The following is a 57,671-nucleotide window of genomic DNA, read 5'->3' as shown; positions in this document are numbered from 1 at the left end:
TCGTCCAGAATGGCGCTGATAAACCGGAAGATACAGTCGAAGACATCGGTGAATACCGACAGCAGCTTGAGATCTTCCGGCACCTCTACCGCCAGACGCTGCACTTTCTCTGGCAGAACCGCATCCGGGTTCATCACCGCTATCTCTTCACCAATATCCTTCATGTAAGCGCTGACCGGCACATTATTCTCCAGCAGCAGGATCAGGTTCTCGCCGTGCGGCATAAAGACCAAATCATGCTGATAGAAGCAGTGCAGCAGCGGGCTGAGGTAGCAGCTCAGATAGCGCGATATCCACTCTTCTGCAGGCAGACCTGAATCTGCAATCAGCGCCGGAAGCAGCGCGTTCTGATGCTGATCGACGTGCAGGAATGACGCCATCGTCATCAGCCGCTGATTCGCCTGCAGGCTGGCGACCGGATTATCACGCCACAGCGCGGCAAACATTTTTTTGTAGGCGGAGTCTCCGGTAATAGCTTTTTCATAGTAGCGATTGTGGTATCCCACCGCCGCCACTTCCCGCAGGATGCGGAAATCGCAGCGCTGCAGCCACGCATCTTTCGCCACCAGCTCTTCCAGCCACTCGTTTATCGCCGGTGTGGTCGCCATATAATAGGGTGAAAGGCCACGCATAAAGCCCATGTTTAACACCGAGAGCGCAGTTTTAACGTAGCGTTTAGTGGGCTGGCTGCGGTTGAAGAAGGTGCGGATAGACTGCTGCGCCTGATAGCTGTCGTCACCGGTGCCCAGCCAGACAATATCGTGATTGGCAATATCCGGAGCAAATACCGTCAGCAGCTTGTTTTGCCATTGCCACGGGTGCACCGGCATAAACAGGTAGTCATCCGGCGCCAGTTTTTTCTCCAGCAGCTGTTGGTTAAAGCCATCAACTACCGCCTGGCCCAGCTCCTCACGCATCAGCTGGTCATAATCCAGAGTGCTCAGGCTGGAGAAGTGCGCATTGCGCAGGTGAACGGCCACCCAGACCAGATTCACTGGCGCGGCGGCTTCCGGCGCATAGGCCAGATAGTCACGGGCATCAAAACCAATGCGGCCATTGTTTGCCACAAAGCAGGGGTGGCCTTCGGTCATGGCAGCTTCAACCGTCTGGAAATCGGCGCTTACCAACGCGGCGCTATCGGGATTGCCTTTCTGCAGTTTATAAACGCTGCTGCAAAGCGTGCTGGTGATCTCTTCCATGTAGGTCGCCAGCATGCTGGCAGGTATGCCGATCTGCTGGTTGAACTCGACGATGAACTGCAGGGCGTCCAGCGTCAGCACTTGCCCGTTCTCCTGCTTAATCAGCGAAGCGGGATCGATCTCCCAGTGATCCAGCGCCAGACGGCGCGCTTTAAACTGGTAATCAGCTTCACCGCCCGGTACCGCCAGGGAGAAGCGATCGTTACCCAGTGAGGCAGGGGAGATAATTTTTTCGTGGGCAAATTCAGCAATCGCTTTACGGATCAGCAGACGGTTCGCCTGCGCCCAGTTATCGCCAGACAAATGAGAGCCGGAAAGAAGGGGGTTTTGGTTGGTCATGGTTAGCGTTTCCTGCTGTAAGGCTTGTTGATAGTCGTCGCGGTGGCAGAAAGCCAGCCAGGCGGTTTTGTGGCCCATATCGATAGTATGTTGATAGCGGAACCCTGCACGTTTGTTCAGCGGATGGATCTTCTCGTTACGGATATCTGGCTCCACCACCACGCGCAGCACTTCCGGCTGGCTGAACATGTAGTCCATCACCACGCTGAACACCTGCCAGCTGAACTGCCGCACCGGACGGTTCGCTGGCGCAATCAATATGTGCATGCCGTAGTCGCCCGGCTGGGCCGGGTAAAATTTACCCACTTCATCCTCGCTGGCCTGATAAAACTCCATCAGGAAAACGGGTTTATCATCACAGCAGCCAATCATCGCGGCGCGGGGCTCGCGGGCAATCAGGCCGCGATAGAAGGTTGCCACCTGGGCAAGCGTATCGCTCTGCATTCCCCAGAAGCGGGCGTAATCTCGCGTGACCCAGCTGTGGATTAATGAGGTGTCCTCTTCCCGCATCGGGCGGAGGGTAAAACGTCCCGCAGGACGTGAAGCAGTAAAGAGTATATTTGGCATATTAACGTTCCGATTGCGCCGGGAAGGTCTGGAAAGCGATCTGGCGTTCAACAGGATAAACTTCCCTACCTGCCAGCTCGCGCAGTAATACGGAGTTCCGGTAGCAAGCCATACCCAGATCCGGGGTAACAAACCCGTGGGTATGCAGCTCGGCATTCTGCACAAAGACCTTGTTTTCATAGTCGATGCTGTAGTTGCGCTGCACGTCGTAGCGCCCTTTTTCATCCCAGCGCAGGCGTGCGGAGATGCCTTCGATAAACATCGGCGGCCGATAGTGATAGCCGGTTGCCATCACCAGCCCTTCAGTACGACGGGTAAAGTCACGCTCCTGCTCCTGCTGATGCAGCGAAAGCTCAAATTCGCCCGAAGAGAGCCAGCGCATATCCTTCAGCTCTGAATGGGTAAACAGGTTGACGTTCAGCTCGCCATCCAGCTGTTTGACATACATCAGATCGTAGATGTCGTTAATCAGGCTGCTGTTGATGCCTTTATAGAGATTCTTGTGACGGGCGTTAAGCGCGTCGCGTTTGGCTGGCGGCAAATCGTGGAAATAATCGATCCACTCTGGGGAAGTCATCTCCAGCGTCAGCTTGGTATATTCCAGCGGGTAGAAGCGCGGGGCGCGCGTTACCCAGTTCAACTGATACCCGTGGCTGTCGATATCACTCAGCAGATCGTAATAAATTTCCGCAGCGCTCTGGCCGCTGCCCAGCACGGTGATGGAGCTTTTCTGCTGCAATTCGGCTTTATTGACCAGATATTCGCTGGAGTGAGTGAAGCGGTCACGCCAGGGACGGCTGCACTCCGGCATCCAGGCCGCAGGCCCGGTGCCCAGCACCAGGTGACGGGCCAGCCACTCCTGCGCCTGGCCGGTTTGCGTATCGACGGATTTAACGCGATAGCACTGTTGTTGGTCGTCATAGCTGACATATTCCACCCTGGTGTTCCAGCGCAGATTGCTGAGCTGGGCGCAAGCCCACTGGCAGTACTGGTTGTACTCTTTACGCATCAGGAAAAAATCTTCTCTGATATAAAAAGAGTAGAGCTTACCCTTTTGCTTCATGTAGTTGAGCAGGCTATAGGGGCTGGTAGGATCGGCCAGCGTCACCAAATCTGCCATAAAAGGCGTTTGCAGATGGGCGCTCTCCAGCATCATCCCGGTATGCCAGTCGAAGCCTGGATTCTGATCCAGAAATACGCCATTCAGCCCTGCAACAGGTTCACTCAGGCAGGCCAGCCCGAGGTTAAAGGGGCCAATACCGATACCGACAAAATCATAGACAGTAGTCATAAGTCCTCACTGATTAGCTGCATTCAGCGCTGAATGGCGAACCTGTTCCCGACCGTAATGCACGATCAGGGCGATAACATCTTCCAGGTCTGTCGCCGTAGTGGTTGGGTTGAGCAGGGTAAATTTGAGATAATTACGACCACCCACTTTGGTGCCGGCAATCACCGCATTACCGGACCGGAACAGCGCTTTACGAATGTTGGCGTTGATCTCATCCAGAGCGGCATCGCTCATGCCTGGGCGCGGCACGTAGCGGAAGATTTGTGTGGTCAGCTCTGGCGCATGCAGCACCTCAATCGCCGGATGTGCGCTCAGCAGGGTATGGGCGGTCTGGGTCAGATCGATAATCGTATCGAAGGCCTGGCCCAGCGCGGCTGGTCCCATAATGCGCAGCGTCAGCCACATTTTCAGCGCATCAAAGCGGCGCGTGGTCTGGATGCTTTTGTTGACCAGGTTTGGCGTGCCCTCCTGCTGCGCGCTTAACGGATTCAGGTAATCCGCATGATGGGTAACGTGGCTGAGGTGCTTTTTGTCGCGAACAAAGAACGCGCCGCAGCTGACGCTCTGGAAGAAGGATTTATGGTAATCCACGGTAACAGAGTCAGCTTTCTCAATGCCTTTCAGGCGCTGACGATGTTTTTCTGATACCAGCAGGCCGCAGCCATAGGCGGCATCGACGTGCATCCACAGTCCGTAATGCTGACAGAGATGGGAAATAGTCTGTAGCGGATCGATACTGCCAAAATCGGTGGTACCGCTGGTGGCAACGACCGCAATTGGGATCAGGCCCTGCTTATGGCAGCGCTGAATTTCCTGTTCCAGCTTCATGGCGTCCATACGATAGTGGTCATCATAATCCACCGGGATCACTGCATCGTAGCCCAGCCCGAGAATAGCCATCGATTTCTGAATGCTGAAATGGCTGAGCTTCGAGGTAAATACGCGCCATTTACTGGCATCGTGCGGTAAACCTTGCTGTTTGATCAGGTGACCAGGATGGTTAGCGGCACACCAACTATCGCGAGCCAGCAGCATCGCCATCAGATTGGACTGCGTGCCGCCGCTGGTAAAGATGCCGTCAGAGGGCTGGGGCAGGCCAATGCGGCTCAGCGTCCAGTCAATCACCTTTTGCTCAATCAGGGTGCCGCCCGCGCTTTGATCCCAGGTATCCACTGAACTGTTCACCGCCGCCATGATCTGCTCTGCCAGTACAGAGGGGAGCACAACCGGGCAGTTGAGGTGGGCAACATATTTGGGATGGTGGAACCAGACTGCATCGCGCAGATAGAGCTGGCCGAGTTCTTCCAGTGCCGCTTCGCTACTGCCTAATGGAGAGTCGAGGTCAACACTGACGAACTCAGGAGCAAGCTCATGTGGAAGAATTCCGCTGAACGGTTTCTCAACAGCATTGAAGGTTGCGGTCAGCAGGGACAATACCTGCTGCGTCTGCTCATTCAACGCGTCCAGCTGCTGGTCATTGAAAATATATTCCTGATGCCCGGCAGCTTCTGGCTTGCGAGGCAAGGGCTGAGTTTGTGAACGTAAGACCATAGCATTTCCTTAAAAAAGACGTAGTAAGCCCTGCCGCCCTGAAAAAAAGGCAGAGAAGGTTGCCTGACGAGATGGCGTCAGTTCAGCGTTATTAACGTTTAAGTGGGGAGTTAAAATCCCCAATGGCACAACAATCCAGTGGTTTTAGCTGTTCTTAACTAAAATAACTCCAGTTTGTGTGGGTTTGTGGCGTTTTGACGCCGTTTGTAATTGAGGATGAGATTATAAATAGTAATCATTATCATTCAATAGGATTATTGTGACAGAGGTGTTATAAGTGTTGTTAATGTTAAAAATGTGATATGCGTCACATTATGGGATTTTAAGCGTGCAAAAGGGGAGTCGGGAGACTACGGGAAACAGGGGGAAAGTTATTGAGCCTTGCAGCTCAATAACTTGAGACGGGATTACTCTACGCGCAGAACACGGCTGGTATTGGTGGTGCCGGTGGTGCTCATCACGTCACCCTGAGTAACAATGACCAGATCGCCAGACATCAGGAAGCCTTTGTCGCGCAGCAGGTTAATGGCATCGTGTGCGGCAACAACACCATCGTTATTACTGTCAAAGAACACCGGAGTAACGCCACGATAGAGCGCAGTAAGATTCAGGGTGCGCTCATGGCGGGACATAGCGAAAATCGGCAGGCCGGAAGTGATGCGGGAGGTCATCAGCGCAGTGCGGCCCGATTCGGTCATGGTGATAATAGCCGTCACGCCCTGCAGGTGGTTGGCAGCATACATGGCGGACATCGCAATCGCCTCTTCGATGTTATCAAACTGCACATCAAGGCGGTGCTTGGAGACGTTGATACTGGGGATTTTTTCAGCGCCGAGGCACACTTTTGCCATAGCGGTAACGGTTTCAGCGGGGTACTGGCCAGCGGCGGTTTCTGCAGAGAGCATAACGGCGTCGGTACCATCCAGCACGGCGTTCGCTACGTCCATCACTTCTGCACGCGTTGGCATTGGGTTGGTGATCATCGACTCCATCATCTGGGTCGCAGTGATCACCGAGCGGTTAAGCTGACGCGCACGGCGGATCAGCGCCTTCTGAATGCCCACCAGCTCCGGGTCGCCAATTTCCACGCCCAGGTCACCCCTTGCGACCATCACCACGTCGGAGGCAAGGATAATATCATCCATCGCTTCCTGACTGGCTACCGCTTCTGCGCGTTCCACTTTAGAGACAATCTTCGCATCGCAACCTGCATCACGGGCCAGACGGCGGGCATAGTTCAGGTCTTCACCGCAGCGCGGGAAGGAAACAGCAAGATAGTCACAGTTGATTTTGGCGGCGGTAAGAATATCCGCCTTGTCCTTCTCGGTCAGCGCTTCCGCAGAGAGTCCGCCGCCCAGCTTATTGATGCCCTTGTTATTCGACAAAGGCCCGCCGACGGTGACTTCGGTGTAGACTTTCATGCCCTGAACTTCCAACACTTTGAGTTGAACACGCCCATCATCCAGCAGCAGAATGTCGCCCGGCACCACATCCGCAGGCAGCCCTTTATAGTCGATGCCGACTTTATCCTTGTCGCCTTCACCTTTACCCAGGCTGGCATCAAGCAGGAAGCGGTCGCCGATGCTCAGAAATACTTTTCCTTCCTTGAAGGTGGAAACGCGGATCTTTGGACCCTGCAAATCGCCGAGGATAGCTACATGACGGCCCAATTTCGCCGCAATTTCCCGCACTTTATTCGCCCGCAGCAGATGATCTTCCGCAGTGCCATGGGAGAAGTTAAGACGAACAACGTTGGCACCCGCAGCGATGATTTTTTCGAGGTTGTTATCGCGATCGGTAGCTGGCCCAAGGGTGGTGACAATCTTGGTTCTTCTGAGACGTCTTGACATGTATGACTCCATTGACTTTGAAAGGGATGTTGCCGGAGCAACCCCTGAAAAGGTTCACTCATTGTAAGGATAGGGGCCGGGTAGTGCAGCCCTCTAAGAACGGGCCAGCGACGGGAGCGCCACCAGCGGGTCCTCTTTCTCAAATCTCGACTCTTTCAACGCCGCTTTAACCCGCCTGAGGTTATCGCGAAATTTGGGACCACGACGCAGCGTAAAGCCGGTAGCCAGCACGTCTATCAGCGTAAGCTGCGCCAGACGGGAGACCATCGGCATATAGATATCCGTGTCTTCAGGCACGTCGAGCGTCAGGGCCAGCGTGGCTTCACGCGCCAGCGGGGAGTCCGGGGAAGTGATAGCCAGCACGGTGGCATCATTCTCACGTGCAAGCTGCGCCAGCTCAACTAAATTTTTAGTGCGGCCAGTGTGGGAAATCAGCACCACAACATCACCTTCTGTGCTGTTGATGCAGCACATCCGTTGCATCACAATATCATCGGAATAGACCACAGGCACATTGAAGCGAAAAAATTTATTCATCGCATCATGCGCCACGGCAGCGGAAGCGCCCAGCCCGAAAAAGGCGATTTTTTTCGACTGGGTAAGCAGATCTACGGCACGGTTAACGGAAGTGGCATCCAGACGCTGACGAACGCGATCCAGACCGGCCATGGCGGACTCAAAAATTTTGGCTGAGTAAGCCTCTACGCTGTCATGTTCTTCAATGTTGCGGCTGACATAGGGGGTGCCGTTTGCCAGACTTTGCGCCAGCAACAGTTTAAAATCAGGGAAGCCTTTGGTTTGCAGGCGGTGGCAAAAACGGTTGACCGTGGGTTCGCTGACTTCCGCCTCGCGCGCCAGCAGCGCAATGCTGGCATGAATAGCGGTATCCGGCGAGGCGAGAATTACCTCCGCCACTTTTCGCTCGGATTTGCTAAGGTGTTCCAGGTGAGCCTGGATTTTTTCCAGCATATTCATAACGGCTTCCACTCATACATTCTGACGATTTCAATCAAAGGAGAAATCGATGTCAATTTGTAGAGAATATACAGTGCGCTGATGAGCCACGGGCAGAGGCATTACGCGGATCCCCGGCCTTTTTTACCAGACTTTGAGCTGTGTCTGATTTTCACAGATGTAAATACAGTAACAAAAAAGTCGAAAAATTACGCACGAACTGTCTGCTAAACGCGCGGTAAAGTTCAGACAATTACCTACTCTGTGCTGGTGGAGCGCTGTCTGGTTTACGTGGACCCGGCAAACGCAGTACATTGTATTGAAATAAAATTACAAAGAGCCTGACTGCTTACGGATTAATCCGGTCAGGCTTATCCTGCAACGAGGAGAATAAAATGGCGGTTACACAAACGGCTCAGGCATGCGATCTGGTGATTTTCGGTGCCAAAGGCGATCTCGCGCGCCGGAAACTGTTGCCCTCCCTTTATCAGTTAGAAAAAGCCGGCCAGATCCATGAAGAATCCCGCATCATCGGGGTGGGACGTGCCGACTGGGATAAAGCAGCCTATACCAAAGTAGTGCGTGAAGCGCTTGAAACCTTCATGAAGGAGAAAATCGACGAAGCGTTGTGGGACAAGTTAAGCAGTCGTCTCGACTTCTGTAATCTTGACGTGAATGATGTGGCGCATTTCAGCAAATTAGGCAAAATGCTTGACCAGAAAAAACGCGTAACCATTAACTACTTCGCCATGCCGCCGGGAACTTTCGGTGCCATCTGTAAAGGGCTTGGCTCAGCAAAACTGAATGCTCAACCCGCCCGCGTTGTGATGGAAAAACCGCTGGGGACCTCGCTGGATACCTCGCGCGAAATTAACGATCAGGTTGCTGAATTCTTTGAAGAGAACCAGGTTTTCCGTATCGACCACTATCTGGGTAAAGAAACGGTACTGAACCTGCTTGCGTTGCGCTTTGCGAACTCGCTGTTTGCCTCCAACTGGGATAACCGCACTATCGATCATGTGCAGATTACCGTGGCTGAAGAGGTGGGTATTGAAGGGCGCTGGGGCTACTTTGATAAAGCGGGCCAGATGCGCGATATGATCCAGAACCACTTACTGCAGGTTCTGACCTTTATCGCCATGTCTCCCCCTGCGGATCTCTCTGCAGACCGCATCCGTGATGAAAAGGTAAAAGTACTGCGTTCGCTGCGCCGTATCGACCATACCAACGTGCGTGAAAAAACCGTGCGCGGCCAGTACACTGCCGGTTTCGTTCAGGGCAAAAAAGTGCCTGGCTACCTGGAAGAAGAGGATGCTAACAAACAAAGTAGCACCGAAACCTTTGTTTCTATCCGCGTCGACATTGATGACTGGCGCTGGGCTGGCGTACCTTTCTATCTGCGTACCGGTAAGCGTCTGCCAACTAAGTGTTCAGAAGTGGTAGTCTACTTCAAGAACCCGGCGATGAATCTGTTTAAAGAGTCCTGGCAGGAATTACCGCAGAACAAACTCACCATTCGTCTGCAGCCGGATGAAGGTGTGGATATTCAGATCCTGAACAAAGTGCCAGGCCTGGATCACAAACACAACCTGCAAACCACCAAGCTGGATCTGAGCTTCTCTGAAACCTTTAATCAGTCGCACCTGGCAGATGCCTATGAGCGCCTGTTACTGGAAACCATGCGCGGTATTCAGGCCCTGTTTGTGCGCCGTGACGAAGTGGAAGAAGCCTGGAAATGGGTCGACTCCATTATGGATGCCTGGTCTGCCGATAATGAAGCGCCGAAGCCATATCAGGCTGGCACATGGGGGCCGGTTGCCTCCGTTGCCATGATTACCCGCGATGGCCGTTCCTGGAACGAGTTTGAGTAATACCTCAGGGCGACTCTGAGCTGTTACCGTTATTACTCTTCTTAAAAGCCCTGCCGCTCTGGCAGGGTTTTTTTTTGCATAGCCTGAGAGGGGTTTCGCAAAAATGAACCGCAGTTTTAAAAAACCGGACGAGTGCCTGGACGTCGTGAAGGGTAATCCTGTATGGTAGTGAATGGACCCCTTTCCTGACGCCGCGCGCGTCGCTTTGGAGAAGCAGACAGATGATTAACTGGAAGACCAGTGCAGAGCAGATCCTTACCACAGGCCCGGTTGTACCGGTGATTGTTGTAAATAAGCTTGAACATGCCGTACCCATGGCGAAAGCTCTGGTTGCGGGGGGCGTAAAAGTGCTGGAAGTGACGCTTCGCACTCCCTGCGCAATGGATGCGCTTAAAGCGATGATCAAAGAGGTACCGGAAGCCATTGTCGGGGCCGGTACGGTTCTTAATGTTCAGCAGCTGAAAGAAGTAACAGATGCAGGCGCGCAGTTTGTCATAAGCCCCGGCGTTACGGAGTCGCTGCTTGAGGCCGCCGTTAACGGGCCGGTGCCGCTGATCCCTGGCATCAGCACCGTTTCGGAACTGATGACGGGTCTTGATTACGGGTTGCGGGAGTTCAAATTCTTCCCGGCTGAAGCCAACGGTGGGGTAAAAGCTCTGCAGGCGATTGGCGGTCCTTTCCCCCAGGTACGTTTCTGCCCAACCGGGGGTATCTCTCCGGCCAATTACCGCGACTATCTGGCCCTGAAAAGCGTGTTATGTATCGGCGGCTCGTGGCTGGTTCCGGCGGATGCGTTGGAAGCAGGGGACTACGATCGTATCACCCAGCTGGCGAAAGAAGCCGTGGCGGGCGCGCGTTAATCCGGGTTGATGTTGCCGGTGCAGGGTGACTGAAGCAGGCGCGAAACTAGCCCCTGGAAAAGGAACTTGCGAAGTACTGGGACGCACAAGACTTTTTAAAGCAGGCGCGAACGCTCACGAGTTCAGGCGTTCCGTTAACCAGCTGGCGTCCCGTGTCAGGCTCGGCAGAGGCCGACAGAAAAGAGAGCGTGACAGGTAAAGCCCGTTCTGGGCCTACCCGGCACGCTCTCTTTCGCATGACTGGCTGAATGCAGCTGGCGCTTCAGCGTCAGCCGCTGACTTTCACTCCGGCAGCACAGGCAATAGCGCGCTGAATGGCATCTTCAATGTTTTCACCGGTTGCCAGCGCCACGCCTAAACGGCGTTTGCCGTGGATCTCTGGTTTGCCAAACAGGCGAACCTGCAAACCGGCTCCCAGTACGCTGCCAACATTGCTGAATTGCACGTTGTCGCTTTCCAGCTCCGGCAAAATAACGGCAGAAGCGGCAGGGCCGTACTGACGGATACCGCCAACCGGCAATCCCAGAAAAGCGCGAACGTGCAGGGCGAACTCAGAGAGATCCTGGGAAATCAGCGTCACCATACCAGTATCATGCGGGCGAGGGGAGACTTCGCTAAATACCACCTCATCACCACAGACAAACAGCTCAACGCCAAACAGGCCATAACCTCCCAGCGCTTTGACTACCTGCTCTGCGATCTGCTCTGCACGTTGCCGGGCCAGATCGCTCATCTGCTGCGGCTGCCAGGATTCACGATAATCGCCATCTTCCTGACGATGTCCCACAGGCGCGCAAAAATGTATGCCGTCTGTGGCGCTGATAGTCAGCAGTGTAATTTCAAAATCAAACTTCACCACGCCCTCAACAATGACCCGGCCAGCTCCGGCACGACCACCTTGCTGCGCATATTCCCAGGCGGCTTCAAGCTGTGAGGCTTCACGGATAAAGCTTTGCCCTTTGCCGGAAGAACTCATTACTGGCTTAACGATGCAGGGGAAACCGATCTCCTCCGCAGCCTGAGTAAAGGCCTCATGGCTGTCGGCAAAACGGTAGCTTGAAGTCGGTAGCGCCAGCTCTTCCGCTGCCAGACGGCGGATGCCTTCGCGGTTCATGGTCAGACGCGCCGCACGCGCAGTCGGTACGACATTCTGGCCCGCTTTTTCCAGCTCAATCAGCATATCGGTGGCGATGGCTTCTATCTCTGGCACGATATAATCCGGGCGTTCCAGCGCGACCAGGGCTTTCAGAGCTTCACCATCAAGCATATTGATGACATGGCTACGGTGAGCAACGTGCATGGCCGGGGCATCGGCGTAGCGGTCAACCGCAATCACTTCAACGCCCAGACGCTGACATTCCAGCGCCACCTCTTTGCCCAGTTCCCCAGACCCTAACAGCATTACACGCGTTGCGGCGGGGCGCAGCGCAGTACCAAGAGTGGTCATAATCTTCTACCTGATTGGATGGAAAAAACGCGCGCAGTATAAACGAAAACGATTGCGCGCACATCTGCTTTCCAGGGTTGAGCAAAAATTACCAGGCTGTTATACTGTATAAAAATACAGTTAAACGAGGTGTGCACTATGGCTGTTGAAATCAAATATGTTGTCGTCAGAAAAGGTGAGGAAAAGATGACATTCGCCAGTAAAAAAGAAGCCGACGCGTACGATAAAATGCTCGATATGGCTGAAGCATTTTCAGACTGGCTGAGTGCGTCACCGCTGACCATGGAAGAGGATCAGCGTGAAGCGCTGGGAATGTTCCTGGCAGAAAATAAAGAGGCCGTGCAGCATATTCTTCGTACCAGCAAAATGCCGGAAGCCGAGGATTCTGCAGGCGTTGAAGGCGCAGCAAAAGCGAAGGCTGTGTCGGATGAACAAGAAGCAGCGGAAGATGAAGAGCAGGGCGAAGAGGGGGCTGAAACTGCCTCCGGTAAGCCTGCTAAAAACCGGGCAGCGGTACGCGGCGTTAAAGCGGCCTGAGTTCCCAGCGGGTTGGTTACTGTTTCTTGCGCGCAGGTCTGAAAGCCTGCGCTTCTCTCTGTTTAATACTTCCCTCTGTTAACCTTCAACCCTTCAACTGCTCAGCTCGTTGCGGCGCACACTCTTTTAAGCGCGTGCATCGCTTCTGCTGCCACTTCCACTGGCGGCAGCTGGTGATACCGATCGTTAAAAACCTCCAGTCCTAAAGGCCCCTGATAGCCCTGCGTATGTAACGCGTTTAACAGCGTATAGAGGGGAAAGTTACCCTGTCCGGGTAATAAGCGCTGATGACGGGCAATATCCACAAGATGATCCTGAGAAGGGAGCGTGGCGAGATCGGAAAGTTGTACCAGAAAGATTTTCTCCACTGGGATGCCGGCAAGATCAGCCAAGGTGCGGTTGCGCGCAAAAATATGGAAAGCATCCACCACCAGACCAAGATTGGGTTCATCGATCTTCTGCACCAGCTTCCAGGCGGCTGGCAGGGTATTGATGTGCGTACTCCAGGCCATCGCCTCAAATGCTATTCTCAAACCCCTTTTTCCTGCCTCTCTGCTCAGCCAGCGTAAATCCTCCTCCTCCCGTCCGGCAACAGAGTCTGGATCGGTCGATGCAGGCGTTAACAGCGTGTCGGCCCCTAAAAGTACCGCCGTTTCCAGCATTTGCAGCGCTTCCCTGCGCTTAGCGTCACGCCGGTTATCTGGCGCGCCAGTAAAATCCAGCAGCACCTGATAATCCGTCAGGCCTGTTTGTTGATTGTCGAGTAGCGCAGCCAGATTTCTGGCATCGCCAGCGTGCGCTTCCACATCCTGACGCCACAGTTCGATCTGATCAAACCCCGCCTTTGCCGCAGCCATCACTTTTTCCTGAGGCGTGCCGCCCAGCAGAACCGTATTAATAAATAGTGGGTTGTTGATAAATCTGGCCATAATAATCCCCTTCAGGTGTGCAAAGTGCTTACTGCAGGAAGAGTCTTTATGCTCCCGCTAAAAACAGTGCACTAAGGACTGAAAAAGCTCAGTCAGAAGGTAAGTATAGCGGCCTGAGAGCAGTTATCAGACCAGTGAGAAAGTTAAGGTTTTCCAGGCTTTTCTTCGCTTTACGCTTCTTGACACCTGCCCCTCTATGCTGGTTTTTTCATTTCAGAGCGGGAAAGGTTATGAGTAACTGGCTGCAACAAATTCAGACCGTATTAGGAAGCAATAAATCAGGCGGCGGCGAAGGCCTGAGTAAAATGCTGGCACCAGGCGCGTTGGGCGGGCTTGCAGGGTTGCTGATTGCCAGTAAATCGTCACGCAACCTGCTGGCCAAATATGGTAAAAACGCGCTTATCATCGGCGGCAGCGCTGCTGCGGGCGCGGTGTTATGGAAGAAGTATAAAGAGCGCGTTGTTCAGACGCATCAGGATGAGCCGCAATATGGGCAACAACAGACTCCGGTGGATCGGCGGGCCGAAAGGCTGGTGCAGGCGCTGGTGTTTGCTGCTAAAAGCGACGGCCATATAGATGCGCAGGAGCGAAAAGCACTTGATGAACATATCCATCAGGCAGGTTTAGGGGCAACCGGCGAAAAGCTTATTCAGCAAGCTATTGATATGCCTCTCGATCCTCATAAGCTGGCGCAGGATGTCAAAAATGAGGAAGAGGCTCTGGAACTCTATTTCCTCAGCAATCTGGTGATTGATGTGGACCATTTTATGGAGCGCAGTTATCTCCAGGCGCTTGGCGACGAACTGAAAATCCCGCAGGATGTGCGCGACAGCATGGCGCAGGATATCCAGGCTGAAAAGCAGAAGCTAACGGCCTGAACTGACGAAACGGGGTGAAGCCGTTATCACCCCTTGCAACAATAATTTTTTGGTCCTCCTTCGCTCTGGCGCTTGGCAATCGCCCGGACAACTGCCACCCTTAGCCTATGTACTTGATCCAGCGGGGCTGAACGATGCAAAAACCACCTATTGCCAAAAAAATTCCCTTCGAGATGACCCTTCATGGGGAAACTCGTACCGACAATTATTACTGGCTGCGGGATGACCAGCGCGAAGATCCGGCGGTTCTGGATTATCTGCATGCGGAAAATGATTACGGCAGAGCGATTATGCAGTCGCAAAAGGCGCTGCAGGAAGGCCTGCTTAAAGAGATTATCGATCGCATTCCCGCGCGGGACCACTCGGTGCCTTACGTCAGGAAAGGCTATCGCTACCAGAGTCGCTATGAGGAGGGTAACGAATACGCGATCTATACCCGTCAGCCGGAAAATACCACCACGCCCGATCAATGGGATGTCTTGCTGGACAGCAACCAGCGTGCGGCAAAAAGCGAATTTTATACCCTGGGCGGCGTCAGTATAACGGCGGATAATAAGGTGATGGCCGTAGCTGAAGACTTCTTATCGAGAAGGCTGTACGGCATCCGTTTTTGTAACCTTGAGACCGGCCACTGGTATCCGGAAGTGCTGGAAAACGTTTCATCCAGCTTTACCTGGGCTAATGACGGCTGCACTCTTTACTACGTGCTGAAAGACAAGCAGACACTGCTGCCCTGGCAGGTCTGGCGGCATACGCTGGGAACAACTCAGGAGCAGGATCAGCTGGTTTATGAAGAGAAGGATGACACTTTTTACGTCGGCGTACAGAAAACGACGTCGGAAGAGTTTATTCAGATAACGCTACACAGCAGCACCACCAGCGAAATTTTGCTGCTTGATGCCACGCGTTCAGACGTGCAACCGCAGCTGTTCTGCCCGCGACGTAAAGATCATGAATATTTTCTTGATCACTATCAGCAACATTTTTATATCCGCTCTAACCGCGAAGGGATAAATTTTGCCCTCTATCGCACTACTGCTTTGGCTGAAACAAGTTGGGAAACGGTGATCCCAGCCAGAGAAGAAGTGGTGCTGGAAGAGTTTACGCTTTTCCGCGACTGGCTGGTGGTGGAAGAGCGCGAAGGGGGTTTAACCGGGCTGCGGCAGATCAGCTGGCAAACAGGTAAAGAAGCCGCCATTCTTTATGACGATCCCGCCTATGTGACCTGGCTGTCGATCAATCCTTCGCCGGAAACCAGTAAATTACGTTATGGCTACTCTTCCATGACTACGCCGGACACGCTTTATGAACTCGATTTGGATACCGGAGAGCGGAAGACGCTTAAACAGGCTGAGGTGAAAGGCTTCGACCCCAGTCATTACCGCAGCGAGCGTCTCTGGATTACCGCCCGTGACGGCGTACAGGTGCCTGTCTCTCTGGTTTATCACCGCGATCACTTCCGTCAGGGCAGGAACCCGCTGCTGGTCTATGGCTATGGTTCTTACGGTAGCAGCATGGACGCTGATTTCAGCGCCAGCCGCCTGAGCCTGCTCGATCGCGGATTTGTGTTCGCCCTGACCCACATTCGTGGGGGCGGAGAGCTTGGACAGCAGTGGTACGATGATGGCCGACTGTTAAACAAAATGAACACCTTTACCGATTTTATCGATACTACTCAAGCCCTGGTCGGCAAAGGGTATGGCGCACCTGACAAGCTCTATGCGATGGGCGGCAGCGCAGGCGGTCTGTTGATGGGCGGCGTGATTAACATGGCGCCAGACCTGTTTAGCGGCGTGGTGGCGCAGGTGCCGTTTGTGGACGTCTTAACCACTATGCTGGATGAATCTATTCCTTTAACCACCGGCGAATATGATGAGTGGGGAAACCCGGCTGACGAGACGTTCTATCGTTATATCAGCCAGTACAGCCCCTACGACCGCGTAACGACTCAGGCCTATCCGCATTTGCTGATCACTACCGGACTGCACGATTCCCAGGTGCAATACTGGGAACCGGCAAAATGGGCGGCAAAGTTAAGAGAGCTGAAGACGGACGATAATCTGCTGCTGCTTTGTACCGATATGGATTCAGGACATGGCGGTAAATCGGGACGCTTTAAGTCTTACGAAGGGGTAGTGCTGGAGTACGCCTTCCTGATAGCGCTGGCGCAGGAAACGCTCAGCGCCGCTAACGCTAATTAAGTTACTCTACTGATAAAGCCCGCTCCATTGCACTTCGCAGGTCGGGCTTTAAATCCGGGATATTTTTTAACATCCATTTCAGGTATCCCGGATCTCTTTTTGCCACGTCGTCTATTTTACTGCCGCGATACTTGCCGAATGGAAAGGTGATGCTTGAGCCTTTTACCTGCATCCGGCGTACCATTTCGGGCGCATCCCACCCTGAATAGCTCATAATCCGCATCAGCAGCGCAGCCGTGACGTAGCAATCATACAGCGCGCGGTGAGCATGCAGCTCAGCCGGAGGTGTGACCTCCAGCTGTAACGTTTCACGCAGGGCCTGATTGCTGTATTTGATGCCCGGCCACAAGCCGCGAGCCAGCGTCATGGTACAGATCCATTCACCCGGCATCTCTGGCAGCATCCGGCGGTCAAAACTGGCGTTGTGAGCCACATAATAGGGGCTGCCGTGATAGCGACTAATCACATGCTCTATTGGCGGTTTATCCGCTACCATCGCTTCCGTAATACGATGGATAGCCATCGCCTGATGGCTGATAGGACGATCCGGGCAGATAAGATCGCTCATCGGATTGACAATCGCGCCATCAACCACATCAACTGACGCCACCTCTACAATGCCACCCTGCAGGCCGCAGGTCTCGGTATCTATCACGCGTAACATAATGCGTCCCTTTTAAATAACTGGCGGATAGCGTAACGAATGGACCTCTCCTTGCCAATCTTTACCGGTTCTTCTGGCAATCACCAGCTGCTCACCTTCACCGCCGGTGACCACCTGCCTGCCGCTTTCATCCCACAGCACGCTTTTACCCGCACTCTGATAGCCGCCGGTTGGCAGGGCATGGTTCGCCATTAACACCGCCATTTTATAGTCGCGTGACCAGCGAGCCAGATATTCGCAGTCGTGATGATAGCCTTTTTCAGAAACCAGTACGCCGGTGGCATAAAGGTTTGCGCCTCGTCTTGCGGCGTCCCTGGCATACTCTTCCACGCTGATGTCTGCACAGATGGCCATCGCCACATGGTGCTGATGATAGCCAAACAGCGGAACGCTCTCGCCCGCAGTGAACAGCTGTTTCTCATCTCCAAAGAGATTGCGCTTGCCGTAGGCCATCCGTGTGCCGTCCGGCAGAAAAGCGATGGCGCTGAGCAGGATGCCGTCAGCTGTTAATAGCGGAAGCCCGACAATGATCGACATGGTGTGTTCAGTCGCGGCCACGGCAAACGCATCCAGGCGACGATCGTCCATGGGCATTGCCAGTTCGGTAACGCGGTCGAGCTCGTAACCCGTAAGGGAAAGTTCAGGGAAGATCAGCAGATCGACGTGATGAACAGCAGCCTGACGAATAAAGTCGAGGTGACGGGAAATATTCCAGGCGAGGTCGCCAGGACGGGAGCCCGATTGGGCAGCAGCTATACTCCAGACAGACATAAGCACTCCAGCATGGCCTGTATCAGGTTAGTATCTCAACCGAAGCGGTGAGGAAAAACAAGCGAAACCGATGCGCTATTTTTGCTTCGGCTCATAAGGCAGGCGGGAAAAGCTTAATGAGGCCTGACGATACTGCGTCAGTCGCTGGCGAAACCAGTCACGCAACGCTTCCGGCTGTTCACGCTCAACCATTTCAGCAATCACCGGCATGTTATAACGCTCTTTAAACGCTACGCCAGCCGCAGCCAGGTCTACGTTGACCTTATCTTTTTCTTCCTGGGATAGTTCAGCCAGATTGTGATTCATCAGGTTTCTCCTCTGTCGGCGGCAAAAATATAGCAGTTAGTGCACTTTCGCAAGTCCGGTCCGTAGTGTGAGCCGTTATCGTCTCGACACCGTATTTCAGGCGGAGTATCCTTTCGGCCACATCACAGCTTTCGGGCTGCAAAGCACAGGATACTATGATTATTATGCGTAAGTTCTCTCTGGTTTTTGCCCTGGCGCTCTCCGCCACCGCCTTCTCACAGCAGGTCTCTGCTCATGCTCATCTGAAAAATCAGTACCCCGCAGCGAATGCCAATGTAGAAGCTTCTCCTCAGGCGCTGACGTTGACCTTCTCAGAAGATATTGAGCCAGCTTTCAGCGGCGTTGAAATTATCGACGCTAATCAGAAAGCGATTCCCCTGGCGGAAGCTGAGCGCGCGCCCCGGCAGCATAATCAGCTGATTGCGCCGCTGAAACAGCCTTTGGTTAGCGGTCACTATCAGGTCAACTGGCATGTGCTCTCGGTTGACGGCCATAAAACCCAGGGGAATTACTCCTTCAGCGTGAAGTGATATGTCCCTCAGCGTTTTCTATATCCTTTGCCGCTGGCTGCATTTCGCCGCGCTCATTTCCCTTGCGGGCGGCAGTCTCTATACCGCACTCATGGCCCCGGCGCGCTTCAGGAGTTATCTTGCGGAGCGTTTTAAACGGCTGCTGGCAGTCAGTGCGGTGCTCTCCCTGTGCACGGCAATACTTTTGCTGGCAGCCCAAACCGGGCTGATGGGGAATGGCTGGCAGGATATAACTGACGTGCAGGTGTGGCAGGCTGTGTTGCAAACCCGCTTTGGTCAGGCCTGGCAATGGCAACTGCTGCTCGCCCTGGCTGGCGTGCTTGCGCTGTTGTTGAAAGGAAGAGGGCGTCAACAGCTGCTATTGCTCAGCAGCGTTGGGCAGTTAACAGGCTTAGCCTTTGTGGGGCATGCGGCAATGTTGGATGGCGGTACAGGCGTTTTACAGCGCGCCAATCAGGCCGTTCATCTTATTTCCGCTGCCTTCTGGGCAGGCGGGCTGTTGCCGGTAGCCATGCTGATGAGAGAGGCCCGGCAGCAGACAACCCGCTATGACGCTATTAGCACGCTGATGCGTTTCTCCCGCTATGGCCATCTTGCCGTAGCGCTGGTGGTGGTGAGTGGCGTAATCAATGCTCTGTTGCTGTTGGGCTGGCCTCCGGCAAGTTTCCAGCTTTACAGTCAGCTGCTGCTGCTAAAAACGCTGCTGGTCATGCTGATGTGTGCAGTGGCGCTGGCTAACCGCTACTGGCTGGTGCCACGTTTCCAGCGTTGTGGAGAAAGCGCGCAACGTCTGTTCCTGCGCACCACGCTGGCAGAGCTGCTGCTTTCTGCCATGGTGCTGCTGTTAGTCAGCATATTTGCCACGCTGGAACCAGCCTGACGCTCACTATTTCTGCTGCCTGCAACGGCAGGCATTATTTAAAGAGGTATCGTAACATCATGAAGAAAATGGCTTGTCTGCTGTTAGCAATGAGTTTTTGTTCCGGCGCCCTGGCGGCGCAGATTGTCACCGTCAGCCGCTTTGAGGTGGGTAAGGATAACTGGCCGTTTAACCGTGAAGAGGTGATGCTGACCTGTGCTAAAGGCGGCGCGTTGTTTGTTATCAACCCCGCCACGCTGATGCAGTATCCGATTAATGATGCGGCTGCTGAACTGGTGAAGAAGGGGCAGGCCAAAGGGCAGGATATCAGCGTGATTCAGAGCGACGATGCCGGGCATCCCGGACAGAAGAAAAGCCTGACGCCGATAGTAGAACGCACGCAGAAGCTGTGTGACTGACAGATAACAAAATGCCTCGCAGCCCTTGCTGGCCGGGTAGGGCGCATTGATGCGAAAGAAGTAACCTTTTTATAGTGATTGCTGCTTTGCTGTAGGGATCAGGCTGTTCAGCCGCCGATCCCTGTCACTGCCTTGCCGTCTGGCAAGGCAGAGTAACCATTTCTGCCGCCATGATCACAGAGCTAACATCTTTCCCGCAAGCCCCTTCCCGCTGGCTGGTAAAACCCCTCGCCTGTACTACCTTTTAAAGGGCAAGGCGACATAGCCTGCATAAATGCCAACTTTTAGCGCACGGCTCTCATAAGGAGCCATTTCCCTGGACCGAAGATAGGAATCGTCTTCGGTCTTTTTTTGTTTGTTGTTATAAATCAATGAATTACAGCATAAACAACGAGTTATAACCTCTCCTGTTCTACCGTGCTCGCCCCTCCAGAATTCTCCGCCGCCATTTTGTCGCCACTGCTTCGCTTCATGCTGGCTAAAAGGTGGTTGCATACGGCCTCTTCCAGATCCTGTGACAGGGCACGATGAAATTTGACCGTCATCCAGCAGCGAAAAGCGGACATTAGCGCTTTCCGTCTAAAAGCACGATCTTAGCAATTTATCAACGCTTTAAGGTGCGTATCATTATCGGTAAAACGGTCATGGTTGAGGAGGGAAGGCAACTACGTCGTTAATCATTTCATCGGCACCTTGCTTCAAATCTTCCAGCGTGATTGGTGCGCTGTTGTTAGGTACAGTCTTGCCATATGCTTTGCGTACGGCTTCCAGCATAACTTTACCGGTCTTCGCATCACTCAGCTGGGTTTCCAGATAGAGCACGCTGTTTTGCGTGCGATGACCAGAAGCTGCCATAGTACTGGCTATCACCGCTGCAACAGGAACCACTTCATAGAACTTCATATCCTGATTTTCCGCGCTGACGCTGGTTATAGCCGTTTTCATAATCAACGTACCCTGTCCGGTAGTGTTTATCAGTGGCTTATGTTTTGCTACTGCTACTTTAAACCGGCTATCAACATAGTTTTTTAAGTTATCCAGTGTGCTTTGACTGACACGCGCGGTAGGTTTTGCAGCCGGATAATAGACTACGGGTTTATAGTAAATGCCATGGTAATCAGCGGAGTGAAAATCTGGCGAGATCCAGCGCAACGTTTGGTGCCCACCTGGAGATTCCATCGCCCGCAGTCTGGAGTAATCGGACAGGAAACCAGAGTACTGTTGCGTTTCCGCAACTTTTGAAGAGCAACCGGTGAGGGAGGTAACAACCAGTCCGGTAATCAGACAAAGGCGTAGCACGTGCATGACGCGTTCCTTTTGCAGGTGATTATAAGGAAAACTAAGGGCTTTTGAAGCATAGTGCCCCTGGCCGGACTTACCATAGTAAGCAGAATGAAACGTGATCTGGATGCGATGACAGTAGTCTGAAGAGCCTTCTGTTCAGCAATAAGCAACAAGCGGACTTATCGGGCCAGGATAAAAGCTGTTGTGTCACAAAAATCTATTATAAGCCGCCAGATATCTTGAACTATACGAATAAATCAAGGGCTTAAATCCATTTACCAAAAATACCGATAACGGGCCTTAAGCTAGTCGAGTATCTTAGTACCCGCTGAATAAGGTAATAAAAAACTCCCGTCGCTTGCGAAAAACAGGCAATTAAACCCGTTCAGAGCACCTGAAATTCGTTACCGAGGGGTGTGTCTGAAGATATTCAGATCCGCTGTCAAAAATAAGTTCGCCCTGCGTTTTAAGCATTGTCTTAAAAGCTAACGCTTAAGTACCGTGCTGTTATAATCACCTTAAGAAATGAAGTGCGGGAGATCACCAGCATGAAAAAGGACGCGATTTTCGAGAGGAAAAAAGAGCGCGCTATAGCGATCATGATGCGGAAGGGCATGTGGCGCAGTAATTATGCGCCTCCATGCCATTTGTTCCTTTGGAAACTGGGTGTCAGGGTTCCCCCTCCGCCATTTTCCCGTTTCTGGACAAATTTCATCTGTTTTGCAGGTATCTATACCCCGTTCTGGGGAGTAGTGATGTGGTTCGTTTTATGGAAAGACCAGGGGGCTGGCGTAGTCCATGCTTTTGTAACAGCGTTAATGGTCGGGCTGCTGTTTGGCATTATGATCTCAGGTATTCAGCGCCTGATAAAAATGGCTCATCATCTTCCCGACTGGGAACAGATATAGCTGTACAGTAAGCGAAACGAGTGAAACAAAAAATAGCCATGGTTCCCTGTTCCGGCTCGTTCTGCCCGTGCGTTTTATTTGCCCTGAGATCTGTCATAACAATGCGGTCTTGTCATTTTCAGATTTATCAGTACTGCCATAGTAATAAGGAGTTTCAATAGCCTTTTTAATCACCTGTACCTTTTTATAAAGGAGGAGAGGATATTCCTTTGTGAAAAATTTCTACAGGTACAGCCAGGGCTATAGCAAATCGACACAAAGCCGACCGTCAGACTTTTTTCGCTACCCTCTGCCACAGCGCTTCTGATTCGTTAAAATTTTATTAAACATTAACCATCCACAAAATATGTAAGAATCCGCTCAGGACTGTTCAGATGCTAATTGGAATGTACCAGCTCACTAATTTAAATAAAAAGCTAAAGAACGATCTGATACCAATTATCAAAAAGAACCAGGTTAATAAAATTACAGGGTTAAGGAATAGATCTTCTTTCGGAAGTGGAACTATTCTCATCATAACGCCTGTGGTCATTATCCACAGATCAGTGATAATATTATATCTGATTCTGCTGGATCGTTGCCTGGGTTGCTGGAATCTCTCTGTACCACTCTTATTTACCAGGTGCACTGTCCCCCATAATCACGACCCTCACTGTTGCCACCACCTTTGCTATCGTTGTAAGTGCTATTATTGCAGCTACCTTATCCGGCCGTAATACCACCAAACACGCCCCTGCCAAGACTCCTGTGGGTTTACTAGCTTTACCAGTAGTGACACCTGTGACTGAACCCATCCCCATATTATTCAAACAGTTATCAGGTGCACCGCCTTTCCTCTGCTTCCGGTGCCAGAAAAGCTCTCGCTTGCTGAATTAGCGCCAGCTTCTGAAATGACCAGTAGACTGATGAGTTTTAATCTAAAAATAATGAACACCTGCTTCATGATCTCAGATAGAGCACCCGCGCTCATTCAGTAATCTCAATTGAGTTAAAACAGAGGTTGCATTTAACTACTGGGGGTTTTATGTAGAAGATATCTTGTAATTCAATAAGAAATTTTCTCTATGTTTGCCTGTGAAAAATATAGTTTTTCATCCGTGCGTGATGATTATGCCCCGGCAGCCCAGAGAGATTATGATAGAAAGATGTGTAATATCGTCAGCGCTCTTTACAAAGTTTATCACAAGAAAACGAACCTGGTAATTTAAAGGGGGAGGGAATAGTGTAACCAGAGTAAGTATAATGCTCCGGTTATTTATGGAGTATTAAATCTAATTTGTGCTATACGAAAGCAATAGTTCTCTTAAGTCAATAAACCACAATGATCACACTCATTCTCACCTGTTATATCTACATCTGAAGTGAATAAATAACCTGCACGGTCCGCGCATAAAAATGTCCTGGAAAATCAAAACTTTATGCCTGCGCAGCGCTGAAAAAAGCTGCCCATAAGCCTCTCTGCACAGTTGATCGGAAAGCCGGGCAATCGCTTTTTAGTGAGGCTTTAAAAAATTTGCAGGCCGTTTTACGTAAAAAGTGCAGCCAAACCCACAGGTTTTTAGCGAATACTTGTTTATCTGCCTTCAACCCTTTACGCTCATGGGGCCACAACGTCACGCAAAATCCGCGTCCGATCGTTCAGGCTGGAGCAGAGAAATGAAAAGCGATAAAGAGATTTCAATCGACCAGTTTACGGAAGCTGAAAAAGAGTTGGTTGCCGCAAAGGTAAAAAGCCTGACCTTAAAACTCAGTCATGTTGCGAGTAAAAAAGAGGAAAAGGATATTCTGAAAGAGGCCAAAAGGCTGGTAATGAAGGATCGCGTGGTGAAAGAGAGCACTAAGGCTGTGATTGCCAAAAAACCGCGTAAAGCCTCATCAGCGAAAGAGAGAGAAATAAAAGAGTTTAACTGGTCCGCTTCCCTGAGAAAGAATCCACGGGCATTAAAAGCTAAATAAACCCGCAGCGACAGCGTCAGCAGGTTGCCAGACCTGGAGGTTTGGCGCTGTCAGCCTCAGCCCACGATAATCAGATGCACCAGTCGGGCTAACACCTCAATAATCAACAGACTACCTGCCGTAATCAAAGCCAGCATAAGATAAAATTGTTTGTGGCTACTCATATGCCCTCAATCTCCTGATCTCTGAACAGACTATACTTTAGACCGGAATGCTTAAACCGACCGTCAATATTTTCCGTTAAATCGGGTCAGGGTGAGTCATGCTGTATCAACATCTTAATAGTGAAAACTGGCGACACATCTTTATCGTGGGCGACCTGCATGGATGCCGGGAAAAGCTGAATGAGGCGTTACGGGTCCGGCACTTTTCTGCCGATGAAGATCTGCTGATATCCGTTGGCGATCTGATTGACCGTGGGCCAGACAGTCCCGGTTGTCTGGCGCTGCTTAAGGAACCCTGGTTCCGCAGCGTGCGGGGAAATCATGAAGAGATGGCCATTAATGCGCTAAGTAAAGGAAATCATCACCAGTGGATCTCAAACGGTGGGGAGTGGTTTTACCACCTTGAGGGCATGGCGATGATGGAGGCGAAACATGCTATCAGTCGCTGCCGTAATCTGCCGTTGATCCTGCATCTTCAGCTTCCGGAGCGCCTCGTGGTGGTGGCGCATGCCGACTATCCTTTACCGCATTATGCCTGGGGGAGCGCAGTGGATGAAGAGAAGGTTGTCTGGAGCCGCTCTCGTATAGAGCGGCTCCAGCAAGGAAAAGGGCAGGTTATTACCGGAGCAGATGCGTTTTATTTTGGGCATACTCCGCTATCGGCCCCGCTGGAGGCTTATAACCAGCACTATATTGATACGGGTGCGGTGTTTGGCAATCAGCTCACCCTGGTGCAGGTGCAATAAATCTGATTAAAAAGAGAAGAGTTTGCCGTCACGCACCAGTTCCCGCGGATAGCTATTCTTGATCCTGTTGCCAACTCGCTTTGCCAGACCTAATGGCTGATGCTGGCAGGTCACGATCAACTCATCCGCCGGCAAGTCACGTTCCGGATAGATATCTCTTCCGCGATACCACTCTTCCGCTTCAGCCAGCGTGAGTTCGAAACGGTTCTTAGCCTCGGGGCGGGCGAGTGCGATAACCGCTTCATGCTGCCAGCGATACCCCCTGGTGAACGTTTCGGCCAGCTTCAGCCCAATACGCGAAAAGCGCACCTTGCCCAACAGCGGTTCAATAGCGACCGGAAACAGCCAGATTTCCTTATCCCGTTCCCATAACGTATGCGTCTGCTGATTCCAGCTCAGCCCCGACTTTGCTGCTGCCTCGACAATATCTTTCTGAACAGCGCGTTTAACGGGGAAGAAGGGCAGCTTACCCACTTTATAGCCAGGCACCGGTAACCGCTCAAGACTCTGTAACTTGCGCAAGCGTGCGACAAAAAAGCCTTCGCTGTCGAAAATCTGCGGGAATACGTGCAGGAATCCTTCGGGCGTGATGGCCTGCTCCGCGCCGGGGAAGAGATCGTCCAGCGGTTCGATCTCCACGCAGTCGGGATAAGCCTGTTGTAGCCAGGCAATCACCTGCTGGTTTTCGCTGCGGTTCAGGGTACAGGTAGAATAGACCAGCGTGCCGCCGGGTTTGAGCGCATGAAAAGCACTTTCAATCAGATCATGCTGTGTTGCGGCAATCTCTTCGGTGCTGGCAAGCGACCAGTTACGCAGCGCATCAGCATCCTTACGGATAACGCCTTCGCCGGAGCAGGGGGCATCCAGCAGAATGGCATCGAAACTTTCTGGTAACGCGGCGCCAAACACTCTGCCGTCGAAATGGGTCATAGCCGTATTGCTGACGCCGCAGCGGCTCAGATTGGCATGCAGCACTTTTACCCGGCTGGCGGAATATTCATTGGCAAGGATGGCGCCGCTGTTGCCCATCCGCGCCGCAATTTGCGTGGTTTTAGAGCCTGGCGCCGCCGCGACGTCCATCACTGTTTCAGGTTGCGGGCAGCCCGCAAACAGTGCGCTCACCGGCAGCATCGAGCTGGCTTCCTGAATATAGTACAGGCCTGCAAGGTGCTCCGCAGTACTGCCAAGCGGCAGCGTGTCTGCGTCATCACGCACTATCCAGAACCCTTCTTCACACCATGGGATTGGCGTCAGCGCCCACTGATAAGGCGCAACCAGCGTCAGGAAATCCGCCACGCTGATTTTCAACGTATTCACGCGCAGGCTGCGGCGCAGGGGTTGCTGACAGATAGCGATAAAACGGTCAAAGTCTGCTGCATCGGGCAACAGCTCGCGCATCTGCGCTAAGAAAGGCTCAGGAAAGGTCACGCGTGAGGAAAGGGACACTGATAAATTCCACTGGAAATAAGTGGGCGGAGTTTATCACATTCGGCAGGGTGAAAAAAACGGGCAGCGCCAGGCTGCCCGTTCTGCTTAGTTTCCGGGGAGTGCGGTTCCCCATTTACGCCACTCTTTTGGCTCTTCATCCTCCAGCAGATAGTGCTTGCCGGAGGTGGCCTGAGGAGCCAGCGGAATGGTCGGCGGCGTGGCAAAGGCGATGCCACCCTGAATAAACTGCTGGAAGGTGCCGGTTTTCACCACGCCACCAATCAGACCGAATTTCAGGTTATAGCCGGAGGCGAGCCAGAATACCGAGTTGTTACGTACCAGGTGCTGGTATTTCTTGCTGATCCGCAGCGTAATTTGCACGCGGTCCGCCATTGCTCCCAGCGAGGTTCCGGTGACGGTACCCACTTCAATGCCCCGGAACAGCACAGGCGTTCCCACAGAGAGCGATCCCCCTTCTGGCGCATCCATTATCACGTTAAGGCCATCAAGATAGCGGGCGTCGGTGATGGTGGATTCCTGAAGCTCAAAGGTGCGCTGAGCGCGGCCTTTACCCGGATCGACGTTGATATAGGGTTGCAGCAGGGTATCCAGATGGTTAACACCGGCTGCGGATATTTCCGGGGAAACCACAGAGAAGCGGGTGCCCAGGCGGGCGAAGTCATCCACATATTCCGGATAGAGCACCGCTTTAGCAATTACCTGATTTTTATCGTTATTGAGCGCCAAATCTTCCACCTGGCCAATAGTGATGCCGAGGTAACGGATAGGCATTCCGGCAGCCAGTTTAGTGGCATCATACGTATGCAGCGTAATCTGGCTTCCCACGGCTCGCGCTGCGGTTTCAGAATCATAGAGCACGCGTTTGTCTTTGCTGGTCAGGCCTGCGCCTGCTCCGGTCAGGTTATCGAAGCTGATAGCGCCTCTGAGCGCACGATTCAGCGGAGAGGCCTGAACCGTCAGGCCGCTGCCGTTTAACTGGACGCGTGCGCCGCCTTCGGCCCAGAACACGCTGTTTTCCGTCAGCAGCTTGCGGTACTCCTGTTTGATATGCACCCGCACATCAAACACGTTGGCGCGAGGGATCACATCAACAATTTCACCGACCTGGAATTTACGGTAAAGCACCACTGAGCCGCCCTGTACATCCGGCAGGCTTTTAGCGGTCAGCGTTAACGTGGTCGGGAGCTGATCGGTAGTGATCCCTTCCGCTGCTTTTTCCGCGTTGGAGTAGAGCGGGTAGCTCTCTTTCGCTTTGCCTTTACTGCCGGGGTCAAGACGAATGCCGCCATCCACCCATTCACGGGCGCTGGCGCCAAGCACTTCCATCCCGTTCAGACCAAACTTCACGTCGAGCCGGCTGTTGATGATGAATTTACTGTCGCCATGTACCAGATGACGATAGTCCGGCGCAATGGCAATGACAAAGGTTACGCCCTGTTCAACCAACGTCCGGCTGACAACCTGGCCAATCTGCATACCATGCAAAATAATGGGCTGGCCGGCATCGATGCCATAGCTTTCCGGCGCGGTGAGCTTCAACTCAATGGCATTGGGCTGTTGCAGCAGCGATTCATTGCTCTCCAGCACGGTATAGTGATCCTGTGGCTCACCTTTGCCCGGCACCAGCTCCAGGGTATTGCCGGTTAACAGGCTGCTCAGGCTGGTATCGCTCAGGCTGATTTTCGGGCTACGCATCTCAATTCTGGTGCCGGTACGCATCAGGTCGGTTACTGAAGGATCGAGGGTTAACTCGCCGGTGACTTTGCCGCCAGCTTGCAGAGTCAGTCCGGTAAGGGTGCCTACTTCAAGACCCTGATACATCAGCGGAGTGCTGCCAGCCTTAAGGTTCTTGCCGCCTGGCAAATCGAGCGAGATGATCACGCCGCGGTGGCTATGGGCCAGATCGGGGTAGAGGGTGAAGTCATCTTCAGACTGAGCCTGCCCGGACGCTTCAGGCGAATCGAAGGCAATAGCGCCATTTACCAACGCAGCCAGGCTCTCTAACTGCACTTTTGCACCGCTAAGCCCGACATCCGCTTTCACGCCGGAGACGTTCCAGAAACGGGTCTCTTTCTTTACCAGATTGGTAAAACGACGTTCGATCAACACGTCAACGGTTACGCCTTTATTACCAGGGTTGATGCTGTAATCGTATACGCGGCCCACCGGAATTTTCCGGTAATAGACCAGCGAACCGGTATTCAGGGAACCGAGATCTGGCGTATGCAGATGGATCAACATTTCCCCGGTATTGACGCGATATTTGGGTTGAGTATCCAGCGCGACGAAGTTTTCCTGAGGTTTACCTTTTCCCGGCATCATGCCGATATAGTTACCGCCCACCAGCGCATCCAGACCCGAGACGCCCGCCAGTGAGGCTTTCGGTGTCACCAGCCAGAACTGCGTATCGTCACGCAGCGCCTCTTTCATATCGCTCTTGATACTGGCTTTTATTTTGATGGTACGCAGATCGTCCGTCATGCTGATGCCCTGCACCAGACCCACTTCCACCCCCTGATAGCGTATCGGCGTTCTGCCCGGCACGATGCCCTCCGCCGTGGCGAAATCGATGGTGATGGTGGTGCCGCGCTCCTGATAGTTGGTCCAGATGAGCCAGCCTGCGATCAGCAGCGCAATAAACGGTAGCAGCCAGAAGGGCGAAATTTTCCGCCGGCTTTTGATATGCGCGTTAATCGGTGTAGTCGGCGTTTCCTGTTGCATGTGCATCCCAAAGTAAACGGCTATCCAGCCACTCAACGGCAAGGATAGTGAGTATGACTGACGAGCCGAAATAGAAGGCTGCCGGTCCCATGGTAAAAGCCAGAAGCTGATCGCGATTGACCAGCGACATGGTTAACGAAATAACAAACAGGTCCAGCATAGACCAGCGTCCAACCCAGGTAACAACCCTGAGCAGGCGAACGCGGGTTTTCAGGCCCTGTTCACATTTGAAATGGATACTGACCAGCAACGTCAGCAAGACAATCACCTTGGTGAAAGGCACCAGAATACTGGCGACAAAGACCACCACGGCAACAGGAATGTTGCCGGATGCCAGCGACATAATCCCGGAAAGGATGGTGTCTTCCTGCCGTGAACCGGTCAAATAAATAATGGAAATGGGCAGTAAATTGGCTGGGATTAGCAGCACAATGGCGGCAATCAATGCCGCCCAGGATTTCTGCAGGCTGAAGTGCCGACGAAAATAGAGCGGCGTATGGCAGCGCGGACAGCGGCCACGCTGGTCCGGTAAGCCCGTATGGTGGCAGCTCAGGCAGACCCGAAGCTTCTCCAGCGCGACATTCGGCTGAGGCTGCGGATAGAAGCGGTGCCACAGCTGCTCTACATTCAGATGGATCAGTGTAATCACACTTAGCAGCGTCAGAGAAATAAAAGCGATAAGCCCGGCGCCGGGCGTAATATCCGCATAATCCTTTACTTTAATCGAGGCGACGGCGATCCCCACCAGGTAGATATCCAGCATTACCCACTCTTTCAGCCGATCCAGCATCAGCAGCACCGGGCGCAGATTCATACCCAGACGATGACCGAAATAGAGATAGGCAATAGAACCCACCAGGGTAGCGGGCGCGCCAATAGTACAAAAGGCCACCATGGAGGCGGTTATCACATCGCCCTGCTGCGCCATCTGGGTAATTCCTTCCAGCAAACTGGCACGGATAGTGGTGCCGATCAGACGAATGCTCATCAGCGATTCGCTGAAGGCAAAGGGCATCAACAGCAGCATAGTGACGGCCATGGCGCAGAGCCGCGTCATCGACCAGTCACGACCATTCATTATTCGGGCATTGCAGCGAGGGCAGTGCGCAGACTGCGTGGATTTAACATCTGGTAAGGAAAAAAGGGTATCGCATTGGGGGCAACGCTGATAACGTGCCTGAGGCAGAGCATGGCTAATGGCGTGTATTTTCATAATCCTGAGGTTTTCAGGCCCAGGCAGCACAGGTGCAGGGCGGGGTTAAATTTTATCGCCCTAAAAGGGTTAATGACACGTCAGGGTCATGCTTAAGGCTTCAGACAGACTAAGGGTATATTAACTAACGCAATGATTCACCTTGTCCGTCTGGACAATTAATGCTTATTTAAGCAAGGGGCCATCATGGGCCTCATGACACGTTTCCACAATGGTTAAAAAATGACAAAAGCAGAGTTTTATTCGGACCTGAACCGTGATTTGCGCGCGCTTATCGCTGGCGAAACCAGTTTTCTGGCGGCCATGGGCAATTGTAGTGCGCTGCTCTATGAGCGCCTTGAAGGCGTTAACTGGGCAGGTTTTTATCTGCTGACCGAAGCTGACACGCTGGTACTGGGTCCGTTTCAGGGAAAAATTGCCTGTGTGCGTATTCCCGTGGGCCGTGGCGTGTGCGGAACAGCAGTGGCTGAAAGCCAGATTCAACGCGTAGATGATGTGCACGCTTTCCCCGGACACATCGCCTGCGACGCAGCCAGTAATGCAGAAATTGTGCTGCCGCTGGTGGTAAATGGCCAGACAATTGGCGTACTCGATATCGATAGCGTGGAATATAACCGCTTCGACAGTGAAGACGAAGCGGGGCTGAAAACCCTCACTGACGGGCTGTGTGAGGTGCTTGCCGGGTCTGATGTGGAAAAATTTATTCACATGAAACGCAGCTAAAGCGCTGGATCACGTAGCATTTGCCGATGGTGTCATTATAATGACGCCTGTTCATGCCTGCGCTGATTGGCAAACCCGTTGTAATCAGGAAATTTCATGGAAAATCAACCCAAGTTGAATAGCAGCAAAGAAGTCATCGCCTTTCTGGCCGAGCGTTTCCCAAAATGCTTTAGCGCCGAAGGCGAAGCACGCCCCCTTAAGATCGGCATCTTTCAGGATTTAGTCGACCGCGTGCAGGGCGAAATGGGCCTGAGTAAAACTCAGCTTCGCTCTGCGCTGCGTCTGTACACGTCCAGCTGGCGCTATCTGTACGGCATTAAAGCCGGTGCGATTCGCGTCGATCTGGATGGTGAAGACTGTGGCGTTCTCGAAGAGCAGCACGTTGAACATGCGCGTAAGCAACTCGAAGAAGCAAAAGCGCGTGTTCAGGCCCAGCGCGAAAAGCAGCAGGCCAAAAAACGCGAAGCTGGCGAAGAGAGCGCACCACGCCGTCCTCGTAAACCAGCCCGTAAACCTTCTGCCGAAGGTGAGCAGCCACGCCAGGTTCGCAGTAAACCGCAGCGTAGCGCAGAAAGCGCGCCTTCCGCAGAGCGTCAGCCAGCACAAACCAAACCCGTTACCGATACCGCAGCGCTGCAAGTTGGCCAGAACATCAAAGTCACCGCGGGCAAAAGTGCGATGGACGCAACCATTCTTGAAATTACCAAAGATGGCGTCCGGGTACAGTTGGCTTCCGGCCTGGCAATGATAGTACGCGCAGAACACTTGCAGTTCTGATACGGAGGCCAATCAGGGCATGAACAATTTTTTCAGAACCACCGTTATTGCAGGTCTGCTGCTGGCAGGGAACGTTTTCGCCGCCGATAATATTACGCGTGCCGATCAAATTCCTCAGCTTCATCAGGAACCGCAGCATGCGACAGTGAGTGAACGTGTTACTTCGCGTTTTACCCGTTCGCACTATCGCCAGTTCGATCTTGATAAGGATTTTTCGGTCAAGATTTTTGCACGCTACCTCAATCTGCTGGACTACAGCCATAACCTGCTGCTGACCTCAGATATCGAGCAGTACGCCAGCAAAAAAACGACGTTAAGCGATGAGCTAAAGTCCGGAAAGCTGGATGTATTTTATGATTTATACAATCTGGCGCAGAAGCGCCGGTTTGAGCGCTACCAGTACGCGTTGTCCGTACTGAATAAGCCAATGAATTTCACCGGTCACGATACTATCGATATCGACCGGAGCAAATCACCGTGGCCGAAAACCACGGCAGAGCTGAATCAGCTATGGGATGCCAAAGTCAAATATGACGAGCTGAGCCTGAAGCTGACCGGCAAAGAAGAGAAAGAGATCCGCGAAGTGCTCACCAAGCGCTATCAGTTTGCTATCCGTCGTCTGGCGCAGAGCAACAGCGAAGATGTCTTCCAGTTGGCGATGACGGCCTTTGCGCATGAAATCGACCCGCACACCAATTACCTCTCTCCTCGCAACACCGAGCAGTTTAATACTGAAATGAGCCTGTCTCTGGAAGGTATCGGTGCTGTGCTGCAGATGGACGATGACTACACGGTCATCAACTCCATGGTCGCGGGCGGCCCGGCAGCCAAGAGCAAATCGATTACCGTGGGCGATCGTATTGTCGGCGTCGGCCAGCCAGGTAAGCCAGTAGTGGATGTGATCGGCTGGCGTCTTGATGACGTTGTTGCCCAAATCAAAGGTCCCAAAGGCAGTAAAGTGCGTCTGGAAGTGCTGCCAGCCGGAAAGGGGACAAAAACCCGTTTTGTTACGCTGACGCGTGAGAAGATCCGTCTGGAAGATCGTGCAGTTAAAATGACGGTTCATAACGTTGGCAGTAAAAAAGTCGGCGTGCTGGATATACCTGGCTTCTATGTTGGCCTGACGGATGATGTAAAGGTGCAGCTGCAGAAATTGCAGAAGCAGAATGTCGACAGCGTGGTAATTGACCTGAGAACCAACGGCGGCGGTGCACTTACCGAAGCGGTTTCCCTCTCTGGCCTCTTTATCCCAAGCGGCCCGGTGGTTCAGGTTCGTGATAACAATGGCAAAGTGCGCGAAGACAGCGACAACGATGGCATTGTCTATTACAAAGGCCCGCTGGTGGTGCTGGTGGACCGCTTCAGCGCGTCAGCTTCCGAGATCTTTGCCGCCGCGATGCAGGATTATGGCCGTGCGCTGATTGTCGGTGAACCGACCTTTGGTAAAGGTACTGTTCAGCAGTACCGTTCACTGAACCGCATCTACGATCAAATGCTGCGTCCTGAATGGCCTGCGCTGGGCTCTGTTCAGTACACCATTCAGAAGTTCTACCGCATTAACGGCGGCAGCACTCAGCGTAAGGGTGTGACGCCCGATCTGCTGATGCCAACCGGCGTGGAAGCGGTAGAGACCGGCGAGAAGTTCGAAGACAACGCGCTGCCGTGGGACAGCATCAATGCGGCCAGCTATACCAAATCGGGCGACCTGGCCTCCCTTGAGCCGCAGTTGATCAAAGAGCATCAGGAGCGCATCGCTAAAGATCGCGAGTTCCAGTACATCATTAAAGATATCGCCCGCTTTAACGCGATGAAGGACAAACGCAATATCATCTCTCTGAACCTTGCCGAGCGTGAGAAAGAGAACCATGAAGATGATGCGTTGCGTCTTGAGCGGATCAATGCCCGTCTTCAGCAGGAAGGCAAAAAGCCGCTGGCTAAGCTGGACGACCTGCCAAAAGATTATAAAGAGCCGGATCCCTATCTTGATGAAACGGTAAGTATCGCTAACGACCTGGCGCAGCTTGAAAAAGCGCAGACGCCGCCAGCGGCAGCAAAATAAATCCGAAGGGCACAGCACAGTCTGTGCCCTTATTTTATTGTCCACCGGTTACGACAATTCTCCTGAACCCCGAAATGAGATGAACATCTCTCACCGCTGATAATCCCGCTTAATTGTGTAAAGTTATGTCTTTTTAGGCACTTAAAGATTAAGAGTGCTTGAAATGTTTTCGCCAGCCCATAGGATAGTTATCCGCTACAGGCGAATTTGTTAACTGAGGAAGAAGAAATTTTATGATGCGTATTGCGCTTTTCCTGCTGACCAACCTTGGGGTAATGTTGGTCTTTGGGCTGATCCTCAGCCTGACAGGGATCCAGTCAAGCAGTGTACAGGGCCTGATGATCATGGCAGGTCTGTTTGGCTTCGGCGGTGCGTTTGTTTCACTGTTGATGTCAAAGTGGATGGCATTGCGTTCCGTCGGTGGTGAAGTAATTGAACAACCCCGCAATGAGACCGAACGCTGGCTGATGCAGACCATTGGTCAGCAGGCTCAGAAGGCGGGCATTGCGATGCCACAGGTTGCTATCTACCACGCGCCTGATATCAATGCCTTTGCTACCGGAGCACGTCGTGATGCGTCGCTGGTGGCGGTTTCCACCGGGTTGCTGCAGAACATGAGCCGTGATGAGGCGGAAGCGGTACTGGCACATGAGATCAGCCACATCGCCAATGGTGACATGGTGACCATGACGCTGATTCAGGGGGTTGTGAACACTTTTGTGATCTTTATCTCACGTATTCTGGCGCAGGTTGCTTCCGGCTTCCTCTCCGGAAACCGTGACGAAGGTGAAGGCAACAACGGTAATCCTATGGTCTACTTCGCCGTGTCGATGGTGCTGGAGCTGGTGTTTGGTATCGTGGCAAGCATCATCACTATGTGGTTCTCACGCCATCGTGAATTCCATGCCGATGCAGGCTCCGCCAGGTTGGTTGGACGTGAGAAAATGATCGCGGCCCTTCAGCGACTCAAAACCAGCTACGAGCCGCAGGAAGCCAGCACCATGATGGCCTTCTGCATCAACGGCAAGTCAAAATCGCTGAGCGAGCTGTTTATGTCGCATCCTCCTTTGGATAAGCGTATTGAGGCATTGCGCAGCGGTCAGTATCTGAAGTAACGCTCTTACTGAATGAAAAAAACCGGGCTTTGCCCGGTTTTTTTATGCCCGTAGATTTTCAGGCACTGGCTCGTGGTTGGGTAATACGCAGGGCGCTTACCACCGCCGCTAAGCTGGAGAAGCTCCCGGCCAGCAACAGAGAGGCGTGCGTGCCGTGGGCGCCAAAAAGATTAAACATCAAGGCAACCAGCGCCGCACCACTGGTTTGCCCCAGCAGACGAGCCGTACCCAGCATGCCACTGGCGCCCCCGCTGCGATGACGCGGAGCAGAAGAGATAATGGTGTGATTGTTAGGCGACTGAAAGAGGCCAAAGCCGGCACCACAGAGCGCCATTCGCCAGATGATATTCAGATCTGAGGGTGAGTCAGGCAGCAAGGCGAGTGCAAACAGGCCGGTGGCGAACATCGCCAGACCTACAGCACCGAGCAGGCCGGCATGATACCGATCCGTCAGGCGGCCAGCAATGGGAGCCATCACCATCGTAGCCAGTGGCCAGGGGGTGAGCAGCAGACCGGTGGCGACTTCTCCGCGTTGCAGAACGGTTTGCAGAAAAAATGGAAGCGACACCATGGCCAGCATCTGGGCGCAGAAGGAGCAGACCGAGGTGCCAATCGACAGGGAAAAAATCGGGATACGCAGCAGGTCGACCGGCAGCAAAGGGAAGGGCATTTTTAGCTGACGGCGGATAAACAAAGAGCCGACAATCACCAGCGCCACCAGCTCGCTAAGCACCAGTATACCGCTCTGGCCCTGAGCGAAGCCGCTTAAGGCGGAAATCAGCAGGCCGAAGGTCAACGCATTCATGATGGCGCTGGGCACGTCAAAACGCTGCTCTTTTGCCTTCTGAATGTTGTCCGGCAGGAAACGAAACGCCAGATAAAGGGCAGCCAGGCCGACAGGCACATTGATCAGAAACAGCCATTTCCACGAAGCCACCGAGAGCACAGCTGCCGCCACGGTTGGGCCAGCTGCGGTTGATACCGCAACAATCAGCGAGTTAATGCCCATTCCCCGACCCAGAAAACGCTGAGGATAAATAATCCGGATCAGCGCCGTGTTGACGCTCATCAGGGCTGCGCCGCCAAAACCTTGCAGCACACGGGCAAAGGTTAACATCTCCAGCGAACCGGAAAGGGCACAGAACAGCGAGGTACAGGTGAATACCACCAGCCCTGCCTGATAAATGCGGCGGTAACCAAGGATATCGCCCAGGAAAGATAACGAGAGCAGGGAGATGATGATTGCCAGCTGGTAGGCATTGACGATCCAGATCGACTCAGCCGGACTTGCCTGCAGCTCTCTGGCAATGGTTGGCAGAGCAACGTTGGCGATAGCACCGTCAAGAACGGCAACGGTTATACCCAGGGCAATAGCCATGATCGCGCCGTAGCGCTGCGGAACCGGTAATCCATCTGCTGGGGAGGTTGTTGGCATAGGGTTAAGTAGTCAGGAGTGTGAATATCACTATGCTAATGATTTTTCGTAAGCTATTCCATGTTGTTTCACGGCGAAAACTATCAGCAGATATGTCCAGAGTTAATTTTCTGTCAGGATTGCACCGCCCATCCTGCAAAACGTATACTGGAAATAGTGTTCCATTTTTTATAAAACAAAATTAAGGTCTCGGTAATGGCAACTGGCGACGTGGATAAACAACCGGATGCAGTCTCTTCCGTGATGAAAGTATTCGGTATCCTTCAGGCGCTGGGAGAAGAGCGCGAACATGGCATCACCGAGCTTTCTCAGCGGGTAATGATGTCCAAAAGCACGGTGTATCGCTTTCTGCAAACCATGAAAACATTGGGCTATGTCGATCAGGAGGGGGAGTCTGAGAAGTACACGCTGACTCTGAAACTGTTTGAGTTAGGGGCTAAAGCGCTACAGAATGTCGATCTGATCCGCAGCGCAGATATTCAGATGCGCGAAATTTCCCGCCAGACCAAAGAAACCATCCATCTTGGCGCGCTGGAAGATGACAGCATCGTCTATATTCACAAAATTGACTCCCTCTACAACCTGCGCATGTATTCACGCATCGGGCGCCGTAATCCTCTTTACAGCACGGCTATCGGTAAGGTTTTGTTGGCCTGGCGTGACAGGGCTGAGGTAGAGGATATTATGGCGGAGGTAAACTACACCCGCAGCACGCCAAGAACGGTTGGCAGCACGGAAGAGCTGTTACCGGTACTGGATAAAGTCAGATCGCAAGGCTTTGGTGAGGACAACGAGGAGCAGGAAGAGGGGCTACGTTGTATTGCCGTTCCCCTATTTGACCGTTTTGGTGTGGTAATTGCCGGACTCAGTATCTCTTTCCCTACTATCCGCTTCTCCGAAGAGGAGAAAAGTGGCTACGTCAGGTTACTGCATCAGGCGGCGAAAGTGCTTTCCGCCCAGATGGGTTATCATCACTATCCTTTCTGAAAACGGGGCCAGAATCACTCTGGCCCTGATTTTTAATTATCGACAACCTCAGTGCTTTTTTTCAGCAGCGGACAGTCCGTCACCCCCACCACACCGCTGTCAGTGTGCAGATACTGCGCGGTAATCATGCCGCGCGCCGTCAGATACTGACATTGTAACCCCAGGCCAGCCACGTTTTTTGTACTTCCTGCCAGTATCCCATAACCCGTTACCAGCAGAGCCAGCCAGACAATGACCAACAGCGCAACAATGCGTACTAAAAATCTCATATGTTTCCCTTATAATTTATCAGACAGCAATCCTGGCGTTTCCACCTCGCTGCCAGGCTTCATCATAGCAGCAAGGTGTGGGGCAGGTCGCAATTTGCTTTGAGGATACACAAAGCGCGGGCTTTCTCCTGCGCGAAGGTTCTGAAATTTATGAGAGCTGGCTATCAATTCGCGGCTGAGCGGGTAGAATCTTGGCAGGTCTGCACGGTCTGCAGTGGAAGTAAGTAGGTTGAGACATATATGAACGATTTAGCAAATGGCGCAGTGAGTTTGGCATCAATGGGGTTTACGGCAGGGTTGGTCATAGTGGGGCTGATTGCCTGGTTCTTTATCAACCGTGCCAGCGTCAGGGCGAGCCAGCAGGTTCAGTTACTGGAAGCGCTGCTGGAAGAGCAAAAGCGGCAGAACGCGCTGCTGCGCCGCCTTACCGATTCCGTAGCGGGTAAAGAGAAAGCCGCAGGCCAGAGCGAGCCTGACAATAAAGATTTCACCCGTTTGATTCCGGAACGTTAATTTTTCTGTTAAGGACGCATGGCAATGGCGTGGCAAAATCCCTGGTACGATCCCGACAAGGCTCACCATACGCCTGAAGGTTTCCGTAATCCTGAACCCGATCTGCGTCAAAATGGCGATCTCAAACGCTGGCGGAAAGAGCGTAAGGCCGAAGGACTGCCTTTCCCTCCCGCGCAGGGCTACGACAGCTTTACCGCTGAATGGTGGCAGAGGGCCAATCTGAGTGGTGATGACGATGCGGTCTGGTGGCTGGGCCATGCATGCGTATTACTGCGTGTCGACAGTCGTTATACGCTTATCGATCCTGCGCTGTCGAAGCGGGTCTCGCCACTGCGTTTTTATGGTCCTTTGCGTAAAACACCTGCCGCCTTAAAGATTGAGGATTTGCCCTCGCTGAGTTGTGTGTTGATTTCTCATAACCACTATGATCACCTGGACAAGCCCACCATCAAAGCGATCCTCAGGCGCTTTCCGGAGGTTGAATTTGTTGTGCCGCTGGGGCTGGAACCCTGGTTCCGTAAAGTTGGGGCTAAAAACGTTACCCAGCTTGACTGGTGGGGCAGTACAAGCCTTGATGCCATGACGATCCATGCGGTTCCTGCAAGGCACTGGAGCATGAGAAGTCCCTACGATCGCAATCGTTCATTGTGGTGTGGCTGGGTGGTCAAAGTGAAGGCGCTGAGCTTTTGGTTTACGGGCGACAGCGGCTATACAGAAAATTTACTGGAAATCCCTCGTCGGCTTGGGCCTTTTAATCTGGCCGCCTTACCGGTAGGCGCTTATGCACCGAAATGGTTCATGCGTGGACAGCATATGGATCCTGAACAGGCTGTATCGCTGCATCGGGCGTTAGACGAACCGGTCAGCATCCCTATTCATTGGGGGGTGTTTGAGCTGGCGGATGAATCACTCGACGCGCCGCCAGATATCCTGTCGCAATCGATGCAGGCTGCGGGATTAGATGAAAGTCGGTTCCATGCCTGGAGAATAGGCGCAAAGCAGCAGCTAATTAATATCACCCAGGATAAATCCTAAAGTGATTATTTTAGCAGCGTTTGAAATGAGAGCGGCGTCTAATAAAAGCGCGAGCATTCTCAGGGCCGGAGATAATTAGATAACGCGGATGCCATTTATTGGGGCAGTCCGATAATAATTTCCTGATTTTGGTGCAATTTAAATTACTTTCGGGATCAGGTGCAACTTCAAGTGCACAACTGCCCGGCAAAGTTTTTCTCTAAGCCAAACTTTTTAATGAATTTTTTGGATAACGAATGCCATAATTGTGCAATATATGCGGCATATACTGCACATTATGAAAAGACGGGGAATAGACTAAAGCCTGCCGCAGCGCTATGATGTTCCCCTTGTTTTGAGGTGAAAAGAGGCTGGCTTACCGGCTTTCAAGGTTAACGTTTCAGTAATCCCTGCATAAGGTGCAATATGTGCCTGACACGTTTCAAATGTGTGCGACATCTCTATCGCTGTTTAAAAATGACTTGCCATTAATAAACGAATATGTGATAACGCATTTGGGTAAAACGAGGTACAGTTCTGTTTATGCATGGCATCTTCAGTAAAGAAGTTCTGAGTAAAGACGTTGACGTTGAATACCGCTTCCTTGCCGAGCCTTAATATCGTGCCTCATGCAGTAATGTCTCTGGTTTTTCTGTACGTAAAGCCCACGGGCGAATAAACACTCTAAGGAATTTGCAAAATGGCAAAGATTAAAGGTCAGGTTAAGTGGTTCAACGAGTCTAAAGGTTTTGGTTTCATTACTCCTGCAGACGGCAGCAAAGATGTATTCGTACACTTCTCTGCAATCCAGGGCAATGGCTTCAAAACACTGGCTGAAGGCCAGAACGTTGAGTTCGAAATTCAGGACGGCCAGAAAGGCCCTGCTGCTGTGAACGTCACCGCTATCTAATTTTCGATCTGAGCCTGCTATTGCCCGCGTGGCGTGTAATCCAGGCAAGAATCTGAATGCTAAAGCCCTGCCAGAAATGGCAGGGCTTTTTCTGTTTTGGGCGTAATAAGGTCTGCCGCTTACCCTGGCTTTCCGGTAAACTGCCGCCCGGATCGTTTCTGGAGAGTTGCTATGTCTTACCTATGCCCCCTTTGTCATCAGCCCCTGCTGCAGGAAGCGTCGGTCTGGCGCTGCGAAAACAGGCATCAGTTTGACCGGGCCAGAGAGGGCTATGTGAATCTTCTTCCCGTGCAGCACAAGCGCTCAAAGCTGCCCGGCGACAGCGCAGATATGATGCTGGCACGTCGTGAGTTTCTGGATGCCGGACACTATTTGCCGCTGCAACAAAAAGTCTGTGAAATCCTGCAACGCGTGCTGCCCACCACGGCGACGGCGGTACTGGATATAGGCTGCGGAGAGGGCTATTACACGCATGCCGTTGCAGAGACTTTGCAAAGCAGAGGAGAGACAGAGGTTCATGGCCTGGACGTGTCGAAAGTGGCGGTACGCTTTGGCGCTAAACGGTACCATAACGTCCACTTCTGCGTGGCATCAAGTCACCGTTTGCCTTTTGCCGAAGGGCAGTTTGATGCCGTATTACGTATCTATGCGCCCTGTAAGGCACAAGAGCTGCAAAGAGTGGTGAAAGAGCAGGGTTATGTTCTTACCGTAACGCCAGGTCCGCGACATCTGATTCAGTTCAAGGCGCTTATCTACCAGGAAGTGAAACTGCATGATGAGACGCCAGAGGTTATGCCGGGCTTTGCGCTGGTGGAGCAACATTCGCTCAATTATCCCATGCAGCTCAGCAGCGAAGAGTCGGCAGCTCTGCTGCAGATGACGCCGTTTGCCTGGCGAGCCAGACCGGAAGTGTGGGGCGTGCTGGCTACCACCAGCCAGTTTGATTGTGAAACGGACTTTACGCTACGCCTCTGGCAGCGCAGCCCGGAGCAAGAGACTACTGCTGCTGCACCATAAACTGGTAGATAGTTTCCAGGTCGTCCAGTTTTCTCACATGGATCAGCAGACGACGGGATTCAAGTTCAATCACCAGAATGCCGTCTTCAGAGAGATTCATCGTTTTGATGCGGCTGTAGTCAATGAAGATGTTGGCATACCAGAAACCCTGGGGTTTAAAAAGCAGCTTGGGCAGACGGATCCAGAAGAGGTAAACAGAGAGAAAAGCCAGCACCATCAGCAGGGTGGTGGTCACTCTGGGACCCTGATTAACAATGTTTTGGTAGATCAGGATGGCCACCAGACCAACAAAAATAAGGCTGTCCAGTTTATTGCGGCGCTGCAGGAAGACCTTTAACAGGGTTGGGCCTTTCAGCCGCGTCATAATCAGCTCATCGTAAATGGCATAAGCCAGGAACAGCACAATAAACAGGATGATGAGGTAATCGGTGAGGGACATCTTTACTTCTCCTGAAAAAACAGCCGGCATCGTTAAGCGATGCCGGCTGGTTTCTGAAAAACCGGGGTTGCCCCCGGTTGATAATGCTTACAGACCTAACAGGCCAATCCAGTAGCCAAAGATCCCAATCACGAAGAAGCCCATAATAATCCACAGGGCGTTAACCTTGCGGCGCAGCAGCCACATACAGCCGAAGGTGAGCAGCAGCGGGATTAAACCGGGCATTAACTGATCCAGGATAGACTGAACGGTAGTTACGGTAGTTTTGCCGGTCTGGTCGGTGATTCTGGAAACCACCAGCGGAACGTTAACGTGCGTCCACTTGTTGACCAGCGCCCCCATCACAAAGAGGCCGAGAATGGAGGCCCCCTCGGTCAGTTTTTGCAGGAATCCGCCGCCCATATCGCTAACGATATCGACTCCTTTACGGTAGCCATAAGCCACACCGTAATAGCGCACCAGTAAACGTACCAGGTTAAACAGCACAAAGAACAGCAGCGGACCCAGCAGACTGCCGCTCATGGCAATGCCGGCGCCCAGCGCAGCGAAGACGGGACGAACGGTCCCCCAGAAAATCGGGTCACCCACGCCAGCCAGCGGACCCATCAGGCCCACCTTGATGCCGTTGATGGCCGCATCGTCAATCGGCGCACCGTTAGCACGCTGCTCTTCCATCGCCATTGTTACACCCAGAACCGGGGCGGCAACATAAGGATGGGTGTTAAAGAACTCGAGGTGGCGTTTAATCGCCTGTTTACGCTCGTCGTTGTTTTCAGGGTAAAGGCGACGAATTACCGGCACCATGGAGTAGCAAAAGCCCAGCGCCTGCATACGTTCGAAGTTCCACGAACCCTGGAACAGATTCGAGCGCATAAAGACGCCACGCACGTCACCCGGCGTCAGTTTTTTCTGCACGGCGGTGGTAGCTGTAGAGGTATCAACCATTTTTATCACCCTTTCCCTAATCTAATTCGTTATCAAGGTCGTTGGTCGCCGGGCCAGAAGCCTGTGCGCCCGCTACACGGTTATATTTTGGTGCGAGCTGGATATAGAGCACCGCCATCACCACACCAATCACACCTAACGCAACAAGGTTGAAATTGGTAAAGGCCGCCGTAACGAAACCGAGATAGAAGAAAGGCATCAAATAGCCTGCACGCATCATATTGATAACCATAGCGTAACCGACTACCACGATCATCCCGCCAGCAATATTCAGACCATTGGTCACCACATCCGGGATAGATTCAAGCAGACCCTGCACAACGCTGGTGCCCACGGAAACGGCTACGATGACCGCCGGAATCGCAATACGCATCGCCTGAAGCACCAGAGCAGAAACGTGAATCCAGGAGATGGCCGTCAGATTACCTTTTTCAGCGGCCTTATCTGCCGCGTGCTGGAAGGCTACGGTGATGGTACGAACGATGATGGTCAGAACCTGACCTGCGGCCGCCAGTGGAATGGCCAGCGCGATACCGGCACCCACGCTTTGCCCACCGGCAATAACCAGAATGGTGGAAATAATAGAGGCGAGGGCGGCATCAGGGGCGACTGCCGCACCGATGTTCATCCAGCCAAGCGCAATCATCTCCAGCGTACCCCCGATAATAATACCGGTTTTCATGTCGCCCAAAACGACGCCAATTAAGGTACAGGCCACCAGCGGACGGTGGAACTGAAACTCATCAAGAATAGATCCCATACCTGCAATACAGGCAATGATAAAAATGAGCACAATCTGAAGAGTGGTAATCTCCATTGTACTTCTCCTCTGACATACGTGAACGGAGTTAAACCTGACGGAGCAGGCAATAAACAAGCAAAACTTACTGTGCTATTTTGGCGATCAGATCCATCATTTTCAGACGCTGGTCGCTGGAGACTTTACGCACTTCCAGTTCAATTCCGCGCTCGTTGAGTTTTTTGAAGGCAATAATATCCTTCTCATCGACCGAAACGGCATTGTTGACCTGTGTTTTACCCTGACGGAATGCCATGCCGCCAATATTAACGCTGGGAATTTTTACGCCTGCTTCCACTAACCTTTCCACATCGGTGGGGTTAGTGAAAAGAAGCATTACGCGCTCTCCGGCATATTTTGGGTTATTCCAGACGCGGATCATTTTGGCGACATCCACCACATGGGCGGTTACGCCAGGAGGAGCAACCTGGGTGAGGAGCGTTTTACGAACGTGATCGGCCGCCACTTCATCACTGACGACGATAATGCGCGTTACGTTGGTTTCTTTGGTCCAGCGCGTGGCGACCTGTCCATGGATCAGACGGTCATCAATCCTTGCCAGAGCGATCTTCATGTAGTCATTCGGGCCCATCGCTTTGGCGGCAACGGGGGCAGCTTTAGGGGCTGAAACAGCCGGAGCAGCCTGAGGGGCGGGTTCGGGTTCCTTCGCCTTTAATGCCTTAACGCCTTCACGACCTGTTTCGACGGCGATGGCGACCAGCTCGTCAAAGCTGGGGTCGTCATCACGCGCCATCAGCGTTTCAACCAGCATCGGTATATTGACCCCGGCGATAACCTCATGATTTTCTTTATCAACAACGATACGGCTGGCGGCATTAAACGGGCTGCCTCCCCAAGTATCCACAAGGAAAAGTACCCCTTTGCTGGTCTCTAAATCGGCCAGTCTTGCCTGATATTTTTCGATCAGCGTTTCTGCATTTTCACCGGGCACAAAATCTATCCACCCAACGTTTTGCTGATCGCCAAGGAGCATTTCAGCTGTCTTTAAAAGCTGCTCCGCAGCCCAGCCGTGCGTGCCGATCATAATAGCAATGGTCACTTGCTACTCTCCTTATCCAATATTCTGCGGCCCGACAAAAATGCTGAGCCGCGCGAGAACCCCCACCAGATCTTTTCCCCGGCGTGGAGTGAACGTGCTGTTATTCTGATAAGACTTATCGCCTGACGGCAAAAAAGGTTACTGCTATTCCAAACCGAGATTTATTTTAGTACGCGAAAAAATAAATTATGTGACCGCGCTCAGTAATTTAGACCCTCGTCACGCACTCAGGCGCTATCGTACAAAAGAGCAGCACGAAAAGAGGCTAATCTGTGTAAATGTAATTAAATATTTTGACGGGATGTCGGGGGCTGTTTACAGTAGAGATCCTTATTTAACACAGGAGTAACGGGCCTCAGCCCTCCCTATGGACTGTCACCGACGTCGCTTAATCATGCCACCGGGTCATCCGGCTTTTACCGTCTCGTCCTTTGACGAAAACAACTCTTCCCCTTGTGATATCAGCCGCACAGCGCCATTGCGTTCGCCTGCTGCTGCGCTTTCCTCGTCCTTTTTCTGGAGTCTGTAATGGAATTTCTTTTAGACCCCTCAATCTGGGCCGGGCTGCTGACGCTGGTCGTGCTCGAAATCGTTCTGGGTATTGATAACCTGGTCTTTATCGCCATTCTTGCGGATAAACTGCCGCCCAGACAGCGTGATAAAGCCAGGCTGATCGGCCTGTCGCTGGCGCTGGTAATGCGGCTCGGCCTGCTTTCCCTGATCTCATGGATGGTGACGTTAACCCGTCCGTTGTTCAGTGTAGGTGAGTTCAGCTTCTCCGGGCGTGATTTGATCCTTCTTACCGGCGGATTGTTCCTGCTATTCAAGGCCACGATGGAGCTGCATGAACGGCTCGAAAATCGTGAGCATGGGGGCGAGGGCAATAAAGGGTATGCCAGTTTCTGGGCAGTAGTGGTGCAGATCGTTATTCTTGATGCCGTCTTCTCGCTGGATGCGGTGATCACTGCCGTCGGCATGGTGAACAACCTGGCAATAATGATGACCGCAGTAGTGATTGCCATGGGCGTCATGTTGCTGGCCTCTAAACCGCTGACTAATTTTGTCAACGCGCATCCAACGGTAGTGGTGCTGTGCCTGAGCTTCCTGTTGATGATTGGTCTGAGCCTGGTTGCTGAAGGCTTTGGATTCCATATCCCTAAAGGCTATCTCTACGCGGCGATTGGTTTCTCGATACTGATAGAACTGTTCAACCAGATTGCCCGGGTGAACTTCATGCGTCATCAGGCCAGAAAGCCGATGCGTGAGCGCACCGCTGAGGCTATTCTGCGACTGATGGGCGGCCGTCGGGAGATGAGCAGCGGTGAAGGCAGCGAAGTGGCTGCTATCATGCCGCAGGAGGCGTTTAAGGATGAAGAGCGCTATATGATTAATGGTGTGCTGACGCTGGCTTCACGATCGGTACGCAGCATCATGACGCCTCGTGGCGACATCTCCTGGGTGGATGCTCTGCGTCCTGTGGATGAGGTTCGGACTCAGCTACTCGATACGCCACACAGCCTTTTCCCGGTCTGTCGCGGAGAGCTGGATGAAATCATTGGCGTGGTGCGGGCGAAAGATCTGTTAGTGGCGCTGGATCAGGGCATTGACGTGGCTACGTTTGCCGCCGCCACGCCACCCATAATCGTGCCGGATAGCCTGGACCCGATTAATCTGCTTGGCGTCCTGCGCAGAGCGAAAGGGAGTTTCGTTGTAGTCACCAGCGAGTTCGGTGTGGTGCAGGGCCTGATAACGCCGCTGGACGTGCTGGAAGCCATTGCCGGGGAATTCCCTGACGAAGATGAGACGCCAGATATCATCGCCGATGGTGAGGGCTGGCTGGTGAAAGGCGGAACGGATCTCCACTCGTTACAGCAGCTGCTTGATACGCAGGTACTGGTCAATCCGGAAGACGATCACGCTTCGCTTGCTGGCCTGCTGATTGCGCAGAAAGGACAACTGCCGCTGCCGGGTGAAATTATTGAGCTGCCACCGGTCAGCTTCCAGATAATAGAAGCAACGGACTATCGTGTTGATCTGGTACGCGTAACGCGTGCGCGTGAATGGCATGAGGAAGAGGAAGAAGAGTAACTGAGCAGGGGGAAAGGATTCCCCCTGTGTAGATGTCAGGCTGTCAGCGACAGTTTATGATCGCTCAACCAGCTTGCGAAATCCCCCAGCGGCATGGGGCGTGCATAGTAATAACCCTGTAAAACATCCACCCCTTTTTCTCTCAGATAGGCTGCCTGTTCAGCGGTTTCCACCCCTTCGGCCACCAGACTGATATTCAGCCGCTGTGCCAGCGAGATCACCATATCTGTTACCGTAGCGTTGATGGCATCTGTGCCAATGGCGGCGGTGAAAACTTTATCGATTTTCAGCACATCCGGACTCAGCGTTTTGAGATAGGAGAGCGAACTGTGTCCGGTACCGAAATCGTCTATTGCCAGCTTAACGCCAATCTTATGCAGATGAGAGACCACGCGCTGATCCACTTCCGGCAGCGAATCCCGTTCGGTCAGCTCAACAATCAGCTGAGGCACCGGATTAGCTGGCCACCAGAGTTTCTGGAGGTCATCGATAATTTCGCGATCGTGAAAATGACTGGCCGCCACGTTTATCGCAATGTGGAACGACGGGCAGGCTGGCATTTGCGGTAAATGCCGCACCATTTCCCGCAGTACAAAGCGGGTGAGGGGCGCGATCAGATTCTGCCGCTCTGCCAGCGGAATAAACACATCTGGCGGGATCCAGCCCTGACGTGGATTATGCCAGCGCAGCAGCAGCTCAATACCATCACAGTCGCCGCTTTTTGCATTGATCAGCGGCTGGCAGTAAACCATAAATTCGCGCGCGGTGATGCCATAGCTGATCTGCCAGGAGAGGCTCATCCGGTTCGCCGTTGCCAGCCAGACGGTATAGCCTATCAGCAGGCTCAGCAATAACGCCAGCGGCAGCTGTGAGGGCAAGGTGGAAAGCGCCAGCCGGGCGGGAGCAGGTCCAAACAGTGTTATGGTGAACGGGTAACGTAAAGAGGCTTTTTCATAGCTGACTTCATCCTCAGAAGGCAGAGCCTTCTCTATCATCGGATTGCCATACTCAAGACTCTTTCCGGCCACGTTGAAAACGGCGCGTTCAACCCAGGGTAAAGTCGGTTCCAGCAGATAATTACTCATCATCTCGATATTAATAATTTGCAGGATCCCCGAGTGGTTTTCGTTATCGTGCGGCGTCCACAGTAACAGAATGGGCGATCCCTTCAGCAGATGCTCATCGGTACTTAACATCATGCGCTGATTATTCACCGCCAGTTCCGGGTAGAGTTGACTGAACATGCTGTTACCGTCCCCAAACGTGCTGGAGCAGTACATATTGTCATTATCAACCAGAACGATGGAGCGCACGGTCTGTAAGGTTGCCAGCTTCTCAATCAGCGGAAAGCGAACCTGATTGCAGGGCAAGCCTACCAGCCCCAGGGTGTTGCTGGCAGCCACATCAAGTGGGGAGAAGAGGCGATCAAAACGCTGAATAGCGTTCTCAGCAAACGTATGCGACTGCTGCTCAATCCGGCTTTTCTCTTCCATATAACGGAAAGCTAACGTAAGAATGAGCACCAACGCGGCAACCACCACAGCGATAAACAATCGCTTGCGGCGAAACTGTCCTAAAACTTCCGGGGACATTTGCATCAGTAACCACCCTTAGATCAAGACGCACACACAGAGACCGAACAGGAGTTATCGGCAAAAGAGAGATTAAGTTTAGTCTTACTGAACAGAAAAGCAGAATTAATTAAAACAGTCACTTATCTGCTTTATTCGCTACAGCACTCTAGCCCTTTCTGAAGAAAGGGGATAGCCAGGCAGGCGAATTTTTTAGCTAAACCTGTTAAAACGCCGCCACAGGGGCGGCGCAAAGGTTCAGCAGCGTACTGGCAGAGCAAAATCAGTCACATTGTACTTTGATGGCAAGACCGCCACGTGAAGTTTCGCGATATTTTGCATTCATATCTTTACCCGTCTCATACATGGTTTCAATAACCTTATCTAATGAGACACGGGCTTCGCTGGTGCGGCGCATCGCCATTCTGGCGGAGTTGATCGCTTTTACTGAGGCAATGGCGTTACGTTCAATACAGGGAACCTGTACCTGACCCGCCACCGGATCGCAGGTCAGTCCCAGATTATGTTCCATACCTATTTCCGCCGCCACGCAAACCTGCTCGGGACTGGCGCCCAGAAGTTCAGCCAGGCCGGCAGCAGCCATTGAACAGGCCACGCCCACTTCTCCCTGACATCCCACTTCCGCTCCTGAAATCGAGGCGTTCATTTTGTAGAGGATACCCACGGCACCGGAAGCCAGGAAATAGCGAATGAAGATATCGGGGCTGACCGATTCGATAAAGTGGTCGTAGTAGGCCAGAACGGCAGGCACGATGCCGCAGGCTCCGTTGGTAGGAGCAGTGACTACACGTCCACCGGCAGCATTCTCTTCATTCACTGCCAGGGCAAACATATTGACCCAGTCGATGACGTTCATCGGATCGCTGGAAAGCTTGTCCGAAGAGACCAGCAGACGGCGTAGCGCAGAAGCACGGCGAGGAACGCGTAATGGGCCAGGCAGCACGCCTTCGGTATTCAGCCCGCGATCGATGCAGTCCCGCATGCTTTGCCAGATGTCGCCAAAATAGCGTTCAATTTCCGCACGGCTGTGCAACGCCAGCTCATTCTTCATAATCAGGCCGGACAGGGAGAGACCGGTTTCATGGCAATGGGCCAGCATCTCCTGGGCAGAATTAAAGGAGTAGGGCACGCTAACTTCATCCAGCGCCGTCTGGCCGAAGTGCTCCTCATCAACGATAAAGCCTCCGCCAACGGAGTAGTAAGTTTTGCTGTAGATGAGTGTCTCATCGGCAAAGGCGTGGATGCGCATACCATTTTCATGCAGCGAAAGGTTATCGCTACGGAAAACCATGCCCCCTTCACGAGGGAAATCTACTTCCTGTTGACCATTGGCCAGCAGCAGACGCTGACGTTCCTCAACATCACGGATAAATGCCGGGATGCCATCAATATCCACGCTTTCCGGCGAGGCGCCGGAGAGGCCCATAATAATAGCGATATCAGTGTGGTGGCCCTTACCGGTTAACGAGAGCGAACCATACACGTCAACGGCGATGCGCGTTACGCTCCCCAGCTTACCGTTATCCAGCAGATCGTCGACAAACTGTTTGCCGGCTTTCATGGGACCTACCGTATGTGAACTGGAAGGGCCAATGCCAATTTTGAACATGTCAAAAACGCTAATCACACTCTGTTCCTTTACTGAGCCACTGAGGCTTGCCTGACTTTACTGCTGTCATAGTAACCATCCTGAGACGAATGATCGCATGAAATTATCTCATCACTGTAAGACAAGAAAGTTATGGCTATAAGCCGGTTCCCTGACGCTCCATCCGTTCAGTAGCCATAATTCAATTAGGGCAAACAACATAAAACGTGATGTCAGAGATTTCTTGTTACCATGGGGGGCAATATATACGAAGAGAGCCAGTTATGAAGTGATTTGATGAGCATATTTGCTGAATAAATGGTGAAAAAGACTGTCAGTAATTCATTACGCAGAGGTTTTGTCGATAAGTTAATCAGGATCGGACGAATTCGTCACCTGCAGGCTGAGTTGCCGAATGATGCCAGCAGTCATGCCCCAGATAAAATAGTCATCAAACCAGGAGAGCCAGACGCGATGGGAGATATTCTGACGCTGAATATCCAGCGGAAAGTAACGGCCCAGTCGCAGCGCTTCCTGCAGGGGCATTTCAAAAACCGATTCCACTTCACCTTCGTTAGGATGCCAGCTCAGCGTGGCAGGCACGATCCCGACTACGGGCGTTACCTGAAAACCGGTGCTGCTGGTGACGGCAGGCAAAACGCCTACTACCCGCACAGATTCGGGTGGAATGGCGACCTCTTCCTGCGCTTCACGCAGCGCGGTGACGATCAGCGAGCTGTCTTCAGGATCGCGCATTCCTCCCGGAAAGGCCACCTGACCCGCATGTTTACGCAGCGTGGCAGCGCGGCGCGTTAATAACAGGGAAGGACGGGGACGATCGACAACAGGGACCAGAACCGCAGCCTGACGGCGGGGCAACACGTAGTCGGGCGCATCAGGTCGTTGCAGCACGAAGCGATTCATAAAACTGGCGAGCGTCAGAGAGCTGTCAGACATGGTATTTATCCAGGCAGGGAAGAATGCGGTTCACTTTATCGAAGGTTTCCTGGTATTCAGACTGCTCATTACTGTCCGCCACGATGCCCCCTCCGGCTGAACAGTAGAGCGTACCCCGCTCGGCGATCAGGGTACGGATAGTAATGCTGGTATCCATGTTGCCGCAGGCGCTGAGATAGCCAATGCTGCCGCACCAGGCATTACGGCGGTGCGGCTCCAGCGCATCAATAATTTCCATTGCCCGAATTTTAGGTGCGCCGGTGATGGAGCCGCCAGGGAAACAGGCGCGCAGCAGATCGCAGGCGCTGAGTGAGGATTTCAGTCTGGCGGTCACCGTACTGACCAGATGATGGACGGCAGGAAAAGGTTCCACCACAAACAACTCCGGCACCGCTACGCTACCCGGCTCGGCGACTCTGCCGATGTCGTTGCGCATCAAATCAACAATCATGAGATTCTCTGCACGATCTTTCTCAGAATTCGCCAGCTTCTCAGCCTGCTGGCGATCCTGCTGCGGATCGTTCAGCCGGGGAAGGGTGCCTTTGATCGGGCGGGTTTCAATCCGATCCCCCTTCACGTTCAGAAAACGTTCCGGTGAAAGGCTGAGCAGAACGCTCTCCGGCAAGCGTAAAAAAGCACTGAACGGCGCACGGTTTTGTTTATTCAGCTGCCGGAAGGCCTGCCATTCATCACCGCTGTAGCTGGCCCGGAAACGCTGCGCCAGATTGATCTGATAGCAGTCGCCGCTCTGTAACCACTGCTGTACGCGGCGAAATTTCTCGCCATATTCCTCGCGCGTCATGTTCGATTCCCAGGCGCTTGTCAGTTGAAAAGCGTCAGCTTCTCTGCCGGGTTTCAGCGCTTTCAGCCATGCCAGCCTGGCTTCGCCTTCGTCGTGTGCAATCAGCGTCAGTTTTTTTAACCGGTGGTCGGCAACCAGCGCCCAGCTGTAGAGACCCACGGCCATATCAGGCGTGGTCAGATCCTGCTCAGCCTGGTGGGGTAAGGGTTCAAAACGCCGTCCCAAATCGTAACCAAACAGCCCCAGCGCGCCGCCCTGAAAGGGGAGATCATTCCTTACGGGCGCCCGGAAACCACTGCTGGTCAGTGCACGATCGAGAAGCGCCAGGGGATCCTCTTTACTGATCTCAAGCGTTTCACCCTGTTGAATATAAGTGAACTGACCACGGGTTATCAGCGTGGTTTGCGGTTCGGCCACCATGATATCAAAGCGGTTATCGCTGTGGTCGGCAAAGCCGGAATGCAGCAGCATCGCCCAGGGGCGATCGGCAACAAAACCAAACAGATTCCCAAGGGCTTCCGGCGTATACTCAAGAGGATAATAAACAGGTGACATGATGATTCAGCAGGTCAGACAAATAACAGGCAGCAAGCCTGGCATATTTTTCCCCCGCTGGCATCAGTTTGTTGCGCGTGGAATAATCCGGGCGGGATAACAGGAGCAAATATGAATATTGGTTTACCGGCACTTTCTCATGAACAGCAGCAGCAGGCGGTCGAGCGTATTCAGCAGCTGATGTCAGAAGGCATGAGCAGTGGAGAGGCCATTCAGATGGTAGCGGCCGAAATTCGCGAAACGCATACCGGCGGCATGATTACTGCGCGTTTTGACGATGAAGACGAAGAGTACGACGAAGAGGAGTCCGGACCGCAGGATTATGAAGAAGAAGAGGAAGACGATTACTGAGGCGAAGCGACCGATTGGGGCGCAATCTGGCCTGCGGTTAGCTGTGATATTAACGGCCTGCTGGACCGCTTTGCTTCAGCAGGCTGTTGCCGCTTTACCGTTGCGCCCCGAAGCGGTGGAACAGCACATTGTTTCCTCTTCTAACCCGGCGGCAGAGACCAGCAAAAACCTGGCTGCTGGGGAGAGCGTTGATCATAAAGGCGGCGGTAAACACTCTTCTGCTGCCGATCCCGCCCTCAGTGCAGATGCCAGCAAGCGGCGGGTCGTAGCGGCCCGTCAGCGCTGGCCCGAAGGCGTCAGAGAGCAACACTTTACTCTGCCCAATCGGGCTGGCGAATTTCACTACTTTATCGTTCAGGCTAAAAGTGACAACGTCACTTCTGCCACCATTGTGCTTCACGGGCGTCCTCGCGATGTGGGCGCTACGCTGTCAGCCACTCTGGCGGCAGCTAAGGGTAATCCTGGCGCAAAGAATTCGGTTATCGTTGCGCCGCTTTTTCAGGTTTCAGCAGAGCAAGCCAGGCGCTGTCACTCACCCGGATTACCCAGGCTACAGCCAGGCGACGCGTTCTGGCGCTGTAACAGCTGGCCTGTGGGGGAGCTGGATGAGCGCAAGCGCCTGAGTGCTTTTGCTGCGCTGGATGCGCTGATGCCAGAGCTGAAACAGCGCTGGCCAAAAATTCGTTTCATTACGGTGGCGGGCTTTTCTGCAGGCGGGCAGTTTGTTCAGCACTATATCCCTTTTGCTCATCCGCCTGCGGATATTGCGGTGCGCTATGTAGTCGCCGATCCCGGAAGCTGGCTCTATTTCGATCCCCGGCCAGCATCTGGCTGCGCTATGGCGAACGAGTGGAAATATGGGACGGATCTCCTGCCTCTCTGGCTGGTTGCTGACAGCAGCTCAGCCCGTGAAAGCTATCGCAACGCAAAAATAGCCTATCTTGAAGGCGCGGAAGACAGGGGAGAGGGAGCAGGAAGCTACTGGCGGATTCTGGATAAGTCCTGCGCGGCTATGCAGCAGGGTAGCTCCCGGCTGGAGCGTGGGATCAATTATGCCCGCTATGATCAGCAGGTGCTTAAACCCGTTACGCCGCATAAATTATCGATAATTGCGGGCTGCAGGCACGATGTTCGCTGCGTCTTTGCTTCCGCTCAGGGAGGGCAGGTGCTTTTTGCAAAATAAAGCGCGCACCTGCCAGCCGCTTATCGGGCGGCAATCACTTTTATTTCCACCAGATATTTCGGGTTCATCAATCCGGCCTGAACGGTACAGCGCACCGGCGCATTGCCGGGTGACACCCAGGCATCCCATGCGCGGTTCATCGCCGGAAAATCTTCTTTGTTCACCAGAAAAATAGTGGCATCCAGAATTTTGCTTTTATCTGAACCCACGCGGGTCAGGAGCCGGTCAATCACCGCCAGCGCGTTTGCCGTTTGCGCTTCTGCATCTTCATCCAGATTCTCCGGCACGCTGGTGTAGTAGATGGTGTCGTTATGAATGACCGCTTCGGACATGCGATGTTCTACAGGTTCAACTCTGGTTATTTCACTCTTCATTTCAATACCTTAATCATCATGCGTTCCACTTTTTTAAATCAATCTGCTACAGATTTGCGACGTTCAGCTAAAAATATCATCAATCAGCCTCGCGTGCTGTGTTAAATGGCCGATCGCCACCGTCGCCAGTCACTGTTTGAAGAGCTGCAAAACCATCGTGATCTTCTATAGTCATTACTACCCTGTATATCACATGAGGTAATTATGTCTGAGCGCCCAGATTATGACGATCCCATTCCACATCATGAAGTCGTGACAGAATTTCCTGACCAGGAAGAGGATGAACCAGATGAAGAAGATGAGGGTGAGAAAATTCGTGACCCTTACAGGGAATAAGTGAAATCCTGGCCGCCTGCGGGCGGCTTTTTACTGACCATCCCACTCCTGGCTGAAAAGAATGTTTGCTGATGCCCTCTTATCAGCCGCCGCTATATCCAGGCCCCGCAGTTACCAAATTTTACCCGGGGAGTGTCGGGATCTGCATTAAACACTGGCGGTCTGAATAAAGCGCCTGGGTTGCGGGGACCATCCAGCAAGATCTCTGCCGTAAATAACGATCAAAAATCCTGTCTAACTCTTTGATAATATTGCAGCCATGCGCTGCTTTATGGCCTCTTTTGTTGTGCATTAATCAGACAAATGCATGATATAACTCATTGATTTTAATAATTTTGCACCTTTCAGTTAATACTGACATAATTACAGTGTTTTTATAAACTAGTGAGGAAGTGTGGCAGACGATTTTGCAGCAGACGGCGCACTTGCGCTGGCCATTCCCGGTTTTAAACCGCGTGAACCGCAGCGCCAGATGGCTCAGGCGGTTACCGAGGCGATAGATCAAAAGCGTGAGCTGGTGGTGGAAGCGGGGACGGGTACCGGTAAAACCTACGCCTATCTGGCACCCGCGCTGCGCTCGGGTAAAAAAGTGATCGTCTCTACCGGTTCCAAAGCGCTGCAGGATCAGCTCTACAGCCGCGATTTGCCGACCGTCGCAAGAGCACTGCAATATAAAGGTCAGGTGGCGCTGCTGAAAGGGCGTTCTAACTACCTCTGTCTTGAGCGGCTGGAACAGCAGTCAATGGTGGGAGGAGAGCTGGCAGTGCAGGCGATGAGCGATCTGGTTCATCTGCGCGGCTGGTCCAGCGAAACCGTAGATGGTGATATCAGTACCTGCGGTGGCGTGGCGGAAGACAGCACTATCTGGCCGCTGGTCACCAGCACCAATGACAACTGTCTTGGCAGCGACTGTCCTCAGTATAAAGATTGTTTTGTGGTGAAGGCGCGTCGTAAAGCGATGGATGCCGACGTGGTAGTGGTCAATCACCATCTGTTTCTTGCGGACATGGTAGTGAAAGAGAGCGGGTTTGCTGAACTTATCCCGGAGGCAGATGTGATGATCTTTGATGAAGCCCATCAGATGCCCGATATCGCCAGCCACTATTTCGGCCAGCAGCTCTCAAGCAAACAGCTTATCGATCTGGCAAAGGATATTACCATTGCCTACCGCACCGAGGTGCGTGATGTCCAGCAGCTGCAAAAATCTGCCGACCGGTTGGCGCAGAGCGCCCAGGATTTCCGACTGGTGCTGGGCGACCCCGGTTTTCGCGGCAATCTGCGTGACGTCCTTAACAATCCCGCTATTCAGCGTGCGCTGCTTCTGTTGGATGATGCGCTGGAGTTATGTTACGACGTGGCAAAACTTTCGCTGGGCCGGTCAGCGCTGCTGGATGCCGCTTTTGAACGTGCCGCCCTTTACCGTGGCCGCCTCAAGCGGCTGAAGGATGTGTCGCAGCCCGGCTTCAGCTACTGGTATGAGTGTAACTCACGGCACTTTGTGCTGGCGCTGACGCCGCTTTCGGTCTCCGACCGCTTCCGGGAAGTGATGGACGAACGGCCAGCCAGCTGGATTTTTACCTCCGCAACGCTGGCCGTTAATGAAAAGATGACGCACTTCGTCGGGCGGCTCGGCGTCACTGATGCGAAGACCATGATCCTGGAAAGCCCGTTCGACTTTGCCAGCCAGGCGCTGCTGTGCGTACCGCGCAATCTGCCTTCGCCTAACCAGCCTGGCGGGGCAAAGCAGCTGGCCAGAATGCTGCTGCCGCTGATAGAGGCCAACAATGGCCGCTGTTTCTTTCTCTGCACGTCGCACCAGATGATGCGCGATTTGGCGGAGCAGTTTCGTGCCATGCTGACCTTACCTGTCTTGTTGCAGGGAGAAACCAGCAAAGGGCAGTTGCTGAAGCAGTTTGTGGCCGCCGGTAACGCTTTGCTGGTCGCCACCAGCAGCTTCTGGGAAGGCGTGGATGTACGGGGCGATGTGCTTTCGCTGGTGATCATCGACAAACTGCCGTTCACCTCGCCAGACGATCCTTTGTTAAAAGCGCGGATGGAGGATTGTAAACTGCGCGGCGGCGATCCCTTTGATGAGGTCCAACTTCCCGACGCGGTGATCACGCTCAAGCAGGGTGTGGGTCGCCTGATCCGCGATATTGACGACCGGGGCGTGCTGGTGATCTGTGATAACCGTCTGGTGATGCGTCCTTACGGCGCGGTATTTCTGAACAGCCTGCCGCCTACGCCGCGAACGCGTGATATTCATCAGGCGGTTGAGTTCCTCAAGCCTTCGCCACAAAAGTAATCTTCCGCGCAGTGTGCTATGCTGCGCGCCGAAAATTTCTCCCGTAGAGGTATGTATGTCCACGCGTATTTTAGCCATCGATACGGCCACAGAAGCCTGCTCCGTGGCACTGCTGAGTGACGATGCAGTCACCGCCCAGTTTGAACTTTGTGCCAGGGAGCATACCCAGCGTATTTTGCCGATGGTGCAGGATCTCCTTCAGCAGACCGGCAGCACCCTTACCGGCCTGGACGCTTTAGCCTTTGGTCAGGGACCGGGCAGCTTCACCGGCGTACGCATTGGCATTGGCATCGCTCAGGGACTGGCGCTGGGTGCCGGGCTGCCGTTGATCGGCGTTTCCACGCTGAAAACGATGGCGCAGAGCGCCTGGCGTCTGCAGGGAGCAACGCGGGTGCTGGCAGCTATTGATGCACGCATGGGCGAAGTCTACTGGGCAGAATATCAGCGTGATGAACAGGGCGTCTGGCAGGGGCAGGAGACTGAAGCGGTTCTGAAGCCGGAAGCGGCCCAGGCGCGGATTGCCGCGCTGTCGGGCGAGTGGGCAATGGTGGGAACCGGCTGGAAAGCCTGGCCTTTGCTTGCCGAAACGGCAGGGCCGCAATTGCTGGCCACTGAGGTCAGTCTGCCTTGCGCAGAGGATATGCTTCCTCTTGCTGCTCAGGTGCTGGCAGCCGGTAAGAGCGTTGCCGTTGAACATGCCGAGCCGACCTATCTGCGCAATGAAGTCACCTGGAAAAAACTGCCGGGCCGCGAGTAAACGGGCAACTATTTCACAAGGATGCAGTCATAGTAGTCAGTACTCTGGAGAACTTTATGCGTAAATCTGTCTTGTTGCAGTTAGGTAGTCTGTTACTGGCCTCTGTGCTGCTCTCTGGCTGCATGAGCGTGCCAGATTCGGTGAAAGGCTCATCGGCCACTCCCCAGCAGGATTTGGTGCGGGTGCTGAACGCGCCGCAGCTCTATGTCGGTCAGGAGGCGCGCTTTGGCGGTAAAGTGGTCAAGGTGGAGAACAAA

Annotated in this window: 52 protein-coding genes and 1 pseudogene (2 of these 53 running past the window's edge); 28 read left to right on the top strand and 25 right to left on the bottom strand. The window is 53.0% G+C overall.

What is annotated here, in order from left to right; translation table 11 throughout:
• From SD961_RS11010 to SD961_RS10990, 5 genes are all read right to left on the bottom strand, one after another.
• On the bottom strand, positions 1-2,105 hold the 5' portion of the coding sequence (locus SD961_RS11010; protein WP_318790408.1) for a GNAT family N-acetyltransferase. It extends 247 nt beyond the left edge of the window; only the first 2,105 of its 2,352 coding nucleotides appear in the window; it begins with the start codon at positions 2,103-2,105; the stop codon falls past the left edge of the window.
• Position 2,106: 1 nt separating this feature from the next.
• The gene (locus SD961_RS11005; RefSeq protein ID WP_318790407.1) at positions 2,107-3,396 is read right to left on the bottom strand and encodes a lysine N(6)-hydroxylase/L-ornithine N(5)-oxygenase family protein; all 1,290 of its coding nucleotides are present in this window, start codon (positions 3,394-3,396) and stop codon (positions 2,107-2,109) included.
• 6 nt (positions 3,397-3,402) lie between these two features.
• Complete coding sequence (locus tag SD961_RS11000; protein ID WP_318790406.1) at positions 3,403-4,947, bottom strand: aspartate aminotransferase family protein; 1,545 nt, start codon at positions 4,945-4,947, stop codon at positions 3,403-3,405.
• Positions 4,948-5,354: 407 nt separating this feature from the next.
• Positions 5,355-6,797, bottom strand: coding sequence for a pyruvate kinase (pyk, locus tag SD961_RS10995; protein ID WP_306205846.1), 1,443 nt, complete (start codon positions 6,795-6,797; stop codon positions 5,355-5,357).
• A 93-nt stretch (positions 6,798-6,890) separates the two neighbouring features.
• A complete protein-coding gene (locus SD961_RS10990; protein WP_318790405.1) occupies positions 6,891-7,772 on the bottom strand; it encodes a MurR/RpiR family transcriptional regulator in 882 nt (293 codons plus the stop codon).
• Positions 7,773-8,146: 374 nt separating this feature from the next.
• On the opposite strand from SD961_RS10990, the gene zwf reads away from it, so the two are divergent.
• Together zwf and SD961_RS10980 are read left to right on the top strand one after the other, a co-directional pair.
• Entirely contained in the window at positions 8,147-9,622 is a 1,476-nt protein-coding gene (gene zwf / locus SD961_RS10985; protein WP_318790404.1) for a glucose-6-phosphate dehydrogenase, read from the top strand.
• Positions 9,623-9,843: 221 nt separating this feature from the next.
• The gene (locus SD961_RS10980; RefSeq protein ID WP_318790403.1) at positions 9,844-10,482 is read left to right on the top strand and encodes a bifunctional 4-hydroxy-2-oxoglutarate aldolase/2-dehydro-3-deoxy-phosphogluconate aldolase; all 639 of its coding nucleotides are present in this window, start codon (positions 9,844-9,846) and stop codon (positions 10,480-10,482) included.
• 268 nt (positions 10,483-10,750) lie between these two features.
• Here SD961_RS10980 and purT read toward each other — a convergent pair whose 3' ends face one another.
• Positions 10,751-11,929: a formate-dependent phosphoribosylglycinamide formyltransferase gene (gene purT, locus SD961_RS10975; protein WP_318790402.1), complete on the bottom strand. Its 1,179-nt coding sequence runs from the start codon at positions 11,927-11,929 to the stop codon at positions 10,751-10,753.
• Between the two features lie 138 nt (positions 11,930-12,067).
• On the opposite strand from purT, the gene SD961_RS10970 reads away from it, so the two are divergent.
• Positions 12,068-12,466: a YebG family protein gene (locus SD961_RS10970; protein WP_318790401.1), complete on the top strand. Its 399-nt coding sequence runs from the start codon at positions 12,068-12,070 to the stop codon at positions 12,464-12,466.
• 101 nt (positions 12,467-12,567) lie between these two features.
• Here SD961_RS10970 and SD961_RS10965 read toward each other — a convergent pair whose 3' ends face one another.
• The gene (locus tag SD961_RS10965) at positions 12,568-13,395 is read right to left on the bottom strand and encodes a sugar phosphate isomerase/epimerase family protein (RefSeq protein WP_318790400.1); all 828 of its coding nucleotides are present in this window, start codon (positions 13,393-13,395) and stop codon (positions 12,568-12,570) included.
• A gap of 230 nt (positions 13,396-13,625) precedes the next feature.
• Between SD961_RS10965 and SD961_RS10960 the strand changes: the two genes are divergently transcribed.
• A complete protein-coding gene (locus SD961_RS10960) occupies positions 13,626-14,273 on the top strand; it encodes a tellurite resistance TerB family protein (RefSeq protein WP_318790399.1) in 648 nt (215 codons plus the stop codon).
• A gap of 134 nt (positions 14,274-14,407) precedes the next feature.
• Entirely contained in the window at positions 14,408-16,474 is a 2,067-nt protein-coding gene (locus tag SD961_RS10955) for a prolyl oligopeptidase family serine peptidase (protein ID WP_318790398.1), read from the top strand.
• 1 nt (position 16,475) lies between these two features.
• Here the strand turns inward: SD961_RS10955 and exoX are convergent, their stop codons facing one another.
• The 3 genes from exoX to SD961_RS10940 form a co-directional block, all read right to left on the bottom strand.
• Entirely contained in the window at positions 16,476-17,138 is a 663-nt protein-coding gene (gene exoX, locus SD961_RS10950) for an exodeoxyribonuclease X (RefSeq protein WP_318790397.1), read from the bottom strand.
• Between the two features lie 12 nt (positions 17,139-17,150).
• Positions 17,151-17,909 carry a carbon-nitrogen hydrolase family protein gene (locus tag SD961_RS10945; RefSeq protein WP_318790396.1) on the bottom strand — a complete coding sequence of 253 codons (759 nt, stop codon included), beginning with the start codon at positions 17,907-17,909 and terminating at the stop codon, positions 17,151-17,153.
• Between the two features lie 75 nt (positions 17,910-17,984).
• Positions 17,985-18,215 carry a DNA polymerase III subunit theta gene (locus SD961_RS10940; protein WP_318790395.1) on the bottom strand — a complete coding sequence of 77 codons (231 nt, stop codon included), beginning with the start codon at positions 18,213-18,215 and terminating at the stop codon, positions 17,985-17,987.
• 164 nt (positions 18,216-18,379) lie between these two features.
• On the opposite strand from SD961_RS10940, the gene yobA reads away from it, so the two are divergent.
• Genes yobA through SD961_RS10925 form a run of 3 tightly spaced genes read left to right on the top strand, consistent with a single transcriptional unit; the run spans position 18,380 to position 20,023 of the window.
• Positions 18,380-18,745, top strand: a complete 366-nt coding sequence (gene yobA, locus SD961_RS10935) for a CopC domain-containing protein YobA (protein ID WP_318790394.1) — start codon at positions 18,380-18,382, stop codon at positions 18,743-18,745.
• 1 nt (position 18,746) lies between these two features.
• Complete coding sequence (gene copD / locus SD961_RS10930) at positions 18,747-19,625, top strand: copper homeostasis membrane protein CopD (RefSeq protein ID WP_318790393.1); 879 nt, start codon at positions 18,747-18,749, stop codon at positions 19,623-19,625.
• A 59-nt stretch (positions 19,626-19,684) separates the two neighbouring features.
• Positions 19,685-20,023: a YebY family protein gene (locus SD961_RS10925; RefSeq protein ID WP_318790392.1), complete on the top strand. Its 339-nt coding sequence runs from the start codon at positions 19,685-19,687 to the stop codon at positions 20,021-20,023.
• 642 nt (positions 20,024-20,665) lie between these two features.
• On the opposite strand, the gene SD961_RS10920 is transcribed toward SD961_RS10925, so the two are convergent.
• Positions 20,666-21,328 carry a DUF3313 domain-containing protein gene (locus tag SD961_RS10920; protein WP_318790391.1) on the bottom strand — a complete coding sequence of 221 codons (663 nt, stop codon included), beginning with the start codon at positions 21,326-21,328 and terminating at the stop codon, positions 20,666-20,668.
• Positions 21,329-21,855: 527 nt separating this feature from the next.
• On the opposite strand from SD961_RS10920, the gene SD961_RS10915 reads away from it, so the two are divergent.
• The 3 genes from SD961_RS10915 (at position 21,856) to SD961_RS10905 (ending at position 25,081) form a co-directional block, all read left to right on the top strand.
• A complete protein-coding gene (locus SD961_RS10915) occupies positions 21,856-22,215 on the top strand; it encodes a DUF6404 family protein (protein ID WP_318790390.1) in 360 nt (119 codons plus the stop codon).
• Positions 22,216-23,871: 1,656 nt separating this feature from the next.
• A complete protein-coding gene (locus SD961_RS10910; protein WP_318790389.1) occupies positions 23,872-24,171 on the top strand; it encodes a hypothetical protein in 300 nt (99 codons plus the stop codon).
• A 262-nt stretch (positions 24,172-24,433) separates the two neighbouring features.
• Entirely contained in the window at positions 24,434-25,081 is a 648-nt protein-coding gene (locus SD961_RS10905) for a metallophosphoesterase (protein ID WP_318790388.1), read from the top strand.
• Between the two features lie 6 nt (positions 25,082-25,087).
• Here SD961_RS10905 and rsmF read toward each other — a convergent pair whose 3' ends face one another.
• From rsmF to yebS, 3 genes are all read right to left on the bottom strand, one after another.
• On the bottom strand, positions 25,088-26,479 hold the full coding sequence (rsmF, locus tag SD961_RS10900; RefSeq protein ID WP_412916677.1) for a 16S rRNA (cytosine(1407)-C(5))-methyltransferase RsmF: 1,392 nt from the start codon (positions 26,477-26,479) through the stop codon (positions 25,088-25,090).
• A 135-nt stretch (positions 26,480-26,614) separates the two neighbouring features.
• Positions 26,615-29,251 (bottom strand): PqiB family protein, encoded by a 2,637-nt coding sequence (locus SD961_RS10895; protein ID WP_318790386.1) that lies wholly within the window; start codon positions 29,249-29,251, stop codon positions 26,615-26,617.
• The gene (gene yebS / locus SD961_RS10890; protein WP_318790385.1) at positions 29,220-30,464 is read right to left on the bottom strand and encodes a membrane integrity lipid transport subunit YebS; all 1,245 of its coding nucleotides are present in this window, start codon (positions 30,462-30,464) and stop codon (positions 29,220-29,222) included. The genes SD961_RS10895 and yebS overlap by 32 nt, the downstream gene beginning before the upstream one ends.
• 222 nt (positions 30,465-30,686) lie before the next feature.
• Here yebS and SD961_RS10885 point away from each other — a divergent pair, with 222 nt between their 5' ends.
• From SD961_RS10885 to htpX, 4 genes are all read left to right on the top strand, one after another.
• The gene (locus SD961_RS10885) at positions 30,687-31,187 is read left to right on the top strand and encodes a GAF domain-containing protein (protein WP_318790384.1); all 501 of its coding nucleotides are present in this window, start codon (positions 30,687-30,689) and stop codon (positions 31,185-31,187) included.
• Between the two features lie 96 nt (positions 31,188-31,283).
• Complete coding sequence (gene proQ / locus SD961_RS10880; RefSeq protein ID WP_318790383.1) at positions 31,284-31,964, top strand: RNA chaperone ProQ; 681 nt, start codon at positions 31,284-31,286, stop codon at positions 31,962-31,964.
• A 19-nt stretch (positions 31,965-31,983) separates the two neighbouring features.
• A complete protein-coding gene (gene prc, locus SD961_RS10875) occupies positions 31,984-34,023 on the top strand; it encodes a carboxy terminal-processing peptidase (protein ID WP_318790382.1) in 2,040 nt (679 codons plus the stop codon).
• 233 nt (positions 34,024-34,256) lie between these two features.
• Positions 34,257-35,138, top strand: a complete 882-nt coding sequence (gene htpX, locus SD961_RS10870) for a protease HtpX (RefSeq protein ID WP_318790381.1) — start codon at positions 34,257-34,259, stop codon at positions 35,136-35,138.
• 58 nt (positions 35,139-35,196) lie between these two features.
• Here the strand turns inward: htpX and SD961_RS10865 are convergent, their stop codons facing one another.
• A complete protein-coding gene (locus tag SD961_RS10865) occupies positions 35,197-36,573 on the bottom strand; it encodes an MFS transporter (protein ID WP_318790380.1) in 1,377 nt (458 codons plus the stop codon).
• 195 nt (positions 36,574-36,768) lie between these two features.
• On the opposite strand from SD961_RS10865, the gene kdgR reads away from it, so the two are divergent.
• Entirely contained in the window at positions 36,769-37,560 is a 792-nt protein-coding gene (kdgR, locus tag SD961_RS10860) for a DNA-binding transcriptional regulator KdgR (protein ID WP_318790379.1), read from the top strand.
• A 32-nt stretch (positions 37,561-37,592) separates the two neighbouring features.
• On the opposite strand, the gene SD961_RS10855 is transcribed toward kdgR, so the two are convergent.
• Positions 37,593-37,829, bottom strand: coding sequence for a YobH family protein (locus SD961_RS10855; RefSeq protein ID WP_318790378.1), 237 nt, complete (start codon positions 37,827-37,829; stop codon positions 37,593-37,595).
• A 240-nt stretch (positions 37,830-38,069) separates the two neighbouring features.
• Between SD961_RS10855 and SD961_RS10850 the strand changes: the two genes are divergently transcribed.
• The 5 genes and pseudogenes from SD961_RS10850 (at position 38,070) to rlmA (ending at position 41,283) form a co-directional block, all read left to right on the top strand.
• Positions 38,070-38,342 (top strand): YebO family protein, encoded by a 273-nt coding sequence (locus tag SD961_RS10850; RefSeq protein ID WP_318790377.1) that lies wholly within the window; start codon positions 38,070-38,072, stop codon positions 38,340-38,342.
• Positions 38,343-38,366: 24 nt separating this feature from the next.
• Positions 38,367-39,377 (top strand): MBL fold metallo-hydrolase, encoded by a 1,011-nt coding sequence (locus SD961_RS10845; protein WP_318790376.1) that lies wholly within the window; start codon positions 38,367-38,369, stop codon positions 39,375-39,377.
• Between the two features lie 522 nt (positions 39,378-39,899).
• Positions 39,900-39,971, top strand: a pseudogene (locus tag SD961_RS10840) (DUF2627 domain-containing protein); the annotation flags it as partial.
• Between the two features lie 85 nt (positions 39,972-40,056).
• The gene (gene cspE / locus SD961_RS10835) at positions 40,057-40,266 is read left to right on the top strand and encodes a transcription antiterminator/RNA stability regulator CspE (protein ID WP_001062678.1); all 210 of its coding nucleotides are present in this window, start codon (positions 40,057-40,059) and stop codon (positions 40,264-40,266) included.
• Between the two features lie 171 nt (positions 40,267-40,437).
• The gene (rlmA, locus tag SD961_RS10830; RefSeq protein ID WP_318790375.1) at positions 40,438-41,283 is read left to right on the top strand and encodes a 23S rRNA (guanine(745)-N(1))-methyltransferase; all 846 of its coding nucleotides are present in this window, start codon (positions 40,438-40,440) and stop codon (positions 41,281-41,283) included.
• Here the strand turns inward: rlmA and SD961_RS10825 are convergent.
• The 4 genes from SD961_RS10825 to manX form a co-directional block, all read right to left on the bottom strand.
• Positions 41,264-41,722, bottom strand: a complete 459-nt coding sequence (locus tag SD961_RS10825; protein ID WP_318790374.1) for a DUF986 family protein — start codon at positions 41,720-41,722, stop codon at positions 41,264-41,266. The two genes, rlmA and SD961_RS10825, sit on opposite strands and share 20 nt — an antisense overlap.
• Before the next feature lie 87 nt (positions 41,723-41,809).
• Entirely contained in the window at positions 41,810-42,667 is an 858-nt protein-coding gene (locus tag SD961_RS10820; protein ID WP_318790373.1) for a PTS mannose transporter subunit IID, read from the bottom strand.
• Positions 42,668-42,683: 16 nt separating this feature from the next.
• A complete protein-coding gene (locus SD961_RS10815) occupies positions 42,684-43,484 on the bottom strand; it encodes a PTS mannose/fructose/sorbose transporter subunit IIC (protein WP_318790372.1) in 801 nt (266 codons plus the stop codon).
• Positions 43,485-43,551: 67 nt separating this feature from the next.
• Positions 43,552-44,526: a PTS mannose transporter subunit IIAB gene (manX, locus tag SD961_RS10810; RefSeq protein ID WP_318790371.1), complete on the bottom strand. Its 975-nt coding sequence runs from the start codon at positions 44,524-44,526 to the stop codon at positions 43,552-43,554.
• Positions 44,527-45,054: 528 nt separating this feature from the next.
• On the opposite strand from manX, the gene SD961_RS10805 reads away from it, so the two are divergent.
• Positions 45,055-46,614: a TerC family protein gene (locus SD961_RS10805; protein ID WP_318790370.1), complete on the top strand. Its 1,560-nt coding sequence runs from the start codon at positions 45,055-45,057 to the stop codon at positions 46,612-46,614.
• 35 nt (positions 46,615-46,649) lie between these two features.
• On the opposite strand, the gene SD961_RS10800 is transcribed toward SD961_RS10805, so the two are convergent.
• From SD961_RS10800 to pabB, 4 genes are all read right to left on the bottom strand, one after another.
• Complete coding sequence (locus SD961_RS10800; protein WP_318790369.1) at positions 46,650-48,212, bottom strand: EAL domain-containing protein; 1,563 nt, start codon at positions 48,210-48,212, stop codon at positions 46,650-46,652.
• A 256-nt stretch (positions 48,213-48,468) separates the two neighbouring features.
• Positions 48,469-49,833, bottom strand: coding sequence for an L-serine ammonia-lyase (gene sdaA, locus SD961_RS10795; protein WP_318790368.1), 1,365 nt, complete (start codon positions 49,831-49,833; stop codon positions 48,469-48,471).
• A 330-nt stretch (positions 49,834-50,163) separates the two neighbouring features.
• Positions 50,164-50,751 (bottom strand): CoA pyrophosphatase, encoded by a 588-nt coding sequence (locus tag SD961_RS10790; RefSeq protein WP_318790367.1) that lies wholly within the window; start codon positions 50,749-50,751, stop codon positions 50,164-50,166.
• Positions 50,744-52,108, bottom strand: a complete 1,365-nt coding sequence (pabB, locus tag SD961_RS10785) for an aminodeoxychorismate synthase component 1 (RefSeq protein WP_318790366.1) — start codon at positions 52,106-52,108, stop codon at positions 50,744-50,746. Before pabB ends, SD961_RS10790 begins: the two co-directional genes overlap by 8 nt.
• A 111-nt stretch (positions 52,109-52,219) precedes the next feature.
• On the opposite strand from pabB, the gene SD961_RS10780 reads away from it, so the two are divergent.
• Positions 52,220-52,459, top strand: a complete 240-nt coding sequence (locus SD961_RS10780; protein ID WP_318790365.1) for a YoaH family protein — start codon at positions 52,220-52,222, stop codon at positions 52,457-52,459.
• Positions 52,431-53,642: a hypothetical protein gene (locus SD961_RS10775; RefSeq protein ID WP_318790364.1), complete on the top strand. Its 1,212-nt coding sequence runs from the start codon at positions 52,431-52,433 to the stop codon at positions 53,640-53,642. The genes SD961_RS10780 and SD961_RS10775 overlap by 29 nt, the downstream gene beginning before the upstream one ends.
• 20 nt (positions 53,643-53,662) lie before the next feature.
• Here the strand turns inward: SD961_RS10775 and SD961_RS10770 are convergent, their stop codons facing one another.
• A complete protein-coding gene (locus SD961_RS10770) occupies positions 53,663-54,016 on the bottom strand; it encodes a RidA family protein (RefSeq protein ID WP_318790363.1) in 354 nt (117 codons plus the stop codon).
• A 204-nt stretch (positions 54,017-54,220) separates the two neighbouring features.
• Here SD961_RS10770 and SD961_RS10765 point away from each other — a divergent pair, with 204 nt between their 5' ends.
• The 4 genes from SD961_RS10765 to SD961_RS10750 form a co-directional block, all read left to right on the top strand.
• Positions 54,221-54,352 carry a hypothetical protein gene (locus SD961_RS10765; protein WP_318790362.1) on the top strand — a complete coding sequence of 44 codons (132 nt, stop codon included), beginning with the start codon at positions 54,221-54,223 and terminating at the stop codon, positions 54,350-54,352.
• Positions 54,353-54,746: 394 nt separating this feature from the next.
• A complete protein-coding gene (locus SD961_RS10760) occupies positions 54,747-56,657 on the top strand; it encodes an ATP-dependent DNA helicase (RefSeq protein ID WP_318790361.1) in 1,911 nt (636 codons plus the stop codon).
• Positions 56,658-56,712: 55 nt separating this feature from the next.
• Positions 56,713-57,414 (top strand): tRNA (adenosine(37)-N6)-threonylcarbamoyltransferase complex dimerization subunit type 1 TsaB, encoded by a 702-nt coding sequence (gene tsaB / locus SD961_RS10755; protein WP_318790360.1) that lies wholly within the window; start codon positions 56,713-56,715, stop codon positions 57,412-57,414.
• A gap of 56 nt (positions 57,415-57,470) precedes the next feature.
• Positions 57,471-57,671, top strand: the beginning of a protein-coding gene (locus SD961_RS10750; RefSeq protein WP_318790359.1) for a Slp family lipoprotein. It continues 396 nt past the right edge of the window; only the first 201 of its 597 coding nucleotides appear in the window; the start codon lies at positions 57,471-57,473; its stop codon lies off the right edge, out of view.

The sequence above is a fragment of the Erwinia sp. MMLR14_017 genome (assembly GCF_033657285.1).
Taxonomy (GTDB): domain Bacteria; phylum Pseudomonadota; class Gammaproteobacteria; order Enterobacterales; family Enterobacteriaceae; genus Erwinia.
The sequence above is the reverse complement of the archived record's forward strand: the minus strand, read 5'-3'. Positions and strand labels throughout refer to the sequence as shown.

Bases quoted from the DNA above. Each gene is read 5' to 3' on its own strand.
- SD961_RS11005 (WP_318790407.1), bottom strand. From the start codon at position 3,396: ATGACTACTGTCTATGATTTTGTCGGTATCGGTATTGGCCCCTTTAAC.
- SD961_RS11000 (WP_318790406.1), bottom strand. From the start codon at position 4,947: ATGGTCTTACGTTCACAAACTCAGCCCTTGCCTCGCAAGCCAGAAGCT.
- pyk (WP_306205846.1), bottom strand. From the start codon at position 6,797: ATGTCAAGACGTCTCAGAAGAACCAAGATTGTCACCACCCTTGGGCCA.
- SD961_RS10990 (WP_318790405.1), bottom strand. From the start codon at position 7,772: ATGAATATGCTGGAAAAAATCCAGGCTCACCTGGAACACCTTAGCAAA.
- zwf (WP_318790404.1), top strand. From the start codon at position 8,147: ATGGCGGTTACACAAACGGCTCAGGCATGCGATCTGGTGATTTTCGGT.
- SD961_RS10980 (WP_318790403.1), top strand. From the start codon at position 9,844: ATGATTAACTGGAAGACCAGTGCAGAGCAGATCCTTACCACAGGCCCG.
- purT (WP_318790402.1), bottom strand. From the start codon at position 11,929: ATGACCACTCTTGGTACTGCGCTGCGCCCCGCCGCAACGCGTGTAATG.
- SD961_RS10970 (WP_318790401.1), top strand. From the start codon at position 12,068: ATGGCTGTTGAAATCAAATATGTTGTCGTCAGAAAAGGTGAGGAAAAG.
- SD961_RS10965 (WP_318790400.1), bottom strand. From the start codon at position 13,395: ATGGCCAGATTTATCAACAACCCACTATTTATTAATACGGTTCTGCTG.
- SD961_RS10960 (WP_318790399.1), top strand. From the start codon at position 13,626: ATGAGTAACTGGCTGCAACAAATTCAGACCGTATTAGGAAGCAATAAA.
- SD961_RS10955 (WP_318790398.1), top strand. From the start codon at position 14,408: ATGCAAAAACCACCTATTGCCAAAAAAATTCCCTTCGAGATGACCCTT.
- exoX (WP_318790397.1), bottom strand. From the start codon at position 17,138: ATGTTACGCGTGATAGATACCGAGACCTGCGGCCTGCAGGGTGGCATT.
- SD961_RS10945 (WP_318790396.1), bottom strand. From the start codon at position 17,909: ATGTCTGTCTGGAGTATAGCTGCTGCCCAATCGGGCTCCCGTCCTGGC.
- SD961_RS10940 (WP_318790395.1), bottom strand. From the start codon at position 18,215: ATGAATCACAATCTGGCTGAACTATCCCAGGAAGAAAAAGATAAGGTC.
- yobA (WP_318790394.1), top strand. From the start codon at position 18,380: ATGCGTAAGTTCTCTCTGGTTTTTGCCCTGGCGCTCTCCGCCACCGCC.
- copD (WP_318790393.1), top strand. From the start codon at position 18,747: ATGTCCCTCAGCGTTTTCTATATCCTTTGCCGCTGGCTGCATTTCGCC.
- SD961_RS10925 (WP_318790392.1), top strand. From the start codon at position 19,685: ATGAAGAAAATGGCTTGTCTGCTGTTAGCAATGAGTTTTTGTTCCGGC.
- SD961_RS10920 (WP_318790391.1), bottom strand. From the start codon at position 21,328: ATGCACGTGCTACGCCTTTGTCTGATTACCGGACTGGTTGTTACCTCC.
- SD961_RS10915 (WP_318790390.1), top strand. From the start codon at position 21,856: ATGAAAAAGGACGCGATTTTCGAGAGGAAAAAAGAGCGCGCTATAGCG.
- SD961_RS10910 (WP_318790389.1), top strand. From the start codon at position 23,872: ATGAAAAGCGATAAAGAGATTTCAATCGACCAGTTTACGGAAGCTGAA.
- SD961_RS10905 (WP_318790388.1), top strand. From the start codon at position 24,434: ATGCTGTATCAACATCTTAATAGTGAAAACTGGCGACACATCTTTATC.
- rsmF (WP_412916677.1), bottom strand. From the start codon at position 26,479: ATGCGCGAGCTGTTGCCCGATGCAGCAGACTTTGACCGTTTTATCGCT.
- SD961_RS10895 (WP_318790386.1), bottom strand. From the start codon at position 29,251: ATGCAACAGGAAACGCCGACTACACCGATTAACGCGCATATCAAAAGC.
- yebS (WP_318790385.1), bottom strand. From the start codon at position 30,464: ATGAAAATACACGCCATTAGCCATGCTCTGCCTCAGGCACGTTATCAG.
- SD961_RS10885 (WP_318790384.1), top strand. From the start codon at position 30,687: ATGACAAAAGCAGAGTTTTATTCGGACCTGAACCGTGATTTGCGCGCG.
- proQ (WP_318790383.1), top strand. From the start codon at position 31,284: ATGGAAAATCAACCCAAGTTGAATAGCAGCAAAGAAGTCATCGCCTTT.
- prc (WP_318790382.1), top strand. From the start codon at position 31,984: ATGAACAATTTTTTCAGAACCACCGTTATTGCAGGTCTGCTGCTGGCA.
- htpX (WP_318790381.1), top strand. From the start codon at position 34,257: ATGATGCGTATTGCGCTTTTCCTGCTGACCAACCTTGGGGTAATGTTG.
- SD961_RS10865 (WP_318790380.1), bottom strand. From the start codon at position 36,573: ATGCCAACAACCTCCCCAGCAGATGGATTACCGGTTCCGCAGCGCTAC.
- kdgR (WP_318790379.1), top strand. From the start codon at position 36,769: ATGGCAACTGGCGACGTGGATAAACAACCGGATGCAGTCTCTTCCGTG.
- SD961_RS10855 (WP_318790378.1), bottom strand. From the start codon at position 37,829: ATGAGATTTTTAGTACGCATTGTTGCGCTGTTGGTCATTGTCTGGCTG.
- SD961_RS10850 (WP_318790377.1), top strand. From the start codon at position 38,070: ATGAACGATTTAGCAAATGGCGCAGTGAGTTTGGCATCAATGGGGTTT.
- SD961_RS10845 (WP_318790376.1), top strand. From the start codon at position 38,367: ATGGCGTGGCAAAATCCCTGGTACGATCCCGACAAGGCTCACCATACG.
- cspE (WP_001062678.1), top strand. From the start codon at position 40,057: ATGGCAAAGATTAAAGGTCAGGTTAAGTGGTTCAACGAGTCTAAAGGT.
- rlmA (WP_318790375.1), top strand. From the start codon at position 40,438: ATGTCTTACCTATGCCCCCTTTGTCATCAGCCCCTGCTGCAGGAAGCG.
- SD961_RS10825 (WP_318790374.1), bottom strand. From the start codon at position 41,722: ATGTCCCTCACCGATTACCTCATCATCCTGTTTATTGTGCTGTTCCTG.
- SD961_RS10820 (WP_318790373.1), bottom strand. From the start codon at position 42,667: ATGGTTGATACCTCTACAGCTACCACCGCCGTGCAGAAAAAACTGACG.
- SD961_RS10815 (WP_318790372.1), bottom strand. From the start codon at position 43,484: ATGGAGATTACCACTCTTCAGATTGTGCTCATTTTTATCATTGCCTGT.
- SD961_RS10805 (WP_318790370.1), top strand. From the start codon at position 45,055: ATGGAATTTCTTTTAGACCCCTCAATCTGGGCCGGGCTGCTGACGCTG.
- SD961_RS10800 (WP_318790369.1), bottom strand. From the start codon at position 48,212: ATGCAAATGTCCCCGGAAGTTTTAGGACAGTTTCGCCGCAAGCGATTG.
- SD961_RS10790 (WP_318790367.1), bottom strand. From the start codon at position 50,751: ATGTCTGACAGCTCTCTGACGCTCGCCAGTTTTATGAATCGCTTCGTG.
- pabB (WP_318790366.1), bottom strand. From the start codon at position 52,108: ATGTCACCTGTTTATTATCCTCTTGAGTATACGCCGGAAGCCCTTGGG.
- SD961_RS10780 (WP_318790365.1), top strand. From the start codon at position 52,220: ATGAATATTGGTTTACCGGCACTTTCTCATGAACAGCAGCAGCAGGCG.
- SD961_RS10775 (WP_318790364.1), top strand. From the start codon at position 52,431: ATGAAGAAGAAGAGGAAGACGATTACTGAGGCGAAGCGACCGATTGGG.
- SD961_RS10770 (WP_318790363.1), bottom strand. From the start codon at position 54,016: ATGAAGAGTGAAATAACCAGAGTTGAACCTGTAGAACATCGCATGTCC.
- SD961_RS10765 (WP_318790362.1), top strand. From the start codon at position 54,221: ATGTCTGAGCGCCCAGATTATGACGATCCCATTCCACATCATGAAGTC.
- tsaB (WP_318790360.1), top strand. From the start codon at position 56,713: ATGTCCACGCGTATTTTAGCCATCGATACGGCCACAGAAGCCTGCTCC.